We start from the raw sequence: 57,438 nt of genomic DNA, 5'->3' as shown, positions 1-57,438 counted from the left end.
CATATTGCTCCATCAGGCCTGCGGTCAGCCCCAGCGCACCCGCTGCGCCTGCAGTAAACCCGTTTGCGCCACCGTTGAAACTGCCGGTAATGGCAAGATCGGCGGTGTTGCTGGTGCCGTTCTGTTTCAGCCCGACGTTGTTTCCGGTGCCCGTGATCGCCGCCAGCAACAATTTGTTCGAGGTGCCGACCTGATGGACGCCCAGCTCGTTTGAATCGCCGGTGATCGAGATCCCCGTCGCCTGGTTGTCATGACCGTCCTGGAAGAACCCGAACTGGTTTGAATTCGCCGTCACGGTCATGCCGATCTGGTTGCTGGTTCCAAGCTGAATCGACGTACTGGCCAAAGCACCCGCGGCTTCGGCTGCACCGCCCGAAGTGAACCCGGCGTTGCCATTGAAATCACCGTTGAAGGACAGATTGGCAGTGTTGTCCGAGCCGTTCTGCAGCGCATCATTGACCCGGTTTGTCCGGCCATTCTCGGTGATGTCCATCGTGTTGGCATAGCCAATCTGGCTGGCCGAGGTCACCGTGTTCGTTCCGCCGTTCTGAAAGATGGTCATCAGGTTCTGCGCATCACCGCTTGCCCCGGTAAACTCTTGCCTGGCGGTCGAGATGCGGTTGCTGTTGCCACCTTGCTGCGTCAGCGACAGGGTGTTCATCACCGCCGTTGATGCGACTGCGCTTGTCTGCTCGACGGTGCCAATGATTCCGTAATTCCGAAGTTGCCGGATCGTCGCCGAGTTCGCAGTGCCTGCAAGGCCGTCTTCCGAGGTCTGAAGAACGGTGTTCACCCCGTTGCGAAAGCCGTCCTGTTTGGAATCCAGGACGTTGCGCGATCCGGTCTGGATAACCGCGCCGCCCAGGCCGTTCGAGGTGACGCCAATCCGGTTGCCGCTGCCTGTGGACCCGTCATTCGACTGGAGAATGGTGAGAATGTTGTTGTCACCATTCTGGGTCACATCCTGTGAACTACGCCCGGCCTGGTTGAAACTACCACCTGCCTGATCGATCTGGGCCGAGTTGTTCGCGCCGTTCTGGTCCAGATAGGCGTTGTTGCTGTCGGCATTGGCCGCTGACAGGCTTGCAAGCAGCGCGGTGGACCCGAGCAGCGTACGCTTCAAAAGATTCATGGCATCCTCCTGATCAAATTTAAAAAAGTCGATGCGGCTTGCCACAGCGCAAAGACAGAATTTTCGGGTGGCCGAACAGCAAAGTTCGGCCGCTAAATGCGATAAACATTAATTTTATCCGCAATCTGTGCGGGTCTAGATCGTTAGAATGTGACCACGACAGTGAGGCAAACCAACGCCCTCCCAATGATTAAACTACCCAGTCAAACTTTTACTATTTGAATTCAATTTAGGCAAACATTTTCCAAAATACCGCCGCATTCTCGGCTGAACGCCGTAAATTCGCCGTAGAATTGAAAACAATCGCGGCAAGATCGCATGATTTGTTCTAGATCGCTGAAAACAGTGGTATTTTTCTTCGCAAAACTTCGCGGTCATCTGGCCGGTGGCCTGCGGAAGCGCCGTAGAAACCGCTAAACAGGCTGTTAATAAACACAATTTCTGGTGAAAGAAGTTAACGGAATTACCGCAATGGTTGTATTATGAATTTTACTTTCTCCCTATGCGATAAATTTTAAAAGAGATTCTAAAAAGATCGAATCAACTGAAGGGCTCGCACCATCAATGAAGCCCGATTCGCGCAACGTATTTGGATTCACTCGCAAAACCGCACCAATTAGGGCCTGGACCGCCCGAACGTGGTCACTCTGGCATTTGCCGGCGCCCTGGCGCGTGGCGTCTGTGCCACATAGGCGACGTCATATTCGTTCATCACCCAGAGAGGCTTTAAAAACGCCTTGGATTTGTGTGACTTTGCCCGCGCACGCACAGGCGGAGGGCTCCTCCGAAATCCACCAGCAACCGAGGTAACCAGACATGTTTCCAAACCACGCCAAATCGGCGCTGACGCAGATCGCGGTCTGGTCGCTGCTGATCTCGGCAGCTCCCATGGCTACCGCTCAGGATCTGGTCTACACGCCGGTGAACCCGTCCTTCGGCGGCAACCCTCTCAACTCAACCCACCTTTTGTCCATCGCCAACGCGCAGCGGCAGGCCACAGCCCGCGACGCCAACAGCGGCGACACCTCGGGCACGGTCGATCCTGACACCGGCTCATCCAACGCAGACCTGTTCGTGCGGCAGTTGGAGGGGCGGCTTCTGTCGGCCCTGGCGGGACAGGTGACCGATGCGATCTTTGGCGACACGCCACAGTCAAACGGATTGGTGACATTCGGCACCACGACGGTCCAGTTCGACCGCAGCCTTACGGAAATCCGCCTGGTCATCACCGACAATCTTGACGGAACAGTCACCGAGATCGTGGTTCCACAACTTGTCGTGTCGGATTGAACGCATTCGGATTGAACATTTTCTGTCGGCACTCTGAGACCGACGACATAAGAGGCAACTTTATGACAGCCTATATAAAGAGAAAGGCTCTGGGCGTCGCGCTACTTGCCTTTACACTTGCAGGATGCACCGAGCCGGTGTCGAATTTCTACTCCAGCGATTTCGTGGCAACGGTCGGTGATCTTACCCCACAGAACCGGGCCCTGCGGGCCATGCCCGCACCGCGCAAGCCGGTGATCATTTCCGTGTATGATTTTCCTGACCTGACCGGCCAGTATAAAGAGATGGAAAACACCCAATCGCTGTCACGTGCCGTGACGCAAGGGGGCGCGCAGATGCTGATCAACGCGCTTCAGGATGCGGGAGAACGGCGCTGGTTCACGGTTCTTGATCGCTCGGACCTCGAATCGCTCATTCGCGAACGCCAGATCGTGACGGAAATGCGGCGTCAGTATCGTGACGAGGCCAAGATCAACCCTGCCGCTCTTTCGCCACTCGCCCATGCGGGGATCATCATTCAGGGCGGTATCACCGGATATGACAGTAATACCCTGACCGGCGGGGCCGGTGCGCGCTATCTTGGAATTGGCGCCAACAGCAAATGGAAACTTGACGTCGTGACGGTCAGCATGCGCGCGGTCGCGACCAACACCGGCGAAGTTCTGGCCAGCGTTGTCGTGCGCAAGCCGATTGCATCCTACGGGACGCAGGGCGGTATCTTTACCTATATCGCGCTTGACGAACTGCTCGAAGTCGAAGGTGGCCGCGCGACCAACGAACCACGCCAGTTGGCAGTGCAGCAGGCAATCGAAAAGGCCGTGATGAGCCTGGTCGCCGAAGGCGCCGAGATCGGCATCTGGTCTTTTGCCGACAAGGCGGCTGGTGCGCGTTTCGTCGCTGGCTATCGCAACCAGCTTTATAATGGGAAGATACCCGCAAATGCAGGCGGCCCCGTGCGGTTGCTGCGCCGTGATCCGGCACAGGTCGTAACCACACGCCCGGCACGGCGGCCCAGCCGCCCCGCCACGGTCAGCCGGGTATTGGCGCCCGCGCCGTCACAGCCGAAACGCGCCCCCTCCCCGCCACCTCCGGCAGCGGAAGGCGAAACAGTTGGTTAACTATTCTGGTATTGTCTCTGAATAGCCCGAATTCCGCCAACCCCATGACATGAGACCATTCAAGACTGAAAGCCGGGCGCCAAGCCCGGCTTTTTCATTCTGGAGGATCCCACATGTGCATTTCGGAAGCACGCACGACCATAGCCCGCTCTTTTGCGGCCCTGGCCCTCGCCGTTGCGCTGGTTCCGGCCGCTGCTGTTGCCAGTCCGCTGGACAACACTCTGGTGATCCTGGGCGATCCACCTGAAAACGTCCTTACTATCACGCAAACCGGAACGTTAAACCGCGCCGTGCTTCAGTTTGACAGCCCCACGTCTCTGGTCGCCGCAGACCGCTGGTATAACGATGTGCCGCTGCTCGCCGGGTTGGCCCCCGGCCAGATCAGCCAGCAAGGAACGGCAAACGATCTGTTTTTCAATGTGACCGGATCAGACAATCTGTTTGCGGCCAATCAATCCGGCTATGGCAACCGGATATCGGCGACAGTGAACGGAACATTCAACCAGACCGCGATCTATCAGGCCGGAAACCGCAATACCGCCGTGGTCAGCCAGACCGGCACCCGCAATTCTGTGGCAATCTCCCAATACTCATGGTAATGTCGGGCAAAGTCATAAGGTATGTTTGCAATGTACAGTTCAGGAATTTTCTCCAAATCGGCCCGTAGCTGCGCAGGTGCAGTTCTGTTTATTCTGGCAGGATCCTCTGCATTTGCTGGCGACGGAAACGTGATCTATCTGCTGCAAGACAGCGGGGCGAATCCGGTCGTTGGCAACAAGATTACAATCGATCAGAGTGATGCCAGTGACTCTCTTGTCGCCGGATCTCTTGATGGGCTTGCTCCTGCCTCGCAGTTGGGTGATGGCAATGAGGCCACAATTACGATTGCCGGAGGCCGGGGAACCGTCCTGTTGAACCAGGATTCGTCAACGTCATCTCTGCCGAGTGGAAATACGGGCACCATAAACCTGAACGGGTTTCTTGGTCAGGCCTTCCTGACGCAGGTGGGCGGTGATAATTCCGGTATCCTGTCCGTAACCGGCGAGAATGCCTTTGCATCCCTTGAACAACGCGGCGATGGCAACGAAGGAACCGTAACCGTGAACGGCAACGGGGCGAGCGGCCGACTGGTCCAGAATGGCGATAGCAATACCTATACATTGTTGGTGGAAGGCGCAGATACCACCGCCACCTATACACAGGTTGGCAGTGGGTTTACCGCAGCAGCAACCGGTGCCAGCGTGCGGTCCAACGGTGGGACTGTGTTTATTACGCAATACAGATAGCAATGAACGCAGATTGGATCAGGTGATGCGCGTTCCAGCCCTTTTTGCGCTCTTGGCTGCCGCAGCCATTTCGGCGCCGTCGGACACATTCGCAGACAGCACAAGCGCGGCAGGACGCATCGATCTGGTCAAGACCGCAGGCGGCGTTCGGATATCCGGGCAGGTCGTTGGCCATCAGAACGGCCATGTGTCCGCAACCCTTGAAATCAGCAAATCCGACAAGGCAGGGTCTACGCGGTTGCGCCAACGCGGGGAATTTGATGTAACCCCAGGGTCAACAGATACAGTGGGCAGGTCCGAACTTTCGGTCAAATCCGGCGGGACAGTCGCCGTCGATCTCGTGCTGGTGGATGCGTCCGGCACCGAGACCCGCTATAGCAAAAGTATCACCGTAGAATAATTCCTCAGGAACGACACTTTATGATGCCAATTTCGAGATTCGCCATCGCCGCTGCTGCTGCGTTTACCTTGTTTTCCTCCTCCGCGATCGCACAATCAGAGAATGACTTTGTCGCCGCCTTCTCGGGGCAATGGTTCGTATTCGATTCTGCGTTTTTCGGAAGGTGCCGCAAACTGTACCGTGGTGCTGGATGCCAAATCCGACGGGACGGCGGGCGCGGTAACGGCCGCCGGATGCACCGCGCCGCTGTCGACGGCCAGCGGCTGGTTGATCGATGCCGGTCAGATCATTCTGAACGAATCGGACGGCTCTGTCGTGACGGCCCTTGGTGGCAACCAGCGACGGATCACCGGGTCGCTCAACGCTTCCGGTGACGGACTTGTTCTTGAACGCGCCGAGGGCGACGGGGCAAACGCCGAACTTTCCGCCGCGCTGAGCCGGCATCGCTGCTATTTCGTCGGGTTCAGCCAGGACTGCGCAAAGCCAGATCAGCTCGCGCGGCCAGAGATGTCTGAGGGCAACGGAACATTCGCCGTGGTGGACGTGCTGGTCAATCTTAACGTCCGCGCGCAACCGCGTCATGATGCGCCCAGCCTTGGATCAATCCCCGCAGACACGTCGGTGCGTGTCAACTATTGCCTGCAGGCCTCTGACGGCATTTGGTGCCGCGCAACATTCGGGGACCAGGAAGGTTGGCTTGCCAAAACGGTGGTCCGTCAGGATGAATGGCCGATCGTGACATATGTGCCGGGAACACTCGGGGCTGAGTGATCTGTCAGGCAGCACGATCCGGGCGGATGCCGGAAATGGCCTGCACCAGATTGTCTTCGGTCACCTCTTCCGCCGTGAATTCGCGGATCACTTCGCCGTGGAACATGGCCACGATGCGGTCTGACACACGCAGCACCTCGGGCATTTCCGAGCTGATGACGATCACGCCATAACCCTGCGCGGCCAATTCGCGGATCAGATTGTGGATCTCGGATTTCGACCCGACATCAATGCCCCGGGTCGGTTCATCGACGATAAGCACCTTTGGGTGCATCGACAGCCATTTACCGATCACGATCTTTTGCTGGTTTCCCCCCGACAGATTGCCGGCCTGCTGGCGCCAGCCCGGCGTCTTGATCTCAAGCATGTCATGGTATTTGTCGAAAATTTCGTTCTCGGCAGCGGCAGACACGAACGGCCCGTTCCCCAATGACGCAATCTGCGGCAGGGTCATGTTGTCGCGGCAGTTCATGCCCAACACCAACCCCTGCCCCTTGCGATCTTCGGGCACCAGGGAAATGCCATGGCCGATGGCATCACCGGGTGAATCGATCTGCACCTCTTTCCCGTCAAGCAATATCGTGCCGGCCGTCGGGGTGCGCAGACCAAACAGGGTTTCGGCGATTTCGGTGCGCCCGGCACCGACCAACCCGTAAAACCCCACCACTTCGCCTGTACGCACCTGAAAACTGACGTTCTGAAACAGATCACCGCAGGACAAACCGCGTACTTCCAATGCGACCCCACCCAATTCGTTGGGAATGATCGGGTGGCTGAGATCAAGACTGCGCCCGATCATCAATTGGGTCACTTCGTCCTCGTCGGTGTCTTTCGTCACCAGAGATCCGCGATAGCTGCCATCGCGCAACACGCTGATCTTGTCGGAAATGGTAAAAATCTCATCCATACGGTGCGAGATATAAACCACCCCGACCCCCCGGTCGCGCAGATCGTTGATAATGTCGAACAGCACAACCTTTTCCGCGTCGGTCAGCGATGCCGTCGGTTCATCGAAAATCACCGCCTTGGCATCCACGGTCAGCGCGCGGGCAATTTCGACCATCTGTTTGTTGGCGATGGAAAGATCCCCCACCCGTTTGCGCGCATCAAAGCCACATTTCAGGCGCCCCAGAATTTCGTTGGTCTGGGCATAGAGCGTGTCCCAATCAACCCGCCCGAAGCTTTTGCAGGGCAAATGCCCAAGATAGATATTTTCCGCCGCCGAAAGTTCATCCGCAAGGCTGAGTTCCTGATGGATAAACACGACGCCCTTGGATTTCGCATCCAGGGGCGACCCCATGGTCACCTCTTTTTCTTCGATGAAAATACGGCCCTCGTTGGGTTGGTGAATGCCGCCCAGCACCTTCATCAAGGTGGATTTTCCGGCACCGTTTTCCCCCAGCAGGGCGTGAACCTCGCCGGGCATCACCTCGAACGATACACCGTCAAGGGCGCGCACACCGGGGAATGTCTTGACGATCCCTTCAAGGCGCAATGCAGGTTTCTGATCGCTCATATCTTCAACTCCTCTTTGCCCTTGCGGTTCAACTGCTTATCCAGAAACAGCACGGCGATCAGAATCAGGCCGATGACCAGATTGACCATAGCGGTATCCGCGCCGATATGGCCCAGCCCCTTGCGCAACAGTTGAATCGCGATCACCCCGCCAAAGGTTGAAATGATCGACCCGGACCCACCCGAAAGCTTGGTTCCCCCCAGAACCACCGCCGTGATGACCCAAAGTTCATAAAGCGTGCCGTCATTGGGGTTTACCGACCCGCTGGCCGAATAAAAGACAACGGAACTGAGCGCGGTCAGAAAGCCGACGATCACGAAATTCCACACCATATGCGGGCCGACACGGATGCCCGCGTTCACCGCCGCTTCGCGGTTGTCACCAATGGCATAGGCGTTTCGCCCATGCACCGTGCGCGTCATCAACAGCCATATGACAAGGGTGCAGACCACAAAGATCAGCGTTGGCATTTCAATGCCCAGAACATCGGCCTCGGCCATGTCCACCAATGTCCAGTTCAGGTGCGATGTGGGGTTTTCGCCGTTATACATGAACACCAGACCGCGAAAGCCCAGCATCGACCCCAGCGTCACGATAAAGGCATCAACCCCGGTTTTCCACACGATCAACCCGTTGATCAGGCCCAGGATCATGCCGGTGCCAAGGGCCAGCACCCATGCAATCGGGATCACCCAATCGCCAAGGCCGGCAAAGATCGGCCATGTCATGCTGTCCAGCATGACCACGGCGCACAGGGCAAAGGTGGCCCCGACGCTCAGGTCGATGTTGCCGTTGATCATCACGATGGTCATGCCAAGGGCGATAATCCCGATGGGGGCCGATTGTTTGAACAACAACAGCATGTTGTCCCAATCCATGAACGCCTTGTCCGACAGGGACAGAAATTCGCCCGCAATGCTGAAAAAGACCAGTTCAAGCAGGATGAAACCCCAGATCGCGCCGTTTTGGATGTATTTTGACATTATGCTCTCCCGTTCACGCGATGGATGACCAAAGGCGCCCGCGCTTGGCCGCGATATCCAGCCAGACAGCAAGGATGATGATGACCCAGGTGACGACATACTGAACATAGAATTCCAACCCGACGAGCAGCAGCCCGTTCTGGATGAACCCAAGGATCAGCACCCCGATGACCGTTTTGAAAATCGTTCCCGACCCGCCCAAAAGCGAGGCGCCACCAAGGATCACCGCCGCCAGAACATCCAGTTCCATCCCCTGCCCTACGGTGTTTTGACTGCCCAATGAACGGCTTGCCTGAATAAGGCCAGCTATGGCCACGCAGAATGACGAAATCAGATAACACATGAAAACGATGCGCGCGCGCGGGATGCCCGAAAACGTGGCCGCTGTGCCGTTGCCGCCCACGGCATAAACCTTGCGCCCGAACGGCGTGCGTGCCAAAATGATCGCCAGAACCGCCGCCACCAGGGCAAAGATCAGGACAGGCACCGGGATGCCCAGGGCGGTGCCGCGTCCGAACACCCCGAACCAGGTGTCGGCCTTGTCGGCGATATCCATGTTTTTACCGCCCGAATAGGTCAGGGTCAGCCCGTGGATCGCCGATAACATGCCAAGGGTCACGATCAGTGAGTTGAGTTTGAGATAGCCAACCAGAAACCCGATAAATGCCCCCAGCAGCAGCGTCATCGCAAACATTGCCGGAATGGCCAATGTCGGGCCGAGTTTGTCGTGCAGGTCAAGCACCACGATGGTGGAAAACGACATCATTGACCCCACCGACAGATCCAGATTGCCGCTGATGACCACAAAGGTCACACCCAGCGCCATAACCCCCAGAATCGCGGATGAGCGGACCACGCCCATGATGTTGTCGATCCCCAGAAAGCGGCTGTTCGCAATCGCAAAACCGATCATGAAAAGCACGAATGCAACCAGAATACCCTGACGCGCCAAAAACGTGCCGATGGCCTTTTTGTCGATCTTGTCCATTGTTTTCCTCCTCCCGTTGATGTGCGCAAGTCTCACACCAAGGTCATACCTCCGTCGATCATGACGATCTGCCCGGTCATGTAGTCGCTGTCGGGTGATGCCAGAAACGTCGTCGTGCCCGTCACGTCGCCCGGTTGTGCCACGCGGCCCCGCAGGATGTCGGCGGCGAATTCCTCCATCGCCTGGCCGGGGCGGTCCGCGGCGCCGATCGCCATCAGGTCGCGATCCACCTCTTCCCACATTTCCGTGGCCACCACGCCGGGGGCAAAACCTGTTACGGTGATGTTATGGGGCGCCAGATCGCGGGCGCCAGATTGCGTCAGCGATACAACGGCCCATTTCGATGCACAGTAAGGCGCGACATTGCCAAACCCCTGCCTGCTGGCAATCGAGGCGGTATTGATGATTTTACCCCCCGTGCCCTGCACGATCATCTGCCGGGCGGCCTCCTGCATTCCGATCATGACGCCCAGACCGTTGATATCCATGATAAAGTGCCAGTTGTCTTCGGTCACATCCATGAAATTCATCGGCTTGTTCACACCGGCATTGTTGAATTTCACGTCCAGTTTGCCAAAGGCATCGGCGGTTTTGGCGATCATCGCGCGCACCTGATCGCGCTGTGTCACATCCACCGCACAATCCAGAATTCTGCCGCCTGATTTTTCCGCCAGCGCGGCGTTCGCCTGCGCCACCGACGCGGCCTTTGCGCCGTTCAGATCGGCAAAACAAACATCCGCGCCCTCGGCCAGCAACGCCTCGCCGATGGCGCGACCGATGCCTTGCGCGGCCCCTGTCACGATGCAGGATCGCCCCGTTACTCGCCCCATGAAACCACCTCCCGTTTCGGTCAATCCTTGAAAACGCGGGCCGCCCGTTTCCGGCCGGCCCGCATCCGGGAGGAACGCCTAGAAGACAGGCTTGGTGTAATCGCCCATGTTGTCCTGGGTGATTTTCGGCGTATCGAAATAGTTCAGGAACGGCACATCCTTGCCCCCCAGAATGTCGAGGGCGGTTTTCAACGCCGCCTCGGCATCATCCACCGGCGATTGATAGATCGACCCCCAGTATTCGCCCTTGCCCATTGCCTCGTATCCCACCGCGAAATTGGTGGCCCCGACAAAGGTAATGTCACCGGCGCGCCCGGCCGCTTTGGCAGCGTTCAGCGCGCCAACGCCCATGTTGTCATCCCCGGCATAAACACCGTCAATGTCGTCGTATTTCACCAGGAACGCTTCCATCACCTGCTGTGATTTTTCGCGGTTCCAGTCGCCGGGCTGGGTTTCGACCAGGGTGACATCGGGGCAGACCTCGGGCAGGCGATCCTCGAAACCCTTGGCGCGTTCAATGGCCGTGGTGTACCCGGGCTGACCGGAAATCTGTACCACGCGGGCCTCTTTGTCGGTGCCCAGTGCCTTGAACCGGTCACACATGATTTCAGCCGCGCGTGACCCCTGGGTGATGTTGTCCGGCCCCGAGAACGACGCCACAAACGGAAAACCCGCCTCGGCGATGTTCGAATTCGTCACAACAACCGGGATGCCTGCCTTGTGCGCCTCGCGCACTGCGGGAATCACCGCCTCGCCATTGGTGGGCCAGATAACGATGGCGTCCACTTCCTGCTGGATCAGATCCTGCATCTGCGCGATCTGCCGGGCCACATCGCCGCCCGCGTCCAGCACCACCGCCTCAACGTCGGGGTTGGCCTCTGCGGCGGCGATGAACGCCTTTTCATATGTGGTCTGATAGCTGTCAACGCCCACATTGTTCTGTGTGATGCCGATCTTATAGGTTTCGGCCATGGCCGCCCCTGCCCCCGTAAATGCGGCCAATGCAGTGGTTCCGGCGATCAGTGCCTTGAGTGTCGTTGTCATCCGTATTTCCTCCCAGAAAATCAAAGCGCGGTTGCGGGCCGGTCCGTTCGGACCTGAATGCAGTCGCAACCTGCTGTGGCGATCCTTGCAAATCCGCACCCTTCGCCATCTTCAAATTTTGTCCATAATGAACATTAATTTGTCCACTACGGATTTCTTGCGCATAGTCCCTTCCAATCAATCTGAACATTTTAAGGGGGCACCATGGGCGATTCCACAAATGCCGGGCGCAGAAACACGAACAGAAAGGGAGGAGCCGGGTTGAAAATGCAAGATATCCAAAATGGTCGTCCTGCTGTTGGTGCCGTATCCTCAGATACGCTGCTGCGCGTCACCGCCTTTCTCGAAGACCTCAACGGCGAGCTGGAAACCGCGCTTGGCACCACCTCGCCCAATCCTTATCTCAACATGGCCGCCTTTCTGATGCGCTGTCATCTTGAGGGCAAAACCGTTACCGCCTCGACCCTTGCGGGTGCTGCGGGCGTTCCTTATGCAACCGCGCGCCGCAAGATGGAAGAGATGCTGGCCAATGGCAGCATCGAACAACGGCCCCGCACAAAGACCGGCAAAACCTTTTCCCTGCATCCCAGTCACAGCCTGCAAGAAAGCTGGACAGGCTTTGCCGATCGTATCCTGCGGCTGGCGCAGAAAAATCTGGCCGTCACCGACCGCGACAGCGCCCCCGACGATTATTATTTCGGCGGCAGCTATATGACGAGCCGGTCCATCACCGCGCCCCAGGTCTTGCCCGAACCCTTGGCCCTGTCCGGCGGGCTGCGCATTCTGGTCCATGGCGACCCGACGTTCATGGTGATGGAGAACCTGAAACGCCAGTTTGAACAGGTGGTCGGCACCAAGATCAAACAGCGCGCCTTTTCCATCGACCGGTTGCGCGAAGAAATCCTGCACAACGCCGAACGCCCCAGCAGCCGCTACGATATTATCGCGGTCGATCTGCCATGGATGGGTGAACTGGTTGAAAAGAAGGTGCTGTTGCCCCTTGGCGATGTTCTGGATGTCGAACGGCTGGACCCGTCCGATTTTCACACCGCCGGCTGGAAGGCCACCCATTGGGGCGGGCGCCCTTATGGCGTGCCAAGCCAGACAACCCCCGAACTCTTGTTTTATCGCAAGGATTGGTTTGCCAATGCCGGGCTGACGCCGCCCCGCACGACGCAGGATGTGCTTGATGCCGCGCGGGCGCTGCACAATCCGGCGCGGGAATGTTTCGGGATTACATGGAATGCCGCGCGTGGCACCGCGCTGGGGCATCAGTTCATGATGGCCTGTGCGGATTTTGGCCAACCAATGCTCAATCTTGATCCGATCGCCGGTGGCTTTGACGCCGACGTGGCACAGCGCAAGGATCTGGTGCCCACCATCGACACGCCTCTGGCGCTGGATGCGGCGGAGTACCTCAAGGAACTGCTGGCGTTTTCCCCGCCTGACATCCTGTCGATGTCGTGGTTCGAACGGGTCCGCCCCTATGCCGCTGGCAAAGTTGCGATGGCCTATGGTTATACCCTGCTGGCCCCGTATTTCGAGCTTGATCCAACCTCACCGGCCTATGATCAGACCGGTTATCTGCCTCACCCTCACGGACCCGCCGGGCGGCCGCTGGCAACGGTGGGCGGGTATGCGTTGGGCATTCCGGCAAACCTGCACGAATCCCGGCGCGCGGCGACGGCAGAGGCGTTGATTTCGTTCACCTCTGCCGAGGCGCAAAAGCTGTATGTGCAAAACGGCAGCCGCACCGCGCCCCGCTATTCCGTGGGCGCCGACCCAGAGGTCCGCCGCCTTTCCAGCGTGTTTGAGGCCGTGGATGGCATGTCATGGCGCGACGAATTGCAATTCTGGCCGCGCCCGCCGGTGCCGCAGATTTCCGAGATCATCCGCATCTGCGGTGAAGAAATGCACGACATGCTGCGCGGCATATGCACCCCGCGCGAGGCGCTGAAACAGGCCCAGGCCCGCGCCGAAACCGAAATGAAAACCTGACGCTCCAAGGAGGAAACCATGGACCCGAACCGCCTCAAAGGTAAAAATATCCTGATCACCGGTGCTGCACGGGGGATGGGTGCGGCCAATGCCGAAACCTTTGCCCAGCAAGGGGCCAACATCTGTATTGGCGATCTGGATCTGGATGAGGCGCAGAAGGTCGCCGACAAGGTCAATGCAGCCGGCAACGGACGTGCAATCGCGGTGAAAATGGACGTGACCAAACGCGCCGACAACGCCGCCGCCGTGGCCGCCACGGTTGATGCCTTTGGGTCGATCAACGTGGGCGTGTTCAACGCGGGCCTGAACAAACCCCGGTTCTTCATGGATATCGATGAGGACAACTGGGACATGATCATGAACGTCAACACCAAGGCGATGTGGCTGGGCATGCAGGAAACCGCCCGCCAGATGATTGCCCAGGGCCCGATGGAGGATCACCCTTACAAGCTGATCAATGTCGGGTCTATCGCGTCGCGCAAACCGCTGGTGGATGTGACGGTCTATTGCACGTCGAAATACGGCTGCCTTGCCCTCACCCATTGCGGGGCAGTGGCGTTGGGCGAACATAACATCACCGTCAACGGCTATGCCCCCGGCGTGGTCGTGACACCCCTGTGGGAGCAGCTGGACAAGGATCTGGTTGAAATCGGGTTCAAGGAAAAGGCCGGACAGGCCTATGAGGATATTTCCCAAAACGAACTGGTCATCAAACGGGTGTCCTACCCCAAGGACATCGTCGGAACGGCGTCATTCCTTGCCAGCGATGACAGCGATTACATGACCGGCCAGATGATCCACATTGATGGCGGCTGGTGCATCCAGTAACGCCGATCACCCCTAATGAATTGAAATAACGGGCCAAACTCTGTGCCCGAAGGAGGAACCATGTCACGCGCCCTGATGCCCAACCTGTTGACGCCCCAAGACCTTGAACCGAACTGGCGCTGGGAAGGCCGCCTGCCCGCCTGGGGGCACACCTCGGTGGATTTTGAACGCCGGATCGACCACGACCGTCTGCGCCGTTACCGTCTTGCCCGCACCCGTCAGGCGCTACAGGCGTCGGGGGCCGGCACGTTGCTTTTGTTTGATGTGAACAATATCCGCTATGTCAGCGCCACCAAGATCGGCGAGTGGGAGCGGGACAAGATGTGCCGTTTCTGCCTGCTGACCGGCGATGATGCGCCCTATGTCTGGGATTTCGGCTCGGCTGCGATGCACCACAAGAAATTCTCGGATTGGCTGGTGCCTGATCATTGCCGCGCCGGTGTTGTGGGCATGCGCGGCACCATCCCGCCCGAATTTGGCCTGATGAAAAAATACGCCAAGGAAATTGCCGGGCTGATCCGCGATGCGGGCATGGGCGATATGCCTGTGGGGCTGGATTATGCCGAAACCGCCATGTTCCACGCCCTGAAAGAGGAAGGCCTGAACGTCGTCGATGGTCAGCAGATCATGCTGGCCGCCCGCGAGATCAAGAACTGGGACGAAATTCAGCTTTTGACTCAGGCCGCGTCCATGGTCGATGGCGTTTACCATATGATCTATGAAGAGCTGAAACCCGGCATCCGCGAAAACGATATTGTCGCCCTGTCCAACAAGATGCTCTATGAAATGGGCAGCGACGATGTGGAGGCGATCAATGCCATTTCGGGCGAACGCTGCAACCCGCATCCGCACAATTTCACCGACCGGTATTTCCGACCCGGGGATCAGGCGTTCTTTGACATTCTTCAGTCATATCAGGGGTATCGCACCTGTTATTACCGCACGTTCAACATTGGCCGATCAACGCCTGCGCAAAACGATGCCTATGTGAAAGCCCGCGAATGGATCGATGCGTCGATCGCCATGATCAAACCCGGCGTCAGCACCGATAAGGTGGCCTCTGTCTGGCCCAAGGCCGAAGAGTTCGGCTTCCCGGACGAGGATTCAGCCTTCGGTCTGCAATTCGGTCACGGCCTTGGCTTGGCGCTCCATGAACGCCCGATCATCAGCCGCGCGATCAGTCTGGATCACCCGATGGAAATTCAGACGGGCATGGTTTTCGCGCTGGAAACCTATTGCCCGGCTGCTGACGGATATTCCGCCGCGCGGATCGAAGAAGAGGTCGTCGTGACCGAAACCGGTTGCGAGGTGATCAGCCTGTTCCCCGCCGAGGAACTGCCGATCGCCAACCGTTATTGATCTGTCTGCCCCGGCATCGCGCCGGGGCCGCCCCCTTTTCGAAAGATCACCCCATGAGCGCCGCCAAGACCAAATCAAACACCGAAGATTACCTGCGCATGTACACCCAGATGGTGCGCATCCGCGCCTTTGAGGACAACGCAAATCAGCTTTACCTGTCGGCCAAGATGCCCGGGCTGACCCATATGTATTCAGGGCAGGAGGCGGTGGCCGTCGGCATCTGCGAGGCGCTGACGCCGGACGACAAAATCACCTCGACCCACCGGGGCCACGGGCATTGTGTGGCCAAGGGCGCCGAATTCAAGGCGATGTTCTGCGAACTTCTGGGCAAGGAAGAGGGGTATTGCCGGGGCAAGGGTGGTTCGATGCACATTGCCGATCAATCCAACGGCAACCTTGGGGCCAATGCCATCGTTGGCGGCTCCATGGGCATTGCCACGGGCGCGGCGCTGTCGGCCAAACGTTTGGGCAAGGATGATGTGACCGTCTGTTTCTTTGGCGACGGCGCAACGGCGCAGGGGCTGTGGTATGAGGTGATGAACATGGCGGCGCTTTGGCATCTGCCGATCATCTATGCCTGTGAAAACAACGGATATTCCGAATACACCCGCACCGATGAAATCGCCGCCGGTTCCCTGACCGCCCGCGCCGAGGCCTTTGGGATTGAAGCGTTCAAGGTGGATGGTCAGGATGTTCTGGCGGTGAACGATCTGGCGCAGAAACTGGTCGCGCGCTGCCGCAAGGGCGAAGGTCCGTTTTTTATCGAACTGGAAACCTATCGGTATCATGGCCACCATGTGGGCGACATCAACCGCGAATATTACCGGCCCAAGGCCGAAGAGGCTGACTGGAAATCCACCCGCGACCCGATTGATAATTTCGGCGCATGGCTGAGCGCGGAAGGCGTCGCCTCGGACGATGACCTGAGCGCGATCCGCGATGAGGTGACAGCCGACGCAAAAGCCGCCGTCGCCTATGCGCTTGACGCAAAATACCCCGGCCAAGGCGAAGTCACCATGCATGTGTTCAAGGAGGCATCGTAATGCGCCAGATCACCCTGTCAAAAGCGGTCAACGAGGCGATCGCCGAAGAAATGCGCCGCGATCCGACTGTTTTCCTGCTGGGCGAAGATGTCGCCGAGGCAGGCACCCCGTTCAAGGTCTTGTCGGGGCTTGTCGAAGAATTCGGCACCGAACGGATCATCGACACACCCATTGCCGAACCCGGTTTCATGGGCATCGCCGTGGGCGCCGCCATGACCGGCAGCCGCCCCATTGTCGATCTGATGTTCGGCGATTTCCTGTTTCTGATCATGGATCAGCTTTGCAATCAGGCGGCCAAGACCCATTACATGTCTGGTGGCAAGATGAGCGCGCCTTTGGTGTTGCGCACCAATATGGGCGCCACCCGTCGTTCGGCGGCGCAGCATTCGCAATCGCTCCACGCGCTGGTGGCGCATATTCCGGGGTTGAAGGTTGCCATGCCCTCATCCGCCTATGAGGCGAAGGGCCTGATGAAAACCGCGATCCGCGACAACAATCCGGTGGTCATCTTCGAAGACAAACTGATGTATAACGACAAGGCCGACGTGCCAGAAGAGGAATATCTGATCCCCTTCGGCGTGGCCAATATCAAACGCGAAGGCCGTGATATCACCCTGATCGCCACGTCATCCATGGTGCAGGTGGCCGAAGAGGCCGCGCGCATCCTTGAGGGCGAAGGCATCAGCGCCGAGGTGATCGACCCACGCACCATTGTGCCCCTGGACGAAGAAACCCTGCTGGCATCAGTGCGCAAGACCAGCCGCGCGATGGTGATTGACGAGGGGCATCAAAGCTATGGCATCACCGGCGAAATCGCCAGCCGCCTGACCGAAAAGGCGTTTTATCATCTGGATGCGCCGGTGGTGCGGATGGGGGCCATGGATGTGCCGGTTCCGTTTTCCCCCGCGCTTGAGGATATCACCGTTCCGACACCCGAAACGGTGGCAGACATGGCGCGCAAGCTCTGTTCAGGGGAGATGATCCATGCCGCATGAGGTGATCATGCCCGCCCTTGGCATGGCGCAGGACACCGGCAAGATCGTCAGTTGGCTGGTCAAGCCGGGCGAGGAGGTGAAAACCGGTGATGCCCTGTTCGAGGTCGAAACCGACAAGGCGGTGGTCGAGGTCGAAGCGCCGGGCGCCGGGTTTCTGACCCACGTCAAGGCCGACGCAGGCGAAGATGTACCGGTGGGAAATGTCATCGCCATGATCTCGGAAACTGCGGATGCCAGCGACGATGGCCCCGCGCCTGCCGCCGACACACCCGCCGCCCCGGTCCCATCCGAGGTCAGCGCCGCGCCTGCCGAAAAAACACCTCCCAAGCCTGCCGCGCCCAAACCGCAGGCGGCGACAGGGCAGCGCATCCTTGCCTCGCCCAAGCTGCGCCGTGTGGCGTTGGAACGTGGGCTGGAGTTGAAAACACTGGTGGCCGCCGGGCATGCACAGCCCTTTCACATGTCCGATCTGGGGGCGCTGGAACAGCTTTCGCGCGCTGCACCCGCCGCTGCGCATCCGCTGCATATCTCGGCCAAAGTTCCCATCGAAGGTTCAGAGGATTTCATCGACTGGATGAACGGGCAAGACGAGGGCGCCATCACCCCAGCCACCCTTTGGGTCAGCTTTGTCAGCGCCGCCTTGCGGCAAGCTGACATGGCGCAGGATGACATCACCATTCAGTTTGCCCCGGTTCATGGCAATCCCAAACGCTTTGTGAACCCGGATCTGGCCCCGGCGGCGACCACGGGCGAAACCGGTGACACCCCCAGCCTGATTCTGCGCGACCTGACAGATTGCGCCATCACCGGGCTGCAACTGACCGCGACACAGGCACCGACCCTGAGCGTGGCGCGCGATGGTGCCGATTATACCCTGTCGCTGGATTTTACCGATGGGCAGATGTCCCAAACGGCAGCATTGGCCCTGATCGCCGGCTTTGCCGACAGGTTGACCGATCCGCTGCATCACCTTTTGTAAGAAACCCCGGAGCGTCCGATGAAACATACCGATCTTTATATCAACGGCGCATGGTGCGCGGGTGACAGCAACGACCGTTTCGATGTCATCAATCCGGCCACGGAACAGGTTATCGCCTCGGTGGCCTCTGCCGATATTGCCGATGCCGATGCCGCGCTTGATGCCGCTGCGGCCGCGATGAAAGACTGGGCCGCGCGCACCCCACGGGCGCGATCCGAAGTGTTGCGCAAGGCGTGGGAACTGATGGTCGCACAGTTGGATGATTTCGCCCGCCTGATCACGCTGGAAAACGGCAAGGCCCGGGCCGATGCACTGGGCGAGGCAACCTATGCCGCCGAATTTTTCCGCTGGTTCGCGGAAGAGGCCGTGCGCGCCGATGGGATGATTTCCCACGCCCCCGCATCTGGCGCGCGGATCATCGTGCAACACAAACCCGCCGGTCTTGCCGTGCTGGTGACGCCCTGGAATTACCCCGCCGCCATGGGCACCCGCAAAATCGCCCCCGCCCTGGCCGCCGGGTGCGCGGTAATCATCAAACCCGCCTCGGAAACACCGCTGACCATGCTGGCGCTGATGCCGCTGCTGGAACAGGCGGGCGTGCCAAAGGGGTTGGTGAATGTCCTGCCTTCGCGCAAGACGGGCGCATTGGTCGATCATATGCTGCACGATCCGCGCGTGCGCGTGGTCAGCTTTACCGGCTCCACCGGCGTGGGGCGCAAACTGCTGCATTCCGCCGCCGATCAGGTTTTGAAACCGGCGATGGAGCTGGGCGGAAACGCGCCCCTGATCGTGTTTGAAGACGCCGATCTGGATGTCGCGGTCGAGGGGGCCATGCTGGCCAAGATGCGCAATCTGGGCGAAGCCTGCACTGCCGCGAACCGGTTTTACGTTCACCGGGATGTGGCCGAGGCCTTTACCGCCAAATTTGTCGCGGCGATGGGCGCGCTTGAAATGGGCAACGGGTTAAACGATGGCGTTGATGTCGGCCCGCTGGTCAACGCCGACACCCGCGACAAGGTGGCCGGTTTTGTCCGCGATGCCGTCGCCAAGGGCGCAAAGATCGAACTGGGCGGCGAGGTGCCCGAGGGCACTGGGTTTTTCTATCCGCCGACGGTGCTGTCCAACGTGCCGGAAACCGCCGATTGTGTGCGCGATGAAATTTTTGGCCCCGTTGCGGCCATTCAGACATTCACCGATCAGGACGATGTGATCGCCCGGGCCAATGATACCGAATACGGGCTGGTCGCCTATGTGTTTTCGGAAAACATGAAACGCGCCCTGCAAGTGTGCGAGCGGCTGGAATACGGGATGGTTGGGTTGAACCGGGGGTTGGTGTCTGATCCGGCGGCGCCGTTCGGGGGTGTCAAACAATCGGGGCTGGGCCGTGAGGGCGGGCATGAGGGCATGCTTGAATTCATGGAAACCCAATATATTTCAGCAAGCTGGTGAGGTGAGATCATGAGCATCAAAGCCTCTCCTTCCGTGCGCAAATACGCTGCCGACAATGGCGTTGATCTGGACGCGCTTGCAAATTCGACGGGACGCGAAACATTGGGCCGCGAAGACATCGACCAACAGATCAGCGGCGCCATGGCACCCGGCCGCGATCACCGGCAGTATTGGGAGGTTGACCACGCCGCCTTCGGCCCTGTCGCAACGGAAGAGATGCCGCGCATCGCGCAGGTCGCCCTACGTAACCTTGCGGCGGCAAATGCCACGATCCCACAGGTCACGCATCATGACCGGGCCGATACAGCGGCGGTCGAGGCTTTTCGCAAGCGCCTGAAACCCCGCGCGCAGGCCCGTGGCACCAAACTGACCGCGCTGGCGTTTCATGTCAAAACCCTTGGCCGATGCCTGTTGAACCACCCGAAATTCAACGCCTCGCTTTCGGGGGATGAACAAACGGTGATTTACAAGAAATACGTTCATATCGGCATCGCGGTGGATACGCCCCATGGGTTGATGGTGCCGGTTGTTCGCGATGTCGATCAAAAGGGGCTGTGGCAAATCGCGGGCGAAATTGCCGATCTGGCGGCCCGTGCAAAGGCGCGCAAGATCAAACCCGACGAGATGGGCGGCGCGTCAATGTCGATCTCCAACCTTGGCGGGATCGGCGGAACGGCGTTTACCCCCCTTGTCAATCCGCCCGAAGTGGCCATTCTCGGGATCACCCGAACAGAGGTTGTTCCCCACTGGGATGGTAAAATCTGGCAACCCCTGCCGATGGTGCCCCTTGATCTGTCCTATGACCATCGCCTGATCAACGGTGCAGATGCGGCGCGTTTTCTGGCGGATTACTGCCAGTTGTTCGCTGACCCTCGCAGGCTCTTGCGCGAGCAATTGGTTGGGTGCGGCGTGGCGTAGGGTGCATTTGGCAAGGTTGACGCATATAAGATGACGCATTATATGTCATTTCATATGGAGTTTGCGATATGACCATCATGGATTATCAATCGGGCGGCGTTTTCCTGCCCGAACGCATTGCCGCCGCGCTGTTGACCACGCGCGATGAAATCGCCCGCACTGTCGGGCTTGGCCGCGATGCCGTGTCGCGGCGCGAACGGGTGAATTCCCCCAAAACCCAGCGGCGCCTGCGCGAGATGGTGGAAATCGTCAATCTGGTTACCCCGCGGTTTGGCACCGCTGCCGTGGCCTATGCGTGGTATCGTTCCGAACCCCTTGCCGGGTTTGACGGGTTGACGGCGATGGATCTTGTTCAGGATGGCCACGCTGATTGGGTGCGCGATTATATCGCCGCCGTGGATGCCGGCGTTTTCGCCTGAGCCTTTGGATTTCAAAGGTTCCCTGTTTCGCGCCCTGCATCCGCGTTATGCGCGCACGCCCCTGTCAGGCGAAGGCGCGCGGCTTTATGGCGGGCGGTTCAACGCGCGGGGGCGGGCGGCGCTGTATCTGACCCAGGATTTCGCCACCCTGCGCCATGAAATTGCCCAAGGGGGCAGTTTTCAACCCTCGACCATCATTGAAATCGAAGCCGACATTCGCGGGTTGTTTAACGCCTGCGATGGGACTTTGCTGGCCACATACGGGATGAATGCCGCCGGGCTGGCCGATCCGGCGTGGCGGCTGAAGATGCAGCAGGGCAAACCGGTGCCGACGCAGGATCTGGCCGACGCTTTGATCGCGGCGGGCCATTGCGGCATGGTGGTGCCCAGTTTTGCCCGTGGTGCGCAAATCGGGGGGCATAATATCGTGCTGTGGCATTGGGGCGACACCGGCGATGCCCGGTTGCGGGTCATCGACGATGACGGGCGCATTTCCTGACGATTACGCCGCCCCGCTCAGCCTGTCGCCCGAGGTGGTATCAAAAAGATGCACCGGCCCGTCGGTTAAAATCGCACCCACTTTGTCGCCCTCGGTATAGGTCGGGCGTTCGCGGCTGACCACGGTGAGGGGCGCTCCGGCACGATCTGCCGCGACATAGGTTTCCGATCCTGTGGGCTCCAGGCTGGTGATTGTGACGGGGATTCCCGTATTTTCCCCGGCCACAAGGCGGATATCCTCGGGACGTTTGCCGATTGTTATCTCGCGCCCCGCCTCGGCCCCATCCGGCACCGACAGGCCCGTATCGGTGCCATCTTCCAGCTTCAGCGTCGGCCCGTCCACCACAGCAGGCAACAGGTTCATCGAGGGTGAGCCGATGAATTGCGCCACAAACAGGTTCACCGGCTGATCGAACAGCTCAAGCGGCGTACCGACCTGTTCAATCACGCCCGCCTGCATCACCACGATCCGATCGGCCATGGTCATCGCTTCGATCTGGTCATGGGTGACATAAACCATGGTGGTGCCAAGGCGGCGATGTAACGCCTTGATTTCACTTCGCATCTGCACGCGCAACTTGGCATCGAGGTTGGACAGGGGTTCGTCGAACAGAAACACTGCCGGGTCGCGCACGATCGAACGCCCCATCGCCACCCTCTGGCGTTGCCCACCCGAAAGCTGCCGGGGCTTGCGATCAAGCAGCGGCACCAGATCGAGAATCTCGGCGGCGCGCTGAACCGCCTTGGCCTTTTCTTCCTTGCCCGCCCCGGCCAGCGTCATGGAAAACGCCATGTTTTCCGCGACCGTCATATGCGGATAGAGCGCGTAATTCTGGAACACCATCGAGATATCGCGCTGTTTCGGGGGCAGCGTGTTGACCACCCGGTCGCCAATGGAAATGGTGCCGCCGGAAATAGCCTCAAGCCCCGCGATCATGCGCAGCAGAGTGGATTTCCCACAGCCGGACGGGCCGACCAGAACAACAAATTCACCATCCGCGATGGCCACGTCGATGCCGTGAATAACCTTGGTCGTGCCATAATGTTTGACCAGATTTTCGATACAAACGTCTGCCAAGGTCAGGCTCCTTTCACCGGAGTGATACGAACGCGGGTGGCCGAAAGCGCGCCTTCGCGCACGCTCAGCCCCATGGCGCCACCGTCAAATCCGCCGGGGTCGCTGGCTGTCAGGGTGACATCACCCAATGTGGCGCAGATGTCGTCGCCCTGAACCGTGACGCGCAGGGTGAATTCCGTTTCATATTCAACGCGGCACGGGGTTTGGGCAAGAATGTCTTCGTGTTCGTCCCGTTGCCGGGCGATTTGCAATTCGCCCTCACGGGTGACGCGCACCACATAGAACCGCCGCTGACCCTGCGCACGCACCACAAGGCCGCCGCGTTCGCCCGAATGCAGCCACAGGTCCGCCTCGACCGTGTAATCTGTCCATTCGCGGGTGCCTTGCAGGATCATCCCATCGCCGCGATCCTGACTGATGCGGAAATCCTGGGGGAAATGTTTTGAAAACAAATGCGCGGTGTTGACCCAGGCGCGGCGCCAGAAATCACCACCATCCGCCGGGCGGTGCAATGTCAGATCCGGCGCGCCGGTCCACCACATCCGATCCAGCAACACACGCCCCGTTGCCCGCCCTTCGGGGCAATCCAGCACGATGCCGATTTCGGCAACGGGTTGCCCGTCAAGATCCGGAATGGTCCATGTCATGTCATGTGTGCGCCCGGCCACCAGTGGCACGCTGTCAGGCGCATCCAGCGGGACAAGTTGGTCTGATCCGTCATAATGGCGCAGGCGCAGGCGCGCCCGGGCGTTGCCGCTGAACCCCGGGTCGGCTTGCAATCGCGCGTGCAACACCTGACCCGGGTACACCCGTGGGCAGGCCTGAAGATCGTATGACCGCATACGCACCACTTCGGGCAGGGCAAACACTGGCGTCAGCACCGCCGCCTCGCCCCCCGATGCCAGATGGTCAACATCAATGGCCAGCCCATCGCCGGTGCCGGACGCCTTGACCGAACCACCCGCGTCGGGGCCGGTGATCGCCCGAAACCCCTGCACCGAACCGGGCAGGGTGAAATGGAACGGCGCGCCATCCTTTGGGGGTGCTGGCGGCGTGGTGCCGGCAAGCTGACAGGCAAGCCCCGTCAACCAAAGGGAAATTTCGGCCGCATCGGTGATCGACCGCCCGCCATCGGCAGTGGAAATCAGCATCCGGTCGGCCACCGGACCGCGCCAGTCGGGGCCAGCGTCGATCCCTTCAAGGCCAAGCATGATCCCTTGCAGACACCCAAGGTTGCCTGCGTTGCAATCGGTATCCCACCCCGAGGTGTTGACGATCATCTGCCCGCGCTGGAAATCATCCGGCGCATGCAGCAGCGCCATGATCATCAGGGCGTGGTTGGGCACTACATGGCAGTTGCCGGGGTGTTTGTCGTATCCGTAATGATCCTCGATGCGCTGGCGGGTCGCCTCCCAATCCTCATTGCCCGCGACCCAGCAGCGAATATCCTTGATCAGTTTCGCAATCAGGCAATCCGCCGGGATATGTTTCAACCCGGTATCAAGCAGGTGATCGACATCGCCGCCGTTGAACGCCTCGGCCTCCATCACCGCCCACAGAACCGCCGCGTGAACGCTTTCGCCATCATGGCTGACGCTGCCCGCCGCGCGGGCCAGTTTTGCCGCCTGCGCCGGATTGCCCGGCGACATCAGCGCCCAGCCATCAATGAAAATCTGTGCACCGATCTGTTCGGCTATGGTGGTGCCGTTGGTGGCGATCGACCCTGACGCTGGCGCCTTGATGCCCCGCGCAAGATTCAGCCATGCGGTGTGTTCGGTCGAATTGCCCGCGCCGCCCCACCACAGGATCGACCGCCCCTCGACCAGATAATTCATCCACGCGCGCCCGATATCCTCGGCGGACAGATCGGGCGAGATGCCGTAATCCTCCAGCGCGCGGGGAAAGGCGAATGTGCCGCCGACATCATCGTCGGTCACCACCAGAGGATCGCCCAGTTTATCGTTCACGTAATACTGGATCGGCCCCAGTTCGCGCATGATCCGGTCATAGCGCCAGTTTTCGAAAGGGCGGCCAAGATAGACGCCGATCAGTTTGCCCAGAACGCCGGCATAGATGCGCGACAGGTGGTCTTTTGGGTCGGTCATTGAGTTCCTCGCAGGATTGGGTTCAGCCCTTTACCGATCCGCCCGCCATGCCTTCGATGAAGCGGCGTTGCAGAGCGACAAACAGGACGACAATGGGCAGGACGATAATCAGGGCCGCGGCCATGATTTCACCCCAGTCGGTGCTGTATTGCCCCGACAAAAGAAAGAACGATACCACCGCCGTCAGACGATCCTGACTTTGCAGAAAGGTGGTGGCGATCAGGAATTCATTCCACGAATACAACCCGATAATCAGCGCAACGGTCAGAATGCCGGGCGATACGATGGGCAACATGACACGGCGAAACACCTGCCAATGGGTCGCGCCATCAATCAGCGCCGCTTCTTCCAGCTCTTTCGGGACGGCCAGAAAATAGGTGCGCAACAGCATGATCGCAAAGGGCGAATAGACGGCCGTGTAAACAAAGGCCACAGCGATGGGATTGTTGATCAGACCCAGCCGCGCAAACCCGAAATAAAGCGGAAACAGGAACAGTTGGATCGGCGCCGTGGTGGTGGCCAGCAGATAAAAGGTCACAACCTTCCATGCCTTGATTTTCTTGCGCGCCAGAACATAGGCGGTCAGCGAACCGGTGGTGCAGACAAGGAAAATCGTCATTCCCGTCAGCACCGCGGAATTCAACAGGGTGCGCCCGAATTTTGCATCGACCCAGGCGCGCGAGAAATTATCCCACCTGATTTCACTGGGCAGGGCCAACGGATTACTGACCACCTCGGTGGCCGGTTTCAACGCGTTCAGCACCATCAGGGCGATGGGAAACAGGGTGATGAACAGAAGAACCCCAAGAACGATATAGGTGATCGTCAGGGTAAGGCGGCTCTCGGTATTGATCATTCTTCAAACTCCTTCGCCTGCGCGCGGATGTAAAAGAACGTCGCGACAATGCCGAACATGCTGATGACAACGGAAACGGCGGCGGCTTTGCCCACGGCCAGATCATAAAACGCCGAACGATAGGCGAGGGTCGACAGCACCTCGGAGGAATAGGCCGGCCCGCCCTGGGTGAGGATATAGACGAAATCAAACACCAGAAACGACCAGATGATCGTCATGATCAACATCAGGGTGATCGTCGGCTTGATCCCCGGCAGCAAAACACAGCGCATCAGTTGAAAGAACGTCGCGCCCTCAACCCGGGCTGCCTCAACCTGATCCTGGGGCACCTGGCGCAGGGCGGCGAAAAAGATCACGCAGAGAAACCCCCACCAATGCCACAGATCGACAACGGCAATGCCATAAAGCGCAGTATTTACCTGGGTCAGCGGGTTTGCCAGATCAATCCCGTAACGGTCAAGCAACCCAAGGATGCCGGTGATCGGGGAATAGATCATCCCCTGCCAGATCCGCGCGGTGATTGCCGTGGCGATAATGACCGGCAGGAAATAGATCACCTGAAAAAACGTGCTGCCCCGCCGCGCCACCAGCATCATCGTGGCGGCCAGCAGGCCCATGATGATTGGCACCGTCAGGAATATCGCGGTCCAGATCAGATTGTTGGTCAGGGCGGTCCAGAACACCCTGTCGCTCCAAAGGCCCGCGAAATTTTTCAACCCCACAAAGACCGGCGATGAAATGCCATCCCACCGGAAAAACGCAAGAAGGATGGTCAAAAGCGCCGGGATCGCGATGATCGCGGCATTGATGACAAGGGTGGGAATAACATAGAGGCGGTGCATGGGCGGGCCTTTGGTGGGTATCGGATCGGGGGGCAGAGCGCCCGCCCCCCATGGCTTGCAAGATCAGCGTTTCGGAATCGCCGGCACCTTGCCTTCGGCCATTTCCGTCTGGAATTGGGCATCAAGCCCGGCAAGATATTCGGCGGTCGTGGTGCGATCGAGCCAGACTTCCTCGATCCCGTTGATCAGATAATTGTCCGTGGCCGGGGGCAGGAATGTCCAGGTGGTATAGCCATAGCTGCCTTCGCCCACGGACGTGGCAAGATTGGCCATCGCCTGAGTGTAAAGCGCGGGCACTGTATCGGCCATCTTGACACCGGACAGATCACTGAGGGGCATGTTCCATTCGCCCTGCCAGACCGACCCCATTTCGCTGTAGAAACCGGGCGAGAAGATATAATCAATCACCGCCGCCGCACCGTCAGCCACGTCGGAATTTGCGGCGATGGAAAAGGTTGACCCAACCCCAAGCGCATAGACCGGGGCGCCGGTTTTACTGGGAAACCCGGTAAAGCCGGGTTCGGTGCCGGCCTTGTTGAAATAGGTCGGTACGTTCTGAAACGCCCATGTGCCGTTTGGCGACATCCCCGCCTTGCCCGATGCCAGCAGATCGATGGTTTGTTCGCCGCTTTCGATCGAGAAATAATTATCGCCGAAATATCCCTTTTTCCACCAACTGTTCAGGGTGTCGATCGCCTCGACGAAGGGCGGGGCCGTCCAGGGCATTTCGCCTTTGAGGGCCGCATAAACATTGTCCGGCCCGGCGATTGAATTCAAAGCGATGGACACGAACCACTCATTCGCGCCGCGCCAATCGGCATTGCCGGCCGAAAACGGCTGAATGCCCGCTTCCAGCATTTGATCGGCCAGGGTTTCCAGCTCGGCGATGGTGGTCGGCGCAGTCCAGCCGTGGTCTTCGAACAGGGATTTGTTGTAATACAGACCCAGCGTTTCATAGGTTTTGGGCAGCGCATACAGATGGTCATTATAGCGGCCCATCTCAAGGAACACGGGCAGGATCGAATCGTTCCAGCCGTATTTTTCGGCATAGCCGTCCAGCGACAAAAGCTGTCCGTTCTGCGCCATGGGTGCAACATAGGACGGCCCCGGCGTGTAAACCACATCCGGCCCGCTGCCCGAAAGCATGGCAACGCGCAGCTGTTTGTCCAACTCGTTGCCGCGATAATCAATGGTCAGCTTGTAATCGGGGTTCGCCTTTTCAAAGCCGTCGATCAGGATTTCCTGAAGCCAGACCTGTTGATCGGGGTTGGCCGATTCATACCAGAAACTGATGTTTTCCTGCGCCGTGGCGCCACCGGCCAGCGCCACCATGACGCCTGTTGCCGCAATCATTCGTGTTGACAGATGTTTCATAACTTTCCTCCCTGATGTGTTGTTCTTCGGGGTTGAAACGACCCCGGTCTCACTCGCTTGTTGGTGTATTTTGCCGGGATGGTGCCGGTCCGGTCGATCCGCGTTCACACACACGGAATGCGCATTCCTCGACGCGGGCCGGGCCATTGACCTTGCCTGTTGTCCGGTCAAGCAACATTTCAGCCGCGCGCCGGCCCAACCGCTCTTGATGCAGCGAAACCGTGGTCAGCCCGGGGGTGACAAGGCTCGCGGCGTGAATATCATCAAACCCCACGACGGAAATGTCGCGTGGCACATGCAGCCCGGCCTTTGACAGTTCCTGCATCACGCCAATGGCCATCAGATCATTGGCCGCGAAAACGGCTGTGGCCCCTGCCCCTGCCGCCACAAACCGACGGGCCGCGCGCCGCCCGCCTTCGTCCGAGAAATTCCCGTCTTCCCAGATCGACGGTTCCAGCCCGGCGGTTTCAAGGGCGCGGCGATAACCCATCACGCGCACCGTTTCGGGGCCGCCGCTGCCTGCGACCATGGCGATCCGCCGGTGGCCCTGGGCAATCAGCGCCTCAACCAGCTTGCGCGCGGCGGCGTAGTTATCAACGTAAAGATCATCAATCGCCAGCGCCCCGCCCTGTTTGCGCGAGGCTTCGATCCTGACAAGGGGCACGCCTGCACCGATCATACCGGCAAAATCCCGTGCCCCCAGGGCAAAGAACACGCCGACAACCCCGTCATAGCGCCCGTCTTCGGCAGCGCGCACAACAGCCATTTCACGCGCCGCCTGCCCTGCGGTGTTTACCGCGACGACATCATAATCGGCGGCATCGGCCACCTCCTGGATGCCAAGGAAAAGGGCGGGATAAAACGGGTTGGCAAGGTCTGGCACAACACAGGCGATGGTCATCGTGCGTTGGGTGCGCAGAGCCTGGGCAAAGCGGTTGGGCTTATAGCCCAGTTCGGCGATTGCCGCTTCGATCCGGGTCAGGGTTTCGGCGGCGACCACATCACGCCCGCCGCGCAACACGGTGGAAACCGTAGCCTGCGACACACCCGCAAGCCGCGCGACATCCATCTGTGTTGTTCGGGTTGAATTCTTCATGCCGCCCATAATCAATACGTATTGATTTCTTGTCAATACGTATCAATAGGCGGAAATTCAGGTATCTTCGAAAATCTTGCCCGGGTCTCGGCGGTGTCAGTCGTTGCTGGCCTGGCGATACCATGTTGCGATGGCGGCACGGCTTTCATCGTCCATCGTTGCCGCCGCGTTGGGGGGCGGCATGGCGTGGGTTATCCCCGCTTGCAGGAAAATCTCTTTTGCGTGGTGGGCGACATCGCCTTCGGTTTCCAGAACCACGCCCTTGGGCGGCCAGCGCAGGCCGTCCCACGAGGGTTCGCGGGAATGGCACATGGAGCAATTCCCCAGAACGACATTATAGGCATCCTCAAACCCCGCAGCAGAAGCGAACTTCTGCTCATGGGGGGTCAGGGGGCGGGCCTCGGCCTCTTCATAGGTGTCAAGCATCGGCGCGGTCGACAGCCAGGCGATGAGGATAAACAGGATCACCGTCACCGCCCATGTCCAATGGGGGCCTTTGCCGGTGGAATGCAGGGTGTTGAAATAATGCCGGATGGTCACACCGGTCAGAAAGACAAGGCTGGCGATGATCCAGTTATATTCCGTCGCAAAAGCCAGCGGATAATGGGTGCTGAGCATCAGGAAGATGACCGGCAGGGTCAGGTAATTGTTATGGGTCGAGCGCAGTTTCGCGATCTTGCCATACTTGGGGTCAGGCGTGCGCCCTTCCTGCAAATCCTTCACCACGATGCGCTGGTTCGGCATGATGATGAAAAACACATTGGCCGTCATGATCGTCGCGGTGAAGGCCCCCAGATGCAACAATGCGGCGCGCCCGGTGAAAATCTGATCATAGCCCCAGGCCATGATCACCAGGATCACGAACAGCAGCAGCATCAGAACGGTGGGGGTTTCGCCAAGCTTTGATTTGCACAGGAAATCATAGCAGATCCAGCCGATGGTCAGCGACGCCGCCGAAATCAGAATGCCCTGCCACAGGGACAATTCAGCCTTACTCGGGTCAAGCAGGAACAATTCACCCCCCACCCAATAGACGATCATCATCAAGGCGGCACCCGACAGCCATGTCGTATAGCTTTGCCATTTGTGCCAGATCAGATGGTCAGGCATGTTTTCCGGCGCCACCAGATATTTCTGGATGTGGTAAAATCCACCGCCGTGAACCTGCCATTCCTCGCCTGATACCCCTGCGGGCATGTTGGCCGCTTTGACCAACCCCAGATCCAGTGCGATGAAATAGAACGAGGCGCCAATCCATGCCATCGCGGTGATGACATGCAACCACCGCACGGCAAAGCCCGCCCAATCCCACATTATGGCCAAATCATACATGTCGTATCTCCCAAGATTCGTTGTGAGCAGACTATGGGGTTTTGCACTTTTCTGGTATCTATGTGCAGGCCCAAGCTGTGTCAAAAAAAGCAGAATAATGTCCTATCTAGATAACATCCGCACCTTCGTTCGCGTTTACGAACTGGGCAGCATGTCCGCCGCCGGGCGCGACCTGCGCATTTCTCCTGCCGTCACGTCGTCGCGTATTTCGCAACTGGAACAACATCTTGGCGTTCGCCTGTTTCAACGCACCACCCGCAATCTTGCCCCGACCGAACAGGGCACGGCATTTTATGGCGGGGCCTGTCAGGTGCTGGAATCGGTTCAGGCCGCAGAGGCGCAGGTTGTCGACATCACCGAACATCCGCGCGGTTCGCTTTATGTGGCGGCGCCTTTGGGGGTGGGGCGGCGTCTAATTGCGCCACAGATTCCCGCGTTCCTGGCCGAATTTCCCGATGTCAGTGTCCGGCTCCGGCTGACCGACCGCAAGGTTGATCTGACCACCGAAGGCCTGGACCTTGCGTTCTTTCTGGGCCAGCCGGAAGACAGCACGTTGAGAATCAAAAAAATCGCAGACGTGCAGCGGGTTCTGTGTGCCGCGCCGGAATATATCGCGGCGCGGGGGCATCCGCGATCGGGCAACGATATCGTCGCCGGCAAACACGAATGCCTCAACCTGCGGTTTCCCGGTGCGACCGAATTCCAATGGCCGCTGATCACCAGCACCGGACTCAAGCGGTTTCCCGTCCCCGGACGGTATGAATGCGACGACGGCGATGTTTTGGTCGATTGGGCGCTGACCGGACAGGGCATTGCCCTGAAACCGGTGTTCGAGGTGGCCGAATACCTGAAATCAGGTGAATTGGTCGTGGTGGGCGAAGATACACCACCCGAAGCGATTCAGATGGCCTGTCTGTTCACCCACCGCCGTCACCAAGACCCGAAAACCCGTCTGTTCATGGAGTTCGTCATCGACCGGATCAGCGCGATCATCAAGGAAACCAAGCTTTCGGGTCAGCTCCCGCGATAGGTGGAATAGCCAAACGGCGACAGCAGCAGCGGCACATGATAATGCGATGCCTCTGACATGCCGAAGCGCAGCGGGATTTCATCCAGAAAGCGCGGCGATTCCGGCGGGGTGCCGGTGCGGTCAAGGTAGGCCCCGGCGTGAAAGACCAATTCATAGGTGCCGGTTTCAAATTCCGCAGTCGGCAGGATTTGCGTGTCGGTGCGCCCGTCGTCATTGGTCACAAGGGTTTTCAGATGCGTCCGCGTCTCGCCCGTAATGCGATAAAGGGCGATGGTCAGGCCAGCGGCCGGACAGCCACGGGCCGTGTCAAGAACGTGGGTGGTAAGATAGCCGGACATGAAACGAACCCTCCTGATGTCTTGCCCAGTCTGTCAATTACACGGGTCAGACACAAACCCTGATGGGGCTGACACTCCTTCTTATTTATTTTGAAAAAAGAACATATTCTTTGGGAATATAACGCCGTTACCAAGGAGGGCTTGAAGTGAATCGATATCCACGCGACATGACAGGGTACGGGGCAACACCACCGGCGGCAAATTGGCCGAACGGGGCAAAGATCGCCGTGCAAATTGTCCTGAATTATGAAGAAGGTGGCGAAAATAACATCCTGCACGGGGATGCCGCGTCAGAGGCGTTCCTGTCCGAGATAACCGGCGCCCAGCCCTGGCCCGGACAGCGCCACTGGAACATGGAAACGATCTATGAATACGGATCGCGCGCCGGGTTCTGGCGGGTGCATCGCCTGTTGGGCGATCTGCCGATCACGGTTTATGGGGTAACCACCGCATTGGCCCGCGCCCCCGAACAGGTGGCCGCGATGAAAACTGCGGGTTGGGAAATCGCCAGTCACGGCCTGAAATGGGTCGAACACAAGGATATGTCCGAGGACGAAGAACGCGCCCAGATCGCCGAGGCGGTGCGCCTGCACACCGAAGTGGTCGGAGAGGCGCCGCGCGGCTGGTACACCGGGCGCTGTTCCAACAACACCGTGCGCCTTGCCGCCGAAACCGGGCAGTTTGCCTATGTGGCCGACAGCTATGCCGATGATCTGCCCTATTGGATGAACTTCGACGGGCAGGATCAGTTGATCGTGCCCTATACGATGGATTGCAACGACATGCGGTTCGCCATTCAGGCGGGTTTTACCACTGGTGATCAGTTTGAAAGCTATCTCAGGGACAGTTTTGATTGCCTTTACGAGGAAGGTGTCGCCGGACAGCCCAAGATGCTTTCGATCGGGCTGCATTGCCGCCTGATTGGCCGTCCCGGGCGTGCGGCGGCGCTGCGCCGGGTCATCGAGCATTTCAAATCCCACGAGGGCGTCTGGTTTGCCACGCGGCTTGAGATTGCCGAACATTGGGCGAAAGAAAACCCGCCAGCGCATTTGAACCGCCCTTCGGACATGACCCGCGACACGTTCGTTTCCGAATTCGGCGGCGTGTTTGAACACAGCCCGTGGATAGCCGAGCGCGCGTTCGATCTTGAACTGGGCGCTTCTCACGACACGGCACAGGGGGTTCATCAGGCCCTGGCACGGATGTTTCGCAGCGCCAGCATAGATGAACGGCTGGGCGTGCTGACGGCCCACCCCGATCTTGCCGGGAAACTGGCCGAGGCCAAGCGTCTGACGGCGGAATCCACAGCCGAACAAGCCTCGGTCGGGCTGGATTCCCTGACCGATGAAGAACGGGCCACCCTGACCGGGATGAACGAAACCTATACGGCAAAGTTCGGATTTCCCTTCATCATTGCGGTGCGCGACAACACCAAGGCGTCGATCATCGGGGCATTCCGCCGTCGTATCGACAATGATCGTGACACTGAATTTGCCGAGGCCTGCCGTCAGGTCGAACGGATCGCGCAGTTGCGTCTGCAAGAAAAGTTCGCATCATGAGCGGCACCATCAAAACCGAACCCCTGACCGCGGCGGCCTTTGCCCCCTTCGGTGACATTCTGGATGCTTCGGGCACCCCGGACAAGATGATCAATCAGGGCAAATGTGGCCGCTTTCACGACAAGGCCCGGTTGGATTTTTCCGATGGCACGGCCGGGATCAGCATTTTCAGGGGCGAAAAGGAAACCCTGCCCCTGAAACTGGAACTGGTCGAACGCCACCCCGATGGCAGTCAGGCGTTCATACCGATGTCGGGCGATCCGTTTCTTGTTGTCGTCGCCACTGATGACAACGGCACCCCAACGACCCCCCGCGCGTTTCTGACTGCGCCGGGGCAAGGCATCAACCTTCACCGGGGAACATGGCACGGCGTCCTGACCCCCCTGTCGGAACCGGGATTGTTCGCCGTCGTCGATCGTATCGGCGCTGGCGCCAACCTCGAGGAACACTGGTTCGACACGCCGTATATTATCAACTGATGAAACGAGAGGTCGGCAACAGGTCGGCACAACGCATCACCATAGGGAAGAGAAACGCATGACGGATTCATCCATCGGAACCCCGGAGCAGCTCCGGGATCCGAACTATACACCACCGCTTTCACAAGCGATTCCGCTGGGAATCCAGCATGTACTGGCCATGTTTGTGTCAAACGTGACCCCGGCCATCATCGTGGCGGGGGCTGCCGGGTTCGGGTTCGGGTCAAATTCGCCGGACTTCCCTGAAATGATCTATATGATCCAGATGTGTATGGTGTTTGCCGGGATAGCCACGCTGTTTCAGACGGTGGGTTTCGGCCCGATTGGTGCCAGATTGCCCATCGTGCAGGGCACATCCTTTGCCTTTCTGCCGATCATGATTCCGCTGGTGGCGGGCAAGGGTGTTGATGCCATGGCCGGCCTGATGGGCGGCGTGATCATCGGCGGCATCTTTCAGGGCTGTCTGGGCCTGATCATCAACAAGATTCGTTTTGCCCTGCCGCCGCTGGTCACCGGCCTGATTGTCACGATGATCGGTCTGGCGCTGGTCCAGGTCGGGATTCAATACGCCGCTGGCGGTGTTCCGGCGATCGGCACCGAGGCATATGGCAACCTGCAAAGCTGGTCCGTTGCCCTGGTCGTGATCATCGTGACGCTGGGTTTCAAATTCTATGCCAAAGGCATGCTGTCAATCTCGGCGGTTCTGCTCGGGCTGATCGCCGGTTATCTGGTGGCTCTTGCCCTTGGGATGGTCAATTTCGGAAATGTCGGCCGTGCGTCCAACTTTGCCCTGCCCAATCCGCTGCACTTTGGCATCGAATTCCAATTTGCCGCCATCGTCGGGTTCTGCTTCATGGCGGTTGTGTCGGCCATTGAAACCGTGGGTGACGTTTCGGGCATCACCAAGGGTGGCGCTCAGCGCGAAGCAACGGGCAAGGAACTGGAAGGCGCGACATATGCCGACGGCTTCGGTTCGGCCATCGCGGGCATCTTTGGTGGCTTGCCAAACACCTCGTTCAGCCAGAACGTCGGCCTGATCGCCATGACCGGCGTGATGAGCCGCCATGTGGTGACCTGCGGTGCCATCTTTCTGATCGTTGCCGGATTGGTGCCCAAGGTCGGAGCAGCGATTTCAACCGTGCCGATCCAGGTGCTGGGCGGTGGCGTGATCGTCATGTTCGGCATGGTTGTTGCGTCCGGTATCTCGATGTTGTCGGATGTGGACTGGAACAAACGCAACATGGTGATTTTCGCCATTGCCCTTTCCGTCGGGCTTGGTCTTCAGCTTGAGCCGGGGGCGATGCAACATTTGCCCGACACCCTGCGCGTCCTGATGACAAGCGGGCTGTTGCCTTCTGCGGTGATCGCCATTGTGCTGAACCTTGTGCTGCCCGAGCATCTGGCCGACGAAGCAACCGAAGAAGTTTCAGGCGGGCAATCCGGCCATGGGCTTGGCAGGCTGCACGGGGACGAACACGACTAGACCACATCGTGCGACGCGGAAACGCGGCCCATCACCCAACGTGCAGAAACCTTTGATTTCAGACACTGTTGGGTGATTCAGGGCCTGGTAACAGCCCTTGACCGTTACATTTGATCGCACATTGTGCCCCGCGGCCCCAGCAAGCCGCGGGGCATTTTGCATTCTGACTGTGGCATCCCGCCCCGCTGGCCCGGCCCTGGGTCGCTGGCCAAGGGGGAACCGCCCCGGGAACGCAGGATGACACCGGACAACCCCATCACGCTGAACGCGCAGGGCCCGACATTCCGCCCGGCAATCACACCATCCCCGGCCCGGTCTGTTCGTGTCACCCGTGGGGCGCCGCCCAAGGTTATTGCGTTTCGACTTAACCTTGAAACGCTTGTTCGCTGCCGCTCCCTTTGGTCGAACGCGATAAGCGGTCTGTGATGTTTCAATACGCCTTGTTGCGCAATAAAAATGGGGGCCACAAGGGCCCCCATTGGTCGTTCTGCGTCAGATGTGGCTGGTGTCAGTGGCCACCGTCCGATTGCAAGGCCGCTTCGCGCAACTCATCCTCCGAGATATGCTTGGCGCCGTTGAACACCATATTCAGCACAACAGCAGAGATCGCTGCCAGCAGGATACCCGAGTCGATCAGCGGTTCGATGGCATGGGGCAACCACATGCTGAAATGCGGGGCCACCAGCGGGATCATCCCCATCCCAAGGGATATGGCAACGATAAGCCCGTTGAACCGGTTCACCTTGAAATCAACCGCCCCAAGGATACGCACACCGGTGGCCGCAACCATGCCAAACATGACAACGCCAGCCCCACCCAGAACGGCAACGGGAAGGGATTCAACCAATGCGCCCATCTTGGGCAGCAGGCCCAGCACGATCATGATCGCGCCACCGGTCACACAGACATAGCGGCTGCGGATACCGGTCACACCAACAAGTCCGACGTTCTGACTGAACGATGTATAGGGAAAGGTGTTGAACAACCCGCCAATGACAGTGCCCAGACCGTCGGTGCGCAATCCGGCAGAAAGCGATGGGCGTTCAATGGGTGTGTTGCACATTTCACCAAGGGCCAGAAACATGCCCGTGGATTCGATCATTACAACGATCATCACCAAAGTCATGGTCAGGATCATGATCGGATCGAAAATCGGCACCCCCCAACGCAGCGGCGTGACAAGTTCGAACCAACCGGCAGTGCCCACGGAATCAAAATGCATCACCCCAAGGGCTGCCGCGACAACAGCCCCAACAACGATGCCGATCAGAACCGAGATATTGGCCAGAAAGCCGGTGAAGGATTTCATCACGATGATGATGGTCGCCAGAACGACGCCCGAAATAAGCATGTTTTCAGGGTTGGCATATCTGATGTTGTCCACGGTGGGCGCAATCTTTAACCCGTCGGGGATTGCCGGGATCGCGCCACTGGCCAGCATTCCCCGCACCTTGTCAAGCCACGCGATATGCGCCGGGTCAACGATGCTGGGCGCTGTTGGCCCCAGAGGCAGGCCAAAGATCCAGTCGATACCGACGCGCATCAGCGTCACGCCGATCACCAGAATGATCGTGCCTGTCACCACCGGCGGAAAGAACCGCAGCATCCGGCTGACCACGGGGGCAAGCAACATCGCGATGATCCCCGCCCCGATGATCGAGCCGAAAATCATCCGCGCGCCATCTATCCCCGGATTGGCCGACGCAATCGACAGCATCGGCCCGACGCTGGCAAAGGTCACGCCCATCATGACCGGCAGCTTGATCCCGAACCATTTGGACGCGCCAAGTGACTGGATGATCGTCACGACACCGCAGACAAACAGATCGGCAGAAATCAGATAGGCAACCTGCTCTGGGTCAAGTTTCAGCACCCGCCCGACGATAAGCGGCACCGCAATGGCCCCCGCATACATGACAAGAACGTGTTGCAACCCCAGGGTAAACAGTTTTCCCGGGGCGAGTTTTTCATTGACGGCATCCAAAGTGACCGGCGTTACTGACGCATCGGACATGGTAGACTCCTCCTTTTGTAAAAAATTCATTGCGCGCCTCTGACCAACCGGCCAGAGCGCGCGCCCGGATCCCCCCATCCGGGCTGCTGTCGGGGCCGATGATTTACCCGCCCCGTAGCATGTTCGCTTAAAAATCGACCTCGATCGCGACGCCGCTTTTCACCGCCAGATCAACAACGCTGGCCGCGACGGCCAGATCCTGAAGCCCGACGCCGGTGCCATCAAACAAGGTGATTTCCGCGTCCGAGGTCCGCCCCGGGTGGGTGCCGTTGATGACGGCGCCGATCTGGTGAACGTCGCTTTCCTTGATCAACCCTTCGGCAATGGCATGTTGCGCCTCACCGATGCTGATGCTTTGGGCAACCTCGTCGGTAAACACCGTGGCCCGGGCCAAAAGGGCAGATTCAACCTCTTGCTTGCCCTTGGTATCGGTTCCCATGCAGGCGATATGGGTGCCGGGCGATACATGGGCGGCCATCAATGACGGCGCAAAGGCCGAGGTGATCGAGATGATGACATCCGCGTCATGGCCAAGCTGCTCCAGCTCGACCGCCTCAAACGGCACGCCCGCCTCGGCCGCGACCTTTTCAAGGTTCGGGAGCATGTCAGGGTGATAATTCCAGCCGATGACCTTGTCGAATTTGCGCTGCTCAAGGGCGGCGCGCAACTGAAACGTGGCCTGATGACCCGCGCCGATCATGCCCAAAATACGCGCATCCTTGCGCGCCAGATGTTTGATCGAAACCGACGAGGCCGCAGCGGTGCGCAGCGCGGTAAGGTGATTGCCCCCCACCATCGCCCTGACCTTGCCCGTGTCGGGGTCGAACAGAAAAACGGTGGACTGGTGATTGATCAGCCCGCGCTTTTCAAGGTTGTTCGGCCAATATCCCCCGGCCTTGAGGCCAAGGGCCATGCCCGCATTGTCAAACCCGCCTTTGAAGCCATAAAGCGCGTCTTCGTGGCCGATCGCCTCGCGGATCACCGGAAAGTTATAGGCATCACCAGCGGCCATGGCCGCAAAGACGTTTTCAACCGCCGTAAAGGCGGCGTCGCGGGTCAGCAGGGCGGCGATTTCGCGCTCTGGTACAATCAGCATTTTCAACTCCAACAGAAATTTTCGGGCGCCCGCAAAACGGGCGCCCTGTCATGGTTCAGTAAGCTTTGCCGCGTGCCGATACCGGCCAGACGGTTTCAACCTTGCCGCCGCGCACGCCGACATACCAATCATGCACATTGCAGGTCGGGTCACAGTGGCCCGGCACAAGGCGCAGCTTTTCGTTGATCGTCAGCACGCCATCCGGGTCGGCAACCACCCCATGTTCATCGGAACACTTGAGGTATTTGACGTCATCGCGGCCATAGATCGTGGGCAGGCCGCTGTCCACGGATTGGGCTTTCAGGCCCGCATCCACGATGGCCTTGTCGGCCTTTGAATGGCTCATCACACTGGTCAGGATGAACAGCGCGTTTTCCCATTCGCCCTCGTCGATACGCTTGCCGTCCTTATCAAGAATACGGCCATAATCCGCATCCATGAACGCATACGACCCACACTGCAGCTCGTTATAAACGCCCGAGTTGCTTTCAAAATAGTAAGATCCGGTGCCGCCGCCGCCTACGATGTCACACTCCAGCCCCTGGGCCTTAAGGCCGGTGACTGCATCGGCCACCTGCGAGATTGCCGCGTTCAGCTTTTCTTCGCGGTCGGTGTACAAATCCATGTGCTGCATCGCGCCCTGATAGGCCTGGATGCCGGCAAATTTCAGGCCATCGGCCGCGTCGATCAGTTTTGCAATGTTCACGACATCCTGGGTGGTGTTCACACCGCAACGGCCCGCGCCGCAATCGATCTCGACCAATGCCTCGATCTGCGTGCCGTGTTTCACGGCGGCTTCCGACAGGGCCTTGACGTTTTCCGGGTCATCGACACAGACCAGAACGCGACAGCCGAGTTTGGGCATGCGCGCCAAACGGTCGATCTTGGCCGGGTCGGTCACCTGATTGGACACCATCACGTCCTTGATGCCGCCGCGCGCGAACACCTCTGCCTCGGAAACCTTTTGACAGCACACGCCGATCGCGGCGCCCAGATCCTGTTGCAGCTTCAGCACGTCAACGGATTTGTGCATCTTGCCGTGGGCGCGGTGCCGCATGCCATGGGCCTTGGCGTAATCGCCCATCTTCTTGATGTTGCGCTCAAGCGCGTCCAGATCGAGGATCAGGCAAGGCGTCTGGATATCCGCTTCGTCCATACCCGGCAGGGCGGGAACGTCGAAACCGACTTCGAGTTCGTCAAGGTTAACTTGTTTGTTCATGGCTTTGGTTCCCTTCACTTGAGCCACGGCAGCGTGTCGAGATCGACATTGCCGCCCGTGATGATGATGCCCACACGTTTGCCTTTGAACGTGTCGGGATTTTTCAGAATGGTCGCCATCGGAACGGCGCTGGACGGTTCCATGACGACGCGCAGGTGTTTCCAGACCAATTTCATCGCGTCGATGATTTCCTGTTCCGAGGCGGTAAAGATGTCGGTCACATGGTTGCGCACGAAATGCCAGGTCAGATCCTTCAGCGGCACCAGCAACCCATCGGCAACCGTCTGAGGCGCATCATCGGCAATGATATGCCCCGCCTTGAAACTGCGATAGGCGTCGTCGGCCTGTTCGGGTTCGGCGGCGATGATCCTTGTTTCAGGGGCCATGTTGGATACCGTCAGACATGTGCCCGAAATCATCCCGCCGCCGCCGATGGGCGCAACCACATAATCGACGCCGTCGGTCTGTTCCAGCATCTCGCGCGAACAGGTGCCCTGCCCCGCGATGACGCGCGGGTCATTATAGGGGTGCACGAAATCGCCGCCGGTTTCGGCCTGTACCTTGGCAAAGGTCGCCTCGCGCGATGATGTCGACGGATCGCATTCGGTGATCACACCGCCATAGCGACGCACCGTGTCTTTCTTGGCCTGCGGCGCCGTGCGCGGCATGACCACGTTGCACGGGATTCCCCGGCGGCTGGCGGCATAGCTCAGGCAGGATGCGTGGTTGCCCGACGAATGGGTTGCCACGCCCTTCTTGGCCTGTTCGTCGCTCAGCCCGAACACCGCGTTGCTGGCACCGCGCACCTTGAAGGCGCCCGGTTCCTGAAAGTTCTCGCATTTGAAGAACAGCTGCGCGCCGGTCAGATCATTCAGATAATCCGACACCCGGATCGGTGTGCGCCGGATATGCGGCTTGATCCGCTCATGCGCGGCCTTCATGTCGTCGATTGTCGGAATATACATCGTGATTCCCTCGCGGATCAGGCCGCGTTCTTTTGCGCGACGACAGCGGTTGAGCGGTAATGTTCCTGCGCCGCAGCAACGCCCGACCCAAGGGTAATATCAAGCCCCAGATCGGCCATCACCATTTCTGCGGTGGCCAGGCCCGACAGCATCATCGCATCGCTCAGGCTTCCCAGATGGCCGATACGGAACACCTTGCCCGCCACTTCGCCCAGACCGACGCCAAACGCCATATCATAGGTATTGGCGGCATGGCTTACGATATCGGTAGCGTTGAACCCTTCGGGCGTGCGGATTGCGCTGACCGTGTCGGAATAAACGTCAGGCGAATTGGCGCACAGCTCCAACCCCCAGGCGCCCACAGCGGCGCGCACGCCTTCGGCAATCCGGTGATGGCGGGCAAAGACATTTTCCAGCCCCTCGCCCAGCAGCATATCAAGCGACAGCTTGAGACCGTTCAACAGACCGACCGGCGGCGTATAGGGAAAGGCGTTGGCGTCATATCCCTTTTGCATGTCCTTGATATCAAAGAAGGTGCGCGGCAGATCGGCGGTTTTCGATGCGGCCACTGCCTTGTCCGAGAACCCGACAATGGCCAGCCCGGCAGGCAACATGAACCCCTTCTGACTGCCGGTCACGGCAACATCGACGCCCCAGTTGTCAAACTCGAAATTCATCGAGGCGATAGAGCTGACCCCATCGACAAACAGCATGGCCGGGTGACCGGCGGCATCCAGCGCACGGCGAACGGCGGCAATATCGGATTTCACGCCGGTGGCCGTTTCGTTGTGGGTGGCCAGTACGACCTTGATCTTGTGGCCGGTGTCGGCGCGCAGGATCTCTTCGTATTTGTCCGCAGGCAGGCCCGCGCCCCAGGGGGTTTCCACAACCTGCACATCCAACCCGTGGCGCTGACACATATCAATCCAGCGATGCGAAAACATGCCGTTGCGCGCCGCCAACACGGTATCGCCCTTGCAAAGGGTGTTGGACAACGCAGTTTCCCAACCTCCGGTGCCGGTGGACGGAAAGATGAAAACCTTGGCGCTGTCGGATTTCAGAACCTTGCGCACACCGTCCAGACAGGGGTGCAGGATCTTGCCAAACACCGGCGAACGGTGATCGATCGTTGGCATATAGCAGGCCTGGCGCAAGGCCTCGGGCATGTTGGTGGGACCGGGAATGAAAACTGGGTTCTGAAAGTTCATGATCGTCTCCTTGCTGACCTTTGTACCCAGATTAATGCGCCCGCCCCTGCCGTGCCATTTTTTTGAAATGGTTTTTCATTATGCGCAACGTCAAATAAATCATTTATTGTCATGCCGTTACATTTTTCATAAGGTGAATATGAGTTTCATCTTATCTAAGAGGCATCTTATGGATAGCAAAGAGAATGCCGCCCAGAACGTCCGCCGGTCCCGTGGCCGCCCCCGCGACTGGGATGACAAGACAGCCCAGAACACGATCAAATCTCTGGATCGCGCCATGGAGGTATTCGAATTCCTGAGCGAGGCACAAGGCAAAACCCTGTCGGCCCTGTCCGGCGATCTGGGGCAATCTCCGGCAACGATATATCGGATTCTGGTAACACTGGAGGGGCGCGGGCTGGTCGAATTCGATCAATCCGAACAGGTCTGGTATGTTGGGCCGCGTGCCTTTGTCATTGGCGCCCGGTTTCTGCGCCGCACCAGTCTGGTGGATCGTGCCCGCCCGATTTTGCGCGCGCTGATGGAAGAAACAGGCGAAACCGCCAACCTCGGGATTGAACAGAACAGCCACGTTCTGTTCGTCAGTCAGGTTGAAACCCATGCCAGCATCCGCGCGTTTTTTCCGCCCGGAACATTGTCACGGCTGCACGCATCGGGAATTGGCAAGGCGCTGCTGGCGCAGATGGATGCGCCGCGCGTCACGAAATTTCTGGCCGATGCGCCCCTGCCACGGTTTACCGAATTCACCCTGACCGAACGTGACGCCCTGAACGATGAACTGCACATCACCCGCGAACGGGGGTTTGCCATCGACAACGAAGAACGCAATCTGGGGATGCGGTGCATCGCCGCCCCGGTGTTTGACATCCACGGCGAGGCCGTCGCAGGAATTTCGGTGTCCGGCCCCACATCACGCGTGGGAACGGACCAAATCGACATGCTCAGCCGCGCCGTTGTTGCCGCCGCGGCGGAATTATCAACCGCAATCGGCGGCCGGGGCTAACCCCGGTGCGACAGGGCGTGTGCCGGGCGCAATGCCATGTGCCGGTTCACGTCCTTATAGAGCAGATAGCGGAATTTTCCGGGGCCGCCGGAATAACAGGCCTGCGGGCAGAAGGCGCGCAGCCACATGTAATCGCCGGCCTCAACCTCGACCCAATCCTGGTTCAGCCGGTACACCGCCTTGCCTTCCAGAACATACAGCCCGTGTTCCATCACGTGGGTTTCGGCAAAGGGAATGACCGCGCCCGGTTCGAACGTCACGATTGTGACATGCATATCGTGGCGCAGATCGGCAGGATCGACAAAGCGCGTGGTCGCCCATTTTCCGTCGGTTTCAGGCATCACCGTGGGGGCAATGTCGTTTTCATTGGCGATTATGACATCCGGCGTTTCCAACCCTTCAACCGGTTCATAGGCCTTGCGAATCCAGTGAAACCGCAGCGTTTCATCGCCGGTGTTGCGCAAGGTCCACCCGGTGCGCGGCGGCAGATAGGCATAGCCACCCGGGGCCAGCACATGTTCGGCGCCCGCAACGGTCAGGGTTGCGGCGCCTTCGACCACGAACAGAACGCCCTGTGCGGCGGGGTCGCTTTCGGGGCGGTCCGATCCGCCGCCGGGGGCCACTTCCATGATGTATTGTGAAAACGTTTCGGCAAATCCGCTGAGCGGGCGCGACAGAACCCACAGGCGGGTGCCTTCCCAAAACGGCAGAAAGCTGGTCACGATATCGCGCATGGTGCCTTTGGGGATCACGGCATAGGCATCGGTGAACACCGCGCGATCCGTCAGTAATTGTTCCTGTCCGGGGTGGCCACCGCGCGGGGCATAATATTTGGCTGACATAGTGATCCTCATCGTGCTGGGTTGTGGTCACTATGGCCGGGCCGTCGCGTGGCGACCATTCGCAATATCGCGACAGGACTTTCTTGGAATTTCTGATAACGCCAGCCCGCCCTTTTGAAATACCACCATCACTGGCCAAACCCGGGCGGCGGGGCCCGCCCAGGTGGGGTTCAGCAGGGTCAACGTATCGGCATGCCAGGCTCAGGCGTGTGACACCCGTGGCATTTTCATCCGCTCGGACGCCAGAATGGATTGCGCGAAACGCAACAGCATCGACGATTTCAGGGCGGCCTGTTCGGGGTCGTTCCACAGATTGTTCACCTCACCCGGATCAGTGTGCAGATCGAACAATTCGCCCGCCTCGCCTTTGCGGTAGACGGTGATCTTGTACCGGGCGTCAACATGGGTCACCGCATGGGGCATGACCGGGTTATGGCGGTTTTCGCACAGGATGAAATCGCGGGTCTGCTCAGATTCTCCGGTCCATTCCGCCAGCAACGAAAGCCCCTGCATATCGCCCGGCACCGGTTGCCCGGCCGCGGTCAGGAAGGTCGGCGCAAGATCGACCAGACTTTGCAAGGACTGGCTGACGGTATTCGCCGGAATCCTGCCCGGCCACGCGGCAATGAATGGCGCGCGCAACAGATCTTCGTAATGGAACGGGCCTTTGGCGGTCAGGCCGTGCTGGCCAATGAAATGGCCGTGGTCGGTGGTGAACACGATCAGGGTGTTGTCCAGAATGCCCTGTTCTTCCAATGCATCCAGAATCCGCCCGACCTCCTGATCCAGAAAACTGACCATGCCGTAATAGATTGCCATGTCCTTTTTCAGCTCAGCGCGGTCAATCAGGTGCGAATGGCACCCGTGGGCCTCGAACGGCTGATGCCAGTCACCGAAATCCGGGGATTTTTCCTGGGTCTTGCCGAAATGCGGTGGGTTGCGGTCATGCTCGCCCGGGGTCAAAGCGCCCGGTTCCATATCCTCGGGGTCGTACATCGACGCCCAGGGTTCGGACAGAACATAGGGCGGATGCGGGTCGTGAAAGCTTGACCACAGAAAGAACGGTTGTTCGCGGCGCGCGGCATCTTCGATGAACGCGACCGAGCGTTCGCCGGTCCAGCGGGTATAGTGGAAATCCTCGGGCAGGGGCCAACTGCGTTGCTGGCGTTTCCAGTATTCACCGTTTGCCCCGCTGGCAATGGCATGGGCCGAGGTTTCGCCAGGGGCCGGTTGGAAATAATCGCGCCAGTTGTCCAACCCCTTTTGTTCCATCCACAGGCCATAGTGCTGACCGGCCATCGCCTCGTCCGCGTGATTGCGGGCCAGTTCGATGTGATCGAACCCGTACCACGGGCCGTTGAAACCACGCCAAAATTCCATGTCCCGCACGGTGGGCAGCTTTTCCAGCGAGGTATGCCCGGGGCTGTCCGCCAGCGGGTGAAAATGCGCCTTGCCGATCAGACCCGAACGATAGCCATCTTTGGCCAGCATCTCGGGCAGGGTGCGACAGGCCTCGTCCAGATGCACACCGATGGTCCATGCGCCGTGTTGCGACGGGTAAAGCCCGGTCAGAATGCTGGCGCGTGACGGGGTGCAAACCGGGCTGGGACAATAGGCGCGGTCAAACCGCGTGCCCATGGTGCACAGCCGGTCCAGATTGGGCGTGCTGATCTTGGGGTTGGTCGCACCCAAAGTGGAAAAATGTTGCTGATCCGTGGTGATAAGCAGGATGTTTGGCTGGGTCATGATCAGGCCTTGCGCGGGTTACTTGGTTACGGTGGGCCGGCCATCGTGGTGCCGGAAGGGCGGCAAATCGGTGCGGGGGGCTGCGATATGATCGATCTGGCCACCGCCGCGCACAGGCAGGGTAAACCCGTCGATCCGCGTGTCGGCAAAGCGGGTGAACCACGCGCCCAGTTCCCCCTCAATCGTTCAACAACGGCCTGATGATCCGTTGTGGCGGCAAGGTTGGTCTCTTCGCCGGGGTCGGCTTCAAGATCAAACAGTTGCGGGCCGGGGGGCCTTTGCGGTGGATGTATTTCCATTGACCATGGCGGATCATCCGGTGTGGCCCGTATTCATCAAACACCACGGCAAACCCGTCTTCTTCGGGGGCATCCGAAAACAGCACGTCGGACAGATCGCGCCCGGGAAGCCCCGCGGGAACCCGGTCGGACAATCCCGCAATGCCCAGCAAGGTGGGCAGGATATCATAGTGGGAATAGACACCGTTCAGATCACCCGGTGCAATGCGGCCCGGTTGCGCCACGATGCCCGGCACCTTGACCGAGGTTTCAAACAGGTTGATCGGGTCAGTGCCGTTGCCTTTGCCATAAATCCCGTGATGACCCATATTCATGCCATTGTCGGCGGTGAACAGGATGAAAGTGTTTTCCAACTCTCCCTGTTCCTCAAGCTGATCCAGAATACGGCCGATCCCGCGATCCATGCCGCGGATTGCAGCGGCATAACCCGACAACACCTCGCGGCGCCGTTCCGGCGTGTCAGGGTAAGCGGCGGGATCGTATATATCAGGGTGCATGGGGCCACGCGGCAGCGAAGGGAAATCGCAATCGGGCCAGAAGGCCGCGATATCCTCTGGCTCGTGCTGGTCATGGCCCCAGGGTGAATGGGGCGCCGTGTAATGAACGCTCAGATACCAGGGGCGTTGCGATGATTGTTCTTGCAGGAACGCCAGCGCATTGTCGGTGATGATATCGCTCAGATACCCCTTGTGCGGGACAAGGTCGCCGTCTTGCACGATCTTGGGGTCACGATAGCTTCCGCCGCCGGTGGGAAAGGCGCGCCAGAAATCAAAGCCCCGGTGCGGTGTACCGGTATTGCCCAGATGCCATTTGCCGCTCAGCCCGCAGCGGTATCCGCCCGCCGCCAGAATTTCGGGATAGGTTTCAAACCCATCGAGATAATCAATCAGATGCTGGTGAAACTGGGTTTCCAGCGTGGAATTCCCGGCGCGCAGCCAATCATGCACCCCGTGGGCCGACGGTATCATACCGGTCATGATCGATGCCCGCGCCGGAGAGCAGACAGGCGAAACGCAATACAATGATTGAAACCGCTTTCCCCACCCCGCCAACCGGTCAAGATTGGGGGTGTGCAATTCGGGCGCTCCGGCATGGGCCATCGCCCAGGCGCCCTGATCGTCTGAAATGATCACAAGGATGTTGGGCGATGATGGCATGGTCGTTTCCCCTATTGTTGCGGTTCGATCCGCGCGCCGCTGTCCAGTGCGAACAGATGCAGGTGTTCCCGCGCGACGTTCAGCGCGACGTTCTGCCCTTCACGCAGATTGTTCCTCTCGCGCAGGGAGGCCAGAACCGTTCCCCCGGCAATGTCGAACGAGATCATTTCCTCTGCGCCCGTGGGTTCGACCAGATCGACCTTGCCCGCGATGCCCTGATCGGCAAGGTGCAGATGTTCGGGGCGAAACCCCAATGTGACCTTGCGGCCCGGGTCAAACCGGCCGGCAAGGGGCAATTCAACGCCGGCCCCGTTGGTGAACCGTGCGCCGGTTGTGTCAATCTGCCCCTCAAGAAAGTTCATGCCGGGCGAGCCGATAAAGCTGGCCACGAATTTGTTGACCGGGGTGTCATAGAGTTCGGTCGGGGTGCCGTATTGCTCCAGCCGCCCCTCGGACATCACGGCGATCCGGTCGGCCATGGTCATCGCTTCGATCTGATCGTGGGTGACATAAACGGTGGTGGTGCCCAGTTCGTTCTGCAACTTCTTGATCTCGCCGCGCATCTGCACCCGCAATTTCGCATCGAGGTTGGAAAGCGGTTCGTCAAACAGATACACCTTGGGCGTGCGCACTATGGCGCGCCCCATCGCGACCCGCTGGCGCTGACCACCCGACAGGTTGCGCGGATACCGGTCAAGGAACGGCGAAAGACCCAGCTTTTCAGCGGCAATACCCACCTTTTCGCGGATTTCGGCCTTGGGCCGTTTGGCGATACGCAGGTGAAACCCCATGTTTTCGGCCACGGTCATATGCGGATAAAGCGCATAGTTCTGAAACACCATCGCCACGTCCCGTTCAGACGGGCGTTCGCGGCTGATGTCTTTTCCATCCATCAGGATTTCGCCGCCATCCACCAGTTCAAGCCCCGAAAGCATGCGCAATGACGTGGATTTACCGCAGCCGGACGGCCCGACCAGAACCACGAATTCGCCATCCTCGATCGGCAGGTTCAGGTTTTCGACCGCCAGCTCGCGGCGTGTCGGCGAAATGCCGGGTCACGTTCTTGAATTCAATCGTCGCCATTGATCCTGTCCCTTTTATTTGTCTGCGCCAAGGGTCATGCCCTCGATGATCTGGCGGCCAAGCCAAAGATAGACGGCAAGCACCGGCAGCACGAGAATGCACACGCCCGCGAACAATCCGCCCCAGTTTGCGTTGTTGTACTGCATGGTTTTCATGAAATTCAGCAACGTCACCGACAGCGTCAGTTGGTCGTCGGTCTGAAGAAACACCAGCGCAAAGATCGTTTCATTCCAGTGGGCGATCATGTTCAGGATCGTCAGCGTCACGATCCCCGACCGCGCCAGGGGCAACATGATGATCGCAAATGTCTGCACCGCCGAAGCGCCATCCAGCGTCGCCGCTTCCTCCAGCTCGCCCGGCAGGCTGGCAAAGAATCCGGTAAGGAAAAACACCGCGAACGGCAGCGACGATGCCACATAAAGCACCCACAGTCCCCAAAGTGAATTCACCATGCCAAACTGATTCATGATCGCATAAAGCGGCAGGATGATAAGCTGCGCGGGAATGCCGATACCAAGGGCAAAATACATGGTCAGCGGCCCGGCGCTGATCACCTTGAACCGGCTCAGCGCATAGGATGCCGGCGCGGCGATGGCAATGGTGGCCAGCGCGGTGCCAACGGTCAGCATCACGGTGTTCAGCACCGATTGGCCAAAGTTGCCGTCCCGCCAGGCCAGCACATAATTGCCCCACTGGATTACCTCGGGAAGATCCCACGGCACCTCGAAAATCTCGGACGAGGTTTTCAGGGACGACATGACCATCCACAGCAGAACGAACACGTTGAAGGCGACAAACAGCCAGACCAGAGGCACGCCGACAACCTTGATCGGCCCCATCCGGTCAGTCACGCCACCGGCGCCCGCCTGGGTTTTTTCGGAGTAGTTGTCATCTGAAAAATCCTCAGAATTGAAGCGTTTCACGGTGCATGACGCGCCGCAGCAGCACCACAAGAACCACCACCAGCGCCAGCATGACCACAGCACTGGCCGAAGCGGTGCCATAGCGGGGCATCCCCTCGCCAGAGAACGCCTCGGCATAGGAATAAAGGGCGGTGTTCCACGTCTTGACCGGCGGCAGGAACCCGACAGCGCCCGCAAAGGCGAGAATGAATTCGAAAACCTTGATTGAACTGATCGTCCACAGGATCGCGGCGATGCCGAACACCTCCCACATCAGGGGAAGGGTAACAAAGCGGAACTGTTGAAACGTCCCGGCCCCGGCCAGCGCGCAATCTTCGTACAGATGTTTGGGAATGCGGTCGGCCCCCGCCATCAGGATCGTAGTGTAAAACCCGGTCGAAACCCAGACAAGGCCGATCATCACCACGTTGATCATCATGTTTTCATTCAACCACTTGGGCGGGTCCGACACGCCGGCCAGCGACAGGAACTGATTGACCAAACCATCGGCCTGAAACAGGAAACCCCACAGAATGGCGATCACCACCCCCGACAGGATATTGGGGAAAAAGATCACGGCGCGCACGATCCCGCGGCCCATCATATCGCGCAGCACCATCATCAACCCAAAGCTGAGAAGGAACGTCGCGCCCCCCACCAGAAACAGGATCTTGAGCGTGTTGACGAACGACAGCATGAAAACGGAATCGTAATACAGAATCCGGTAATTCCGGATGCCGACCCATTTCATCTCACCCGCGCCGGGCCATTTGTGAAAGCTGATCCAAAGGGTGCCAAGGGCAGGCACGACAAAGAACACAGTGTAAAGGATGACGGCAGGGGCGATGAACCACCAATAGATTTTCTTTTGTTGCTGCTTAATGGGGGTGTCCATTATCCAGGCTCCAATGCGTTGGCGGGGTCGGAAGAAAGAAACTCAGGCAACGGTGGCCGCCGCGCGCGGGAGAAAACGCGCAGCGGCCAGACAGTGCCGTTTCGGGCGCTGTCAGTCGCGCAGTTCCCAGTACAGAACGGTCTGATCGACCAGTTCATCCTGGAACGTCTTGGCGTCGATTTCGCCAAAGATCAGTTCATTCACCAGCGGCGTCAGAACCTTGGTTGTGTAATCGGCGTTATAGGTGTTCACGCCGTCATAGGAATTGTGCGGCGGGTTGCCCGCGTTCAGCGCGTCATAGACAGGCGCCAGCACCGGATCGATTTCAATACCCTTGCCCGGCACGATCACCTTGGCCTCGTCCGCCAGTTCAGCAAGGTATTTCTTCTGCATGAAAAACGCGACGAACTTTTCCGCGTCTTCGATATCAGGGCCTTTCTTGGCGATGGAAAACCCGATCTGTCCGACTTCTTCGGTGGCGAATGAATCAGGCCCGACCGACGGCATCTGGAACGGCACCGGCTTTGCGCCTTCGGGTGCAAAATCGGCTGTCTCGCGGGGCAGCCATGTGCCGTTATACATAAAATCAATCTTGCCAGCGGCCCATTGTTGCTGCTGCGCTGGCCATTTGCTTGAATCATAGCCGTCGGCAAAGAAACCGGCATCGACCAGCTGTTCGATCTGCTGCGCTGTTTTCAGGATCCGCGGATCGCGCAGGGCATCGCCACTGCGGTCTTCGATGGCCGCGTTGACATTGCCCGCCCCCAGATGCCGCACGGCAATTTCGGCAAAGTAGAACAGGTTGTAAAACCCGATGTCGCCGTCCTGACCAATCACCTGATCGCCAGCATCCTTGCGCTTTTGAAACAGGGCGATCATGTCATCCCATGTCTTGGGTTCATGGCCCACCAGTTCTGGCATCCGGGCCGCATCGTACCACCAGGACGAACTGAGAAGGATATAGGGCACCATGAAGGTTGCGCCATCCTCGGTCACGGTATCGCGCGAATTGTCCAGCAGCGCCTCTTCCACGGTCTGATCCTGACCCGGAACCTGCATGTCATAGACCGCATCCATGGAATGCTGATTTGATGTCGTGACCAGCGCGGAATAAACCTTGCGCCGCTCGCCATCCACAAGGGTAAAGGGCGTTTCGGGTGAATTCAGCGTCGGGCCGACCTTTTTGTGAATGTCGCGCCCAACCCATTGAACATCAACCGTTATCCCGGTTTCTGCGGTAAAGTCCCCGATCGCGGCCGCCAGAACCTTTTGCTGGGGCTCTCCCTCGTTCCACATGGACCAATAGGTAAAGCTGCCATCGGCATTGGCATGGCCCGCGATGGTTCCGGCGGCAAGGGCCGCCATCAACAGTGTTTTCTTCATGAATGTGTCCTCCTCTGATTTTGCCGAACCTAGGCAGATCAATGTAGTTTTGCAACATATTTTTATTAAGCAGACACAATTTCGGACCATTCTGGGGGAATTTTTGTTGTTTTACTACGAACTACGCGACGTAAAAAATTCACTGTTGCCAATAATGTAGTTTTATGAAAGTAATTGTCGCAATCGGAGACAACGTCATGAACGACACAGACAACATATTCCAACGCATCTGTGATGACCGCGATGCGCTGTCCCGCGCCTTTCGTCAGATCGCCGATTTTGTGATTGCCGAACCCCGTGAATTCATCAACAGCCCGATGCGCGCCCTGTCGGAACGGGTTGGCGTCAGTGAACCCACCCTGATCCGCTTTGCCCGGCATTACGGCTATCAGGGGTTGCCCGACCTGCGCCTGTCCTTTGCCATGTCACTGGCGACCAACGATATGACCGCCTCGGCCGATCTTGAACCGCGCCTGAAAGACAAGGAAATCGTCAACCGACGCGCCAAACAGGCCATCGCCGCACGCGCCGCCGAACTGGCGGCCGCCGACCGCTCGCTGCTGCTTGATTCAGGGTCCACCATTCAGTTCATGGCCGAAAATCTGGTGGCGGCGCCGGGCAAGACGATTCTGACGACAAGCCTCAACGCCGTGCTGATCCTGCGCAATTCCGAACAGCACCGCCTTATGATGCCCGGTGGCGTCTTGCGGACCGGCCCCTTGTCGCTGGCCGGGCGGATGGCCGAAACGAACCTGGCGGACATGACCGTCGACACGGCCTATCTCGGGGCCGATACCCTGCATCCGAAATACGGGCTATCGACCTATAACGAGGAAGAGGCACATTTGAACCGGGCCATGATCCGCGCCAGCAAACGCGTGGTGGTTCTGGTTGATGCGGGCAAATTCAAAGGCCCGGCCCTGCACCACATTTGTGATCTTACGGATGTGGATATCATCGTCTCAGACAGCGCCCTGCGCCCCGAGATGCGCGCCGAAATCGAAGAAACAACGACACAGCTCATACTGGCCGACATTCCCCCGGCCGATCGAAAGACCAGAGGAAAACCATGACCGAAAACTTTGTCACCGAAGCCGAAATCGCCGCCCAGCCCGATATCTGGGCCGCCTGGACCAGTGAACTGACCGCCCGCGCCACAGAGGTGCGCGACTGGATCGCGCGCCGCGCGCCCGATGAAATCTGGCTGTGTGGCGCCGGGACATCGGCCTTTATCGGCGATTCTCTGGCCGTCGCGCTGAACCACCGGCGTGGCATTTCGCTGCGCAACGTGCCGACCACCGATCTTGTGGCGCGGCCGCAGGATTTTTCCGCCCCGGCATGCGCCCCCTTGTCGTTTCGTTCGGGCGCAGTGGCAACAGTTCGGAAAGCATCGGTACGATGGATCTGCTGGATCGTCTGTCGCCTGATGCGGACCGGCTGAACATCACCTGCAACAAGGACAGCGTTCTGGCAAAACGCGCCCCAACAGGCAGCGGCGAAGCCCAGGTCATCGTCCTGCCCGACGCCTGCCACAATACCGGGTTTGCCATGACCTCCAGCTATACCACCATGCTGCTGACGGCGCTGGCCTGTCTTGACGATACCCCGATCACGGATCTGGCCGCCGCAACTCAGGCGCTGGCGGATGCCGGGCGCGGGCTTCTTGCCCATGATCTGGATCTGGCGCGCCCGGAACGCGCGGTTTTCCTGGGGTCAGGCGCCTTTCAGGGAACGGCGCGTGAATCTGCGTTGAAGGTGCTGGAACTGACAGCGGGGCGGGTTGTCACGTCCTGGGACAGCACTCTTGGGTTTCGCCACGGCCCCAAGGCGGTGGTTGACGATCAAACCGCCGTTTACATCTTTCTGTCGGCGCACCCTCTGACCCGCAAATACGATTCCGACATCGCAACCGAAATCCGCGCCCAGTTTCCGACCATTCCGGTGACAACCATCGGTCAGAACATCGACGGCTGCGATGCCCCCGACATTGCGTTCGACTGCGCGCTTGACGATGTCTGGACCACGCCGGTTGCCGTCGTGGTGGCACAACGCCTGTCCGTTGCCTGGTCGAAATCCCTTGAACTGAACGTTGACGATCCCTTTGCAGGGCGCAATCTGACGCGGGTGGTGGCGAATGTCCGGCTCTATTCCTGATTGCGGCGCGGCGGTGGTCGCGGGCATTGATCTGGGCGGCACCAAGATTGCCGCGACGCTGTTTGATCGGGGGATGACCGCCCTCGCATCGCGGCGGCGGCCAACCCCGCGCGAATCCTATTCCGATCTGCTAAGCGCCCTGGAACACGAGGTGCATTGGCTGCGCGAAGAGGCGGAGAACCCGGATCTGCCCGTGGGCATCGGCATTCCCGGCCTTGTCGACCCGCAGACCGGGCTGTCGGTCACGGCCAATCTGGCCGCCAATGGCCAGACCCTTGCGCGCGATCTGGCGCAGCGACTTGGCGGGACGATCGTGTCGGCCAATGATTGCAAATGTTTCACCCTGTCCGAGGCCTGCGGCGGCGCGGGCCAGAGCCACGCCCGCGTCTTTGGCCTGATCCTTGGCACCGGGTTGGGGGGCGGTCTGTGTCAGGATGGCCGGCTTGTGCTGGGCCATAACGGCCTGCCCGGCGAAATCGGCCATTACGCCCTTCCTGCCCATGTGGTGGCCGCCCATGATCTGCCATTGTTGCCCTGTGGCTGCGGGCGAACGGGATGCACCGAAACCCTGATTTCTGGCACCGGCATGGCACATCTTTCGCGCACCATCACCGGAACCGCCCGCCCCGCCATCGAAATTGCCGCGGCCCCGGACACACCCGACAACAAAAAGGTGCTGGAGGTCTGGGCCGAGCTGACCGCCGAACTGCTGCACACGATCCAACTGCATATTGACCCCGATTGCATCGTTCTGGGGGGCGGATTGTCCAACATTTCCGGGCTGGAAACACGTCTGAGCGTGGCATTGAACCGGGTTGCCCTGCCAACGGTCCGGCGCCCCGAAATCCTGAAACCAATGTTTGGCGACAGCAGCGGCGGCCGGGGGGCCGCGTTGCTGGCGCTTGATACCATCGAAAGGGCCTGAGTCATGAGCCTTGTAAACGACATCGTGGCGCGCAACCGCGCCGGTGAAACCATTTCCCTCGCTTCGGTCTGTTCCGCGCAACCGGACGTGCTGAGCGCATCTTTACTGCTGGCGCAGGAAACCGGCCGCGCGATCCTGGTCGAGGCCACAAGCAATCAGGTGAACCAGTTCGGCGGTTATACCGACATGACCCCCGACATGTTCATCGAAAACGTCCGGGCCCGCGCCAAGGCACTGGGCGTTGACCCGGATTTGGTGGTTTTTGGCGGCGATCACCTTGGGCCGCAGGTCTGGCGTGCCTCGGACGCTGAAACGGCCATGGGCCACGCCAGGGATTTGATGCGCGCCTATGTCGAGGCGGGGTTTACCAAGATCCACCTCGATTGTTCCGAAGGCTGCGCCGGTGAACCGGCCCAGGTGGACGATGACATCAGCGCCACCCGCGCCGCCGCCCTTGCCGCCGTCTGCGAGGCCCACGCGCCCGATCCATCGCTGCTGAGCTATGTTGTCGGAACCGAAGTTCCGCCCCCGGCGGTGCGCGCACCGAAGACGGCGGCCAGTCGATTGTCGCCACCCTGCCCGAACGCGCCCGCCACACGCTGGAACGCCACCAAACCGCATTCCACGCCGAGGGGCTGGATGGGGCTTGGGATCGTGTCATCGGTCTGGTGGTGCAACCGGGGCTGGAATTTGCCCCGACCCACATCGACCGCTTTGATATGGATGCGCCTGACAAATTGTCAGCGGCCCTGTCCGACCATCCCAACATCGCGTTTGAGGCCCATTCAACCGATTACCAGTATGATGCGGTGTATCCCGAACTGGCGCGCCGCCATTTTGCCATCCACAAGGTCGGCCCGGCCCTGACCTTTGCCTATCGTCAGGCGCTTTATGCGCTGGACGGCATCTCAAAATGGACCACACCCGCGCGCAGCGGCCACGACCTGTCGGATGTGATGGAGAGGCTGATGCTGGCCAATCCCGATCATTGGCGCAAACATTATGAGGGCAGCGAACAGGAACTGCACCTTCAGCGCCATTTTGGCTATGCCGACCGCATCCGGTATTACTGGCCCGAAGCCGGGGCGCAGGCGGCTGTATCCGATCTGTTCAAGGCGCTGGAACAACCCGCCCCCACCCCCTGACCGAGCAGTATTTTGCACCTGCCGTCATTGCCCGGGCGCAGGCGTTGGGACAGGTCGCCGGGGGCTGGGCGCGGGCGCTGGTCTGGGCACAGATTCAGGACATGCTGTCGCCCTATCTGTTTGAGGCCGCGTGATGCGTTGGGTCTTGCCCGCTGGGGTATTTGACGGCGAAACCCTGTCGCGCAATATCGCCATTGCCATTGAGGATGACCGAATTGTCGATCTGGCCGATAGCGCCACATTGGCCCCCGGCATCGAACCCGAACCGCTGGCGGTGATCCTGTCGCCGGGGTTGTTTGATGTGCAGGTCAACGGCGGGGGGCGTGATGCTGAACAATGATCCCACCCCCGAAGGCGTGCGCGCGATTGCGAGCGCACACCGTTCGGTGGGAACGCCGTTCATCCTGCCCACGGTCATCACCGACCACCCCGACATCACCGAACGCGCCGCCATGGCGGTGCTGGGCGAACATGGGAAAAACGGCGTGCTTGGCATTCACGTTGAGGGACCGCACATCAGCCTTGCCCACAAAGGAACCCATGATCCGGCGCGCATCCGCCCGTTTGATGCCCGCACCCGCGCCCTGCTTGAACGCCTGCGCCAGCACGATCTGCCGGTGCTGCTCACCGTTGCGCCCGAAACCCTTGAACCGGGTACCATCGCCGATCTGACCGCCATGGGCGTGACCGTCGCCGCCGGGCACAGTGCCGCCAGCGCCGCACAGACAGAACAGGCCCTTGCCGAAGGATTGCGCGGTTTTACCCATCTTTTCAACGGGATGCCCCAGATGACATCACGCGCCCCCGGCATTGTCGGGGCTGCCATCAACAGTGATGCGTTTTGCGGGATCATTGCTGACGGCCATCATGTGGATGACAGGATGACCGTCCTCGCCTTTCGCGCCCGCCCGCGCAAAGGGCGCATGGTTCTGGTCTCTGATGCCATGTCCACGATCGCCGGGCCAGATCATTTTGAAATCTATGGCGAAACCATCCGCGTGCAGGGCGGCAAACTGGTCAATGCCCAAGGCTCACTTGCCGGCGCGCATATTGATCTGCAAACCTCGGTCGCCCGGCTGGTCGAACATGTGGGTATATCGGTGGGCGATGCCCTGGGCGCCGCCACCAGCGCCCCCCGTGACTTTATGAGGATCGCGCGCCAACCCTTGTTGGGCAGCCACATGGACGATGTGTTTCAGGCGCCGGCCTGGCCCTAAATCGAGGCGGTGATGCCGCCATCCACAAACAGCGTCTGACCATTCACGAAACTTGACGCGGCAGAGGCCAGAAACACCGCCGCGCCGCATAATTCCTCCACCTCACCCCAGCGCCCTGCCGGGGTCCGCGCCGACAGCCATTGGTTGAACGCATCGTCGGTATAAAGCGCCTCGTTCAGCGGCGTTTTGAAATATCCGGGGGCGATTGCGTTGATCTGCAACCCATGTTTCGCCCAATCGGTCGCCATGCCTTTGGTCAGATTGCTGATCGCGCCTTTCGAGGCCGTATAGGGCGCGATTCCGGGCCGGGCGAGCGCAGATTGAACCGAGGCGATATTGATGATCTTGCCCGCCTTGCGCGGGATCATCCGTTGCGCGACGGCCTGCCCGACATAAAACGCCGAATGCACGTTGGTGCGCATCAGACGATCAAAATCCGCCGGGTCGTAATCTTCCAACGGGCCACGAAGCTGCATGCCGGCATTGTTGACCAGGATATCAATCGGCGTTCCCGCCCCTTCAAACCCGCCAATGGCGGATTGCACCGCGTCGGCATCGGTGACATCGAAACACAACATATCAGTGGCCCCGATGGCATCGCCGGCGGATTTCAGTTTCCCTTGGGAACGCCCGTTCAAAATGACCCGCGCGCCAGCATTCGCCAACCCCCGGGCCAGCGCCAACCCGATACCCTGAGACGAACCGGTGACAAGGGCGGTTTTACCGGTCAGATCAAACAGTGACGCCATCATGCGCCCCCCACGCCCGG

Annotated in this window: 54 protein-coding genes and 1 pseudogene (1 of these 55 cut by a window edge); 28 read left to right on the top strand and 27 right to left on the bottom strand. The window is 59.4% G+C overall.

Translation table 11 applies throughout. From position 1 onward, the window contains the following. A protein-coding gene (locus tag AC0L7P_RS20535) for a hypothetical protein (RefSeq protein WP_473435979.1) crosses the window boundary here: on the bottom strand, window positions 1–1,177 show its 5' portion. 212 nt of this gene lie to the left of the window's left edge; only the first 1,177 of its 1,389 coding nucleotides appear in the window; its start codon is at window positions 1,175–1,177; its stop codon lies beyond the left edge, outside the window. 771 nt (window positions 1,178–1,948) lie between these two features. Between AC0L7P_RS20535 and AC0L7P_RS20530 the strand changes: the two genes are divergently transcribed. From AC0L7P_RS20530 to AC0L7P_RS20505, 6 genes are all read left to right on the top strand, one after another. Continuing rightward, window positions 1,949–2,422, top strand: coding sequence for a curli assembly protein CsgF (locus tag AC0L7P_RS20530; protein ID WP_473435978.1), 474 nt, complete (start codon window positions 1,949–1,951; stop codon window positions 2,420–2,422). A gap of 62 nt (window positions 2,423–2,484) precedes the next feature. Further along, window positions 2,485–3,540 (top strand): CsgG/HfaB family protein, encoded by a 1,056-nt coding sequence (locus AC0L7P_RS20525; protein ID WP_473435977.1) that lies wholly within the window; start codon window positions 2,485–2,487, stop codon window positions 3,538–3,540. A gap of 113 nt (window positions 3,541–3,653) precedes the next feature. Continuing rightward, window positions 3,654–4,139: a hypothetical protein gene (locus AC0L7P_RS20520; RefSeq protein WP_473435976.1), complete on the top strand. Its 486-nt coding sequence runs from the start codon at window positions 3,654–3,656 to the stop codon at window positions 4,137–4,139. 30 nt (window positions 4,140–4,169) lie between these two features. Then, window positions 4,170–4,826 carry a hypothetical protein gene (locus AC0L7P_RS20515; protein ID WP_473435975.1) on the top strand — a complete coding sequence of 219 codons (657 nt, stop codon included), beginning with the start codon at window positions 4,170–4,172 and terminating at the stop codon, window positions 4,824–4,826. Between the two features lie 22 nt (window positions 4,827–4,848). Next, window positions 4,849–5,226, top strand: coding sequence for a curli-like amyloid fiber formation chaperone CsgH (csgH, locus tag AC0L7P_RS20510; RefSeq protein WP_473436233.1), 378 nt, complete (start codon window positions 4,849–4,851; stop codon window positions 5,224–5,226). Window positions 5,227–5,334: 108 nt separating this feature from the next. Beyond that, window positions 5,335–5,997, top strand: coding sequence for an SH3 domain-containing protein (locus AC0L7P_RS20505; protein ID WP_473435974.1), 663 nt, complete (start codon window positions 5,335–5,337; stop codon window positions 5,995–5,997). Window positions 5,998–6,001: 4 nt separating this feature from the next. On the opposite strand, the gene AC0L7P_RS20500 is transcribed toward AC0L7P_RS20505, so the two are convergent. The 5 genes from AC0L7P_RS20500 to AC0L7P_RS20480 all read right to left on the bottom strand — a co-directional run bounded on the left by AC0L7P_RS20500 (window position 6,002) and on the right by AC0L7P_RS20480 (window position 11,358). Further along, a complete protein-coding gene (locus tag AC0L7P_RS20500) occupies window positions 6,002–7,513 on the bottom strand; it encodes a sugar ABC transporter ATP-binding protein (protein WP_473435973.1) in 1,512 nt (503 codons plus the stop codon). Continuing rightward, the gene (locus AC0L7P_RS20495) at window positions 7,510–8,496 is read right to left on the bottom strand and encodes an ABC transporter permease (RefSeq protein ID WP_473435972.1); all 987 of its coding nucleotides are present in this window, start codon (window positions 8,494–8,496) and stop codon (window positions 7,510–7,512) included. Before AC0L7P_RS20495 ends, AC0L7P_RS20500 begins: the two co-directional genes overlap by 4 nt. A 13-nt stretch (window positions 8,497–8,509) precedes the next feature. Then, entirely contained in the window at window positions 8,510–9,484 is a 975-nt protein-coding gene (locus AC0L7P_RS20490) for an ABC transporter permease (protein ID WP_473435971.1), read from the bottom strand. A 32-nt stretch (window positions 9,485–9,516) separates the two neighbouring features. After that, window positions 9,517–10,314 (bottom strand): SDR family oxidoreductase, encoded by a 798-nt coding sequence (locus AC0L7P_RS20485; protein WP_473435970.1) that lies wholly within the window; start codon window positions 10,312–10,314, stop codon window positions 9,517–9,519. Between the two features lie 78 nt (window positions 10,315–10,392). Then, window positions 10,393–11,358, bottom strand: a complete 966-nt coding sequence (locus tag AC0L7P_RS20480; RefSeq protein ID WP_473435969.1) for a sugar ABC transporter substrate-binding protein — start codon at window positions 11,356–11,358, stop codon at window positions 10,393–10,395. A 267-nt stretch (window positions 11,359–11,625) separates the two neighbouring features. Here AC0L7P_RS20480 and AC0L7P_RS20475 point away from each other — a divergent pair, with 267 nt between their 5' ends. The 10 genes from AC0L7P_RS20475 to AC0L7P_RS20430 all read left to right on the top strand — a co-directional run bounded on the left by AC0L7P_RS20475 (window position 11,626) and on the right by AC0L7P_RS20430 (window position 21,845). Beyond that, window positions 11,626–13,356, top strand: a complete 1,731-nt coding sequence (locus AC0L7P_RS20475) for an ABC transporter substrate-binding protein (protein WP_473435968.1) — start codon at window positions 11,626–11,628, stop codon at window positions 13,354–13,356. 18 nt (window positions 13,357–13,374) lie between these two features. After that, window positions 13,375–14,184 carry an SDR family NAD(P)-dependent oxidoreductase gene (locus AC0L7P_RS20470; protein WP_473435967.1) on the top strand — a complete coding sequence of 270 codons (810 nt, stop codon included), beginning with the start codon at window positions 13,375–13,377 and terminating at the stop codon, window positions 14,182–14,184. Between the two features lie 60 nt (window positions 14,185–14,244). Then, window positions 14,245–15,543 carry a M24 family metallopeptidase gene (locus AC0L7P_RS20465; protein WP_473435966.1) on the top strand — a complete coding sequence of 433 codons (1,299 nt, stop codon included), beginning with the start codon at window positions 14,245–14,247 and terminating at the stop codon, window positions 15,541–15,543. Window positions 15,544–15,596: 53 nt separating this feature from the next. Continuing rightward, window positions 15,597–16,586, top strand: a complete 990-nt coding sequence (locus AC0L7P_RS20460; RefSeq protein ID WP_473435965.1) for a thiamine pyrophosphate-dependent dehydrogenase E1 component subunit alpha — start codon at window positions 15,597–15,599, stop codon at window positions 16,584–16,586. Next, window positions 16,586–17,581 (top strand): alpha-ketoacid dehydrogenase subunit beta, encoded by a 996-nt coding sequence (locus AC0L7P_RS20455; protein ID WP_473435964.1) that lies wholly within the window; start codon window positions 16,586–16,588, stop codon window positions 17,579–17,581. Before AC0L7P_RS20460 ends, AC0L7P_RS20455 begins: the two co-directional genes overlap by 1 nt. After that, window positions 17,571–18,560 carry a biotin/lipoyl-containing protein gene (locus tag AC0L7P_RS20450; protein ID WP_473435963.1) on the top strand — a complete coding sequence of 330 codons (990 nt, stop codon included), beginning with the start codon at window positions 17,571–17,573 and terminating at the stop codon, window positions 18,558–18,560. Before AC0L7P_RS20455 ends, AC0L7P_RS20450 begins: the two co-directional genes overlap by 11 nt. A gap of 18 nt (window positions 18,561–18,578) precedes the next feature. Next, window positions 18,579–20,009, top strand: coding sequence for an NAD-dependent succinate-semialdehyde dehydrogenase (locus AC0L7P_RS20445; RefSeq protein WP_473435962.1), 1,431 nt, complete (start codon window positions 18,579–18,581; stop codon window positions 20,007–20,009). A 9-nt stretch (window positions 20,010–20,018) separates the two neighbouring features. Next, window positions 20,019–20,927, top strand: coding sequence for a 2-oxo acid dehydrogenase subunit E2 (locus AC0L7P_RS20440; protein WP_473435961.1), 909 nt, complete (start codon window positions 20,019–20,021; stop codon window positions 20,925–20,927). Window positions 20,928–20,995: 68 nt separating this feature from the next. Then, complete coding sequence (locus tag AC0L7P_RS20435; protein ID WP_473435960.1) at window positions 20,996–21,346, top strand: antitoxin Xre/MbcA/ParS toxin-binding domain-containing protein; 351 nt, start codon at window positions 20,996–20,998, stop codon at window positions 21,344–21,346. Window positions 21,347–21,350: 4 nt separating this feature from the next. Then, window positions 21,351–21,845, top strand: a complete 495-nt coding sequence (locus tag AC0L7P_RS20430; protein WP_473435959.1) for an RES family NAD+ phosphorylase — start codon at window positions 21,351–21,353, stop codon at window positions 21,843–21,845. 3 nt (window positions 21,846–21,848) lie between these two features. Here the strand turns inward: AC0L7P_RS20430 and AC0L7P_RS20425 are convergent, their stop codons facing one another. The 7 genes from AC0L7P_RS20425 to AC0L7P_RS20395 form a co-directional block, all read right to left on the bottom strand. Then, window positions 21,849–22,922 (bottom strand): ABC transporter ATP-binding protein, encoded by a 1,074-nt coding sequence (locus AC0L7P_RS20425; RefSeq protein ID WP_473435958.1) that lies wholly within the window; start codon window positions 22,920–22,922, stop codon window positions 21,849–21,851. 2 nt (window positions 22,923–22,924) lie between these two features. Next, on the bottom strand, window positions 22,925–25,027 hold the full coding sequence (locus tag AC0L7P_RS20420) for an ADP-ribosylglycohydrolase family protein (protein ID WP_473435957.1): 2,103 nt from the start codon (window positions 25,025–25,027) through the stop codon (window positions 22,925–22,927). A gap of 22 nt (window positions 25,028–25,049) precedes the next feature. Then, entirely contained in the window at window positions 25,050–25,883 is an 834-nt protein-coding gene (locus AC0L7P_RS20415) for a carbohydrate ABC transporter permease (protein ID WP_473435956.1), read from the bottom strand. After that, entirely contained in the window at window positions 25,880–26,725 is an 846-nt protein-coding gene (locus AC0L7P_RS20410; RefSeq protein WP_473435955.1) for a carbohydrate ABC transporter permease, read from the bottom strand. Before AC0L7P_RS20410 ends, AC0L7P_RS20415 begins: the two co-directional genes overlap by 4 nt. A gap of 63 nt (window positions 26,726–26,788) precedes the next feature. Next, window positions 26,789–28,099, bottom strand: a complete 1,311-nt coding sequence (locus tag AC0L7P_RS20405; RefSeq protein WP_473435954.1) for an ABC transporter substrate-binding protein — start codon at window positions 28,097–28,099, stop codon at window positions 26,789–26,791. A 49-nt stretch (window positions 28,100–28,148) separates the two neighbouring features. Continuing rightward, complete coding sequence (locus AC0L7P_RS20400; RefSeq protein ID WP_473435953.1) at window positions 28,149–29,195, bottom strand: LacI family DNA-binding transcriptional regulator; 1,047 nt, start codon at window positions 29,193–29,195, stop codon at window positions 28,149–28,151. A 96-nt stretch (window positions 29,196–29,291) separates the two neighbouring features. Continuing rightward, window positions 29,292–30,527, bottom strand: a complete 1,236-nt coding sequence (locus AC0L7P_RS20395) for a urate hydroxylase PuuD (protein WP_473435952.1) — start codon at window positions 30,525–30,527, stop codon at window positions 29,292–29,294. Between the two features lie 97 nt (window positions 30,528–30,624). On the opposite strand from AC0L7P_RS20395, the gene AC0L7P_RS20390 reads away from it, so the two are divergent. Next, complete coding sequence (locus AC0L7P_RS20390; protein ID WP_473435951.1) at window positions 30,625–31,557, top strand: LysR family transcriptional regulator; 933 nt, start codon at window positions 30,625–30,627, stop codon at window positions 31,555–31,557. On the opposite strand, the gene uraH is transcribed toward AC0L7P_RS20390, so the two are convergent. After that, entirely contained in the window at window positions 31,542–31,895 is a 354-nt protein-coding gene (gene uraH / locus AC0L7P_RS20385; protein WP_473435950.1) for a hydroxyisourate hydrolase, read from the bottom strand. The two genes, AC0L7P_RS20390 and uraH, sit on opposite strands and share 16 nt — an antisense overlap. A 146-nt stretch (window positions 31,896–32,041) precedes the next feature. Between uraH and puuE the strand changes: the two genes are divergently transcribed. The 3 genes from puuE to AC0L7P_RS20370 are packed head-to-tail and all read left to right on the top strand — an operon-like array spanning window position 32,042 to window position 35,416. Continuing rightward, the gene (gene puuE, locus AC0L7P_RS20380) at window positions 32,042–33,454 is read left to right on the top strand and encodes an allantoinase PuuE (protein ID WP_473435949.1); all 1,413 of its coding nucleotides are present in this window, start codon (window positions 32,042–32,044) and stop codon (window positions 33,452–33,454) included. Then, on the top strand, window positions 33,451–33,933 hold the full coding sequence (locus AC0L7P_RS20375; RefSeq protein WP_473435948.1) for an ureidoglycolate lyase: 483 nt from the start codon (window positions 33,451–33,453) through the stop codon (window positions 33,931–33,933). The genes puuE and AC0L7P_RS20375 overlap by 4 nt, the downstream gene beginning before the upstream one ends. 58 nt (window positions 33,934–33,991) lie before the next feature. After that, on the top strand, window positions 33,992–35,416 hold the full coding sequence (locus AC0L7P_RS20370; protein WP_473435947.1) for a uracil-xanthine permease family protein: 1,425 nt from the start codon (window positions 33,992–33,994) through the stop codon (window positions 35,414–35,416). A gap of 508 nt (window positions 35,417–35,924) precedes the next feature. Here the strand turns inward: AC0L7P_RS20370 and AC0L7P_RS20365 are convergent. From AC0L7P_RS20365 to bhcA, 5 genes are all read right to left on the bottom strand, one after another. After that, a complete protein-coding gene (locus AC0L7P_RS20365; RefSeq protein ID WP_473435946.1) occupies window positions 35,925–37,430 on the bottom strand; it encodes a nucleobase:cation symporter-2 family protein in 1,506 nt (501 codons plus the stop codon). A 127-nt stretch (window positions 37,431–37,557) separates the two neighbouring features. Then, the gene (gene bhcD, locus AC0L7P_RS20360) at window positions 37,558–38,526 is read right to left on the bottom strand and encodes an iminosuccinate reductase BhcD (RefSeq protein ID WP_473435945.1); all 969 of its coding nucleotides are present in this window, start codon (window positions 38,524–38,526) and stop codon (window positions 37,558–37,560) included. 55 nt (window positions 38,527–38,581) lie between these two features. Beyond that, the gene (bhcC, locus tag AC0L7P_RS20355; RefSeq protein WP_473435944.1) at window positions 38,582–39,745 is read right to left on the bottom strand and encodes a 3-hydroxy-D-aspartate aldolase BhcC; all 1,164 of its coding nucleotides are present in this window, start codon (window positions 39,743–39,745) and stop codon (window positions 38,582–38,584) included. Between the two features lie 14 nt (window positions 39,746–39,759). Then, the gene (bhcB, locus tag AC0L7P_RS20350) at window positions 39,760–40,710 is read right to left on the bottom strand and encodes a beta-hydroxyaspartate dehydratase BhcB (protein ID WP_473435943.1); all 951 of its coding nucleotides are present in this window, start codon (window positions 40,708–40,710) and stop codon (window positions 39,760–39,762) included. Between the two features lie 17 nt (window positions 40,711–40,727). Beyond that, a complete protein-coding gene (gene bhcA, locus AC0L7P_RS20345; RefSeq protein ID WP_473435942.1) occupies window positions 40,728–41,918 on the bottom strand; it encodes an L-aspartate--glyoxylate aminotransferase BhcA in 1,191 nt (396 codons plus the stop codon). A 169-nt stretch (window positions 41,919–42,087) separates the two neighbouring features. Between bhcA and bhcR the strand changes: the two genes are divergently transcribed. Continuing rightward, window positions 42,088–42,921, top strand: a complete 834-nt coding sequence (bhcR, locus tag AC0L7P_RS20340; protein ID WP_473435941.1) for an HTH-type transcriptional regulator BhcR — start codon at window positions 42,088–42,090, stop codon at window positions 42,919–42,921. Here bhcR and AC0L7P_RS20335 read toward each other — a convergent pair. From AC0L7P_RS20335 to AC0L7P_RS20305, 7 genes are all read right to left on the bottom strand, one after another. After that, window positions 42,918–43,763, bottom strand: a complete 846-nt coding sequence (locus AC0L7P_RS20335; RefSeq protein WP_473435940.1) for a bifunctional allantoicase/(S)-ureidoglycine aminohydrolase — start codon at window positions 43,761–43,763, stop codon at window positions 42,918–42,920. The two genes, bhcR and AC0L7P_RS20335, sit on opposite strands and share 4 nt — an antisense overlap. A gap of 201 nt (window positions 43,764–43,964) precedes the next feature. Next, window positions 43,965–45,509, bottom strand: a complete 1,545-nt coding sequence (locus tag AC0L7P_RS20330) for a sulfatase family protein (RefSeq protein WP_473435939.1) — start codon at window positions 45,507–45,509, stop codon at window positions 43,965–43,967. Window positions 45,510–45,687: 178 nt separating this feature from the next. Beyond that, entirely contained in the window at window positions 45,688–46,965 is a 1,278-nt protein-coding gene (locus AC0L7P_RS20325; protein ID WP_473435938.1) for a sulfatase-like hydrolase/transferase, read from the bottom strand. 11 nt (window positions 46,966–46,976) lie between these two features. Further along, window positions 46,977–48,014, bottom strand: coding sequence for an ABC transporter ATP-binding protein (locus AC0L7P_RS20320; RefSeq protein WP_473436232.1), 1,038 nt, complete (start codon window positions 48,012–48,014; stop codon window positions 46,977–46,979). Window positions 48,015–48,062: 48 nt separating this feature from the next. Then, window positions 48,063–48,899, bottom strand: coding sequence for a carbohydrate ABC transporter permease (locus AC0L7P_RS20315; RefSeq protein ID WP_473435937.1), 837 nt, complete (start codon window positions 48,897–48,899; stop codon window positions 48,063–48,065). Window positions 48,900–48,951: 52 nt separating this feature from the next. After that, window positions 48,952–49,845, bottom strand: a complete 894-nt coding sequence (locus AC0L7P_RS20310; RefSeq protein ID WP_473435936.1) for a carbohydrate ABC transporter permease — start codon at window positions 49,843–49,845, stop codon at window positions 48,952–48,954. A gap of 111 nt (window positions 49,846–49,956) precedes the next feature. After that, window positions 49,957–51,228, bottom strand: a complete 1,272-nt coding sequence (locus AC0L7P_RS20305; protein WP_473435935.1) for an ABC transporter substrate-binding protein — start codon at window positions 51,226–51,228, stop codon at window positions 49,957–49,959. A gap of 197 nt (window positions 51,229–51,425) precedes the next feature. Here AC0L7P_RS20305 and AC0L7P_RS20300 point away from each other — a divergent pair, with 197 nt between their 5' ends. The 7 genes and pseudogenes from AC0L7P_RS20300 to AC0L7P_RS20270 all read left to right on the top strand — a co-directional run bounded on the left by AC0L7P_RS20300 (window position 51,426) and on the right by AC0L7P_RS20270 (window position 56,669). Then, window positions 51,426–52,301 (top strand): DeoR/GlpR family DNA-binding transcription regulator, encoded by an 876-nt coding sequence (locus AC0L7P_RS20300; RefSeq protein ID WP_473435934.1) that lies wholly within the window; start codon window positions 51,426–51,428, stop codon window positions 52,299–52,301. Continuing rightward, on the top strand, window positions 52,298–52,669 hold the full coding sequence (locus AC0L7P_RS20295; RefSeq protein WP_473435933.1) for a hypothetical protein: 372 nt from the start codon (window positions 52,298–52,300) through the stop codon (window positions 52,667–52,669). The genes AC0L7P_RS20300 and AC0L7P_RS20295 overlap by 4 nt, the downstream gene beginning before the upstream one ends. Further along, on the top strand, window positions 52,627–53,382 hold the full coding sequence (locus AC0L7P_RS20290) for an AgaS family sugar isomerase (RefSeq protein ID WP_473435932.1): 756 nt from the start codon (window positions 52,627–52,629) through the stop codon (window positions 53,380–53,382). The genes AC0L7P_RS20295 and AC0L7P_RS20290 overlap by 43 nt, the downstream gene beginning before the upstream one ends. Next, entirely contained in the window at window positions 53,363–54,307 is a 945-nt protein-coding gene (locus AC0L7P_RS20285; protein ID WP_473435931.1) for an ROK family protein, read from the top strand. Before AC0L7P_RS20290 ends, AC0L7P_RS20285 begins: the two co-directional genes overlap by 20 nt. Window positions 54,308–54,310: 3 nt before the next feature. After that, window positions 54,311–55,452 (top strand): annotated as a pseudogene (locus AC0L7P_RS20280) (class II D-tagatose-bisphosphate aldolase non-catalytic subunit). A gap of 133 nt (window positions 55,453–55,585) precedes the next feature. After that, window positions 55,586–55,792: a hypothetical protein gene (locus AC0L7P_RS20275; RefSeq protein ID WP_473435930.1), complete on the top strand. Its 207-nt coding sequence runs from the start codon at window positions 55,586–55,588 to the stop codon at window positions 55,790–55,792. Then, window positions 55,779–56,669 carry an N-acetylglucosamine-6-phosphate deacetylase gene (locus tag AC0L7P_RS20270; protein ID WP_473435929.1) on the top strand — a complete coding sequence of 297 codons (891 nt, stop codon included), beginning with the start codon at window positions 55,779–55,781 and terminating at the stop codon, window positions 56,667–56,669. The genes AC0L7P_RS20275 and AC0L7P_RS20270 overlap by 14 nt, the downstream gene beginning before the upstream one ends. Here the strand turns inward: AC0L7P_RS20270 and AC0L7P_RS20265 are convergent. Beyond that, complete coding sequence (locus AC0L7P_RS20265; RefSeq protein ID WP_473435928.1) at window positions 56,666–57,421, bottom strand: SDR family oxidoreductase; 756 nt, start codon at window positions 57,419–57,421, stop codon at window positions 56,666–56,668. The genes AC0L7P_RS20270 and AC0L7P_RS20265 overlap by 4 nt on opposite strands. Window positions 57,422–57,438 lie beyond the last annotated feature (17 nt).

This window comes from Oceaniglobus sp. K40-3 (genome assembly GCF_055808395.1).
Note: the sequence above shows the minus strand (reverse complement) of the source record. Positions and strands in the feature narration are given on the sequence as shown.

Excerpts from the sequence above, each read along its gene's own strand:
- AC0L7P_RS20530 (WP_473435978.1), top strand. The coding sequence starts at position 1,949 with ATGTTTCCAAACCACGCCAAATCGGCGCTGACGCAGATCGCGGTCTGG.
- AC0L7P_RS20525 (WP_473435977.1), top strand. The coding sequence starts at position 2,485 with ATGACAGCCTATATAAAGAGAAAGGCTCTGGGCGTCGCGCTACTTGCC.
- AC0L7P_RS20520 (WP_473435976.1), top strand. The coding sequence starts at position 3,654 with ATGTGCATTTCGGAAGCACGCACGACCATAGCCCGCTCTTTTGCGGCC.
- AC0L7P_RS20515 (WP_473435975.1), top strand. The coding sequence starts at position 4,170 with ATGTACAGTTCAGGAATTTTCTCCAAATCGGCCCGTAGCTGCGCAGGT.
- AC0L7P_RS20500 (WP_473435973.1), bottom strand. The coding sequence starts at position 7,513 with ATGAGCGATCAGAAACCTGCATTGCGCCTTGAAGGGATCGTCAAGACA.
- AC0L7P_RS20495 (WP_473435972.1), bottom strand. The coding sequence starts at position 8,496 with ATGTCAAAATACATCCAAAACGGCGCGATCTGGGGTTTCATCCTGCTT.
- AC0L7P_RS20490 (WP_473435971.1), bottom strand. The coding sequence starts at position 9,484 with ATGGACAAGATCGACAAAAAGGCCATCGGCACGTTTTTGGCGCGTCAG.
- AC0L7P_RS20485 (WP_473435970.1), bottom strand. The coding sequence starts at position 10,314 with ATGGGGCGAGTAACGGGGCGATCCTGCATCGTGACAGGGGCCGCGCAA.
- AC0L7P_RS20480 (WP_473435969.1), bottom strand. The coding sequence starts at position 11,358 with ATGACAACGACACTCAAGGCACTGATCGCCGGAACCACTGCATTGGCC.
- AC0L7P_RS20475 (WP_473435968.1), top strand. The coding sequence starts at position 11,626 with ATGCAAGATATCCAAAATGGTCGTCCTGCTGTTGGTGCCGTATCCTCA.
- AC0L7P_RS20470 (WP_473435967.1), top strand. The coding sequence starts at position 13,375 with ATGGACCCGAACCGCCTCAAAGGTAAAAATATCCTGATCACCGGTGCT.
- AC0L7P_RS20465 (WP_473435966.1), top strand. The coding sequence starts at position 14,245 with ATGTCACGCGCCCTGATGCCCAACCTGTTGACGCCCCAAGACCTTGAA.
- AC0L7P_RS20460 (WP_473435965.1), top strand. The coding sequence starts at position 15,597 with ATGAGCGCCGCCAAGACCAAATCAAACACCGAAGATTACCTGCGCATG.
- AC0L7P_RS20455 (WP_473435964.1), top strand. The coding sequence starts at position 16,586 with ATGCGCCAGATCACCCTGTCAAAAGCGGTCAACGAGGCGATCGCCGAA.
- AC0L7P_RS20450 (WP_473435963.1), top strand. The coding sequence starts at position 17,571 with ATGCCGCATGAGGTGATCATGCCCGCCCTTGGCATGGCGCAGGACACC.
- AC0L7P_RS20445 (WP_473435962.1), top strand. The coding sequence starts at position 18,579 with ATGAAACATACCGATCTTTATATCAACGGCGCATGGTGCGCGGGTGAC.
- AC0L7P_RS20440 (WP_473435961.1), top strand. The coding sequence starts at position 20,019 with ATGAGCATCAAAGCCTCTCCTTCCGTGCGCAAATACGCTGCCGACAAT.
- AC0L7P_RS20435 (WP_473435960.1), top strand. The coding sequence starts at position 20,996 with ATGACCATCATGGATTATCAATCGGGCGGCGTTTTCCTGCCCGAACGC.
- AC0L7P_RS20420 (WP_473435957.1), bottom strand. The coding sequence starts at position 25,027 with ATGACCGACCCAAAAGACCACCTGTCGCGCATCTATGCCGGCGTTCTG.
- AC0L7P_RS20415 (WP_473435956.1), bottom strand. The coding sequence starts at position 25,883 with ATGATCAATACCGAGAGCCGCCTTACCCTGACGATCACCTATATCGTT.
- AC0L7P_RS20410 (WP_473435955.1), bottom strand. The coding sequence starts at position 26,725 with ATGCACCGCCTCTATGTTATTCCCACCCTTGTCATCAATGCCGCGATC.
- AC0L7P_RS20405 (WP_473435954.1), bottom strand. The coding sequence starts at position 28,099 with ATGAAACATCTGTCAACACGAATGATTGCGGCAACAGGCGTCATGGTG.
- AC0L7P_RS20400 (WP_473435953.1), bottom strand. The coding sequence starts at position 29,195 with ATGAAGAATTCAACCCGAACAACACAGATGGATGTCGCGCGGCTTGCG.
- AC0L7P_RS20395 (WP_473435952.1), bottom strand. The coding sequence starts at position 30,527 with ATGTATGATTTGGCCATAATGTGGGATTGGGCGGGCTTTGCCGTGCGG.
- AC0L7P_RS20390 (WP_473435951.1), top strand. The coding sequence starts at position 30,625 with ATGTCCTATCTAGATAACATCCGCACCTTCGTTCGCGTTTACGAACTG.
- uraH (WP_473435950.1), bottom strand. The coding sequence starts at position 31,895 with ATGTCCGGCTATCTTACCACCCACGTTCTTGACACGGCCCGTGGCTGT.
- AC0L7P_RS20375 (WP_473435948.1), top strand. The coding sequence starts at position 33,451 with ATGAGCGGCACCATCAAAACCGAACCCCTGACCGCGGCGGCCTTTGCC.
- AC0L7P_RS20370 (WP_473435947.1), top strand. The coding sequence starts at position 33,992 with ATGACGGATTCATCCATCGGAACCCCGGAGCAGCTCCGGGATCCGAAC.
- AC0L7P_RS20365 (WP_473435946.1), bottom strand. The coding sequence starts at position 37,430 with ATGTCCGATGCGTCAGTAACGCCGGTCACTTTGGATGCCGTCAATGAA.
- bhcD (WP_473435945.1), bottom strand. The coding sequence starts at position 38,526 with ATGCTGATTGTACCAGAGCGCGAAATCGCCGCCCTGCTGACCCGCGAC.
- bhcC (WP_473435944.1), bottom strand. The coding sequence starts at position 39,745 with ATGAACAAACAAGTTAACCTTGACGAACTCGAAGTCGGTTTCGACGTT.
- bhcB (WP_473435943.1), bottom strand. The coding sequence starts at position 40,710 with ATGTATATTCCGACAATCGACGACATGAAGGCCGCGCATGAGCGGATC.
- bhcA (WP_473435942.1), bottom strand. The coding sequence starts at position 41,918 with ATGAACTTTCAGAACCCAGTTTTCATTCCCGGTCCCACCAACATGCCC.
- bhcR (WP_473435941.1), top strand. The coding sequence starts at position 42,088 with ATGGATAGCAAAGAGAATGCCGCCCAGAACGTCCGCCGGTCCCGTGGC.
- AC0L7P_RS20335 (WP_473435940.1), bottom strand. The coding sequence starts at position 43,763 with ATGTCAGCCAAATATTATGCCCCGCGCGGTGGCCACCCCGGACAGGAA.
- AC0L7P_RS20330 (WP_473435939.1), bottom strand. The coding sequence starts at position 45,509 with ATGACCCAGCCAAACATCCTGCTTATCACCACGGATCAGCAACATTTT.
- AC0L7P_RS20325 (WP_473435938.1), bottom strand. The coding sequence starts at position 46,965 with ATGCCATCATCGCCCAACATCCTTGTGATCATTTCAGACGATCAGGGC.
- AC0L7P_RS20310 (WP_473435936.1), bottom strand. The coding sequence starts at position 49,845 with ATGGACACCCCCATTAAGCAGCAACAAAAGAAAATCTATTGGTGGTTC.
- AC0L7P_RS20305 (WP_473435935.1), bottom strand. The coding sequence starts at position 51,228 with ATGAAGAAAACACTGTTGATGGCGGCCCTTGCCGCCGGAACCATCGCG.
- AC0L7P_RS20300 (WP_473435934.1), top strand. The coding sequence starts at position 51,426 with ATGAACGACACAGACAACATATTCCAACGCATCTGTGATGACCGCGAT.
- AC0L7P_RS20295 (WP_473435933.1), top strand. The coding sequence starts at position 52,298 with ATGACCGAAAACTTTGTCACCGAAGCCGAAATCGCCGCCCAGCCCGAT.
- AC0L7P_RS20290 (WP_473435932.1), top strand. The coding sequence starts at position 52,627 with ATGGATCTGCTGGATCGTCTGTCGCCTGATGCGGACCGGCTGAACATC.
- AC0L7P_RS20285 (WP_473435931.1), top strand. The coding sequence starts at position 53,363 with ATGTCCGGCTCTATTCCTGATTGCGGCGCGGCGGTGGTCGCGGGCATT.
- AC0L7P_RS20275 (WP_473435930.1), top strand. The coding sequence starts at position 55,586 with ATGCGTTGGGTCTTGCCCGCTGGGGTATTTGACGGCGAAACCCTGTCG.
- AC0L7P_RS20270 (WP_473435929.1), top strand. The coding sequence starts at position 55,779 with ATGCTGAACAATGATCCCACCCCCGAAGGCGTGCGCGCGATTGCGAGC.
- AC0L7P_RS20265 (WP_473435928.1), bottom strand. The coding sequence starts at position 57,421 with ATGATGGCGTCACTGTTTGATCTGACCGGTAAAACCGCCCTTGTCACC.